52 protein-coding genes and 1 tRNA gene (2 of these 53 cut by a window edge) are annotated in these 57,671 nt (G+C 67.9%); 18 read left to right on the top strand and 35 right to left on the bottom strand.

From position 1 onward, the window contains the following. From prcB to dop, 3 genes are all read right to left on the bottom strand, one after another. Positions 1–501: the 5' portion of a proteasome subunit beta gene (prcB, locus tag B1790_RS18115; RefSeq protein ID WP_079924638.1), read on the bottom strand. The gene continues 384 nt to the left of window position 1, outside the view; 501 of the gene's 885 nt are visible here — the first part of the coding sequence; it begins with the start codon at positions 499–501; its stop codon lies off the left edge, out of view. After that, positions 498–692, bottom strand: a complete 195-nt coding sequence (locus B1790_RS18110; protein ID WP_079924637.1) for a ubiquitin-like protein Pup — start codon at positions 690–692, stop codon at positions 498–500. The genes prcB and B1790_RS18110 overlap by 4 nt, the downstream gene beginning before the upstream one ends. A 71-nt stretch (positions 693–763) precedes the next feature. Beyond that, positions 764–2,272 (bottom strand): depupylase/deamidase Dop, encoded by a 1,509-nt coding sequence (gene dop, locus B1790_RS18105; protein ID WP_056555260.1) that lies wholly within the window; start codon positions 2,270–2,272, stop codon positions 764–766. A gap of 62 nt (positions 2,273–2,334) precedes the next feature. Between dop and B1790_RS18100 the strand changes: the two genes are divergently transcribed. The 3 genes from B1790_RS18100 to B1790_RS18090 are packed head-to-tail and all read left to right on the top strand — an operon-like array spanning position 2,335 to position 5,366. Further along, on the top strand, positions 2,335–3,540 hold the full coding sequence (locus tag B1790_RS18100; RefSeq protein WP_233165179.1) for a threonine/serine exporter ThrE family protein: 1,206 nt from the start codon (positions 2,335–2,337) through the stop codon (positions 3,538–3,540). Beyond that, a complete protein-coding gene (locus B1790_RS18095) occupies positions 3,506–4,678 on the top strand; it encodes a hypothetical protein (protein ID WP_233165178.1) in 1,173 nt (390 codons plus the stop codon). Before B1790_RS18100 ends, B1790_RS18095 begins: the two co-directional genes overlap by 35 nt. 7 nt (positions 4,679–4,685) lie before the next feature. After that, positions 4,686–5,366 (top strand): response regulator transcription factor, encoded by a 681-nt coding sequence (locus B1790_RS18090; RefSeq protein WP_079924636.1) that lies wholly within the window; start codon positions 4,686–4,688, stop codon positions 5,364–5,366. Here B1790_RS18090 and B1790_RS18085 read toward each other — a convergent pair. After that, positions 5,336–6,721 (bottom strand): HAMP domain-containing sensor histidine kinase, encoded by a 1,386-nt coding sequence (locus B1790_RS18085; RefSeq protein WP_079924635.1) that lies wholly within the window; start codon positions 6,719–6,721, stop codon positions 5,336–5,338. The genes B1790_RS18090 and B1790_RS18085 overlap by 31 nt on opposite strands. A 21-nt stretch (positions 6,722–6,742) precedes the next feature. Here B1790_RS18085 and B1790_RS18080 point away from each other — a divergent pair, with 21 nt between their 5' ends. Further along, positions 6,743–7,915, top strand: a complete 1,173-nt coding sequence (locus tag B1790_RS18080; RefSeq protein ID WP_079924634.1) for a hypothetical protein — start codon at positions 6,743–6,745, stop codon at positions 7,913–7,915. Next, on the top strand, positions 7,915–8,523 hold the full coding sequence (locus tag B1790_RS18075; RefSeq protein WP_079924633.1) for a hypothetical protein: 609 nt from the start codon (positions 7,915–7,917) through the stop codon (positions 8,521–8,523). The genes B1790_RS18080 and B1790_RS18075 overlap by 1 nt, the downstream gene beginning before the upstream one ends. Before the next feature lie 20 nt (positions 8,524–8,543). Here B1790_RS18075 and arc read toward each other — a convergent pair whose 3' ends face one another. Further along, a complete protein-coding gene (arc, locus tag B1790_RS18070; RefSeq protein ID WP_079924632.1) occupies positions 8,544–10,346 on the bottom strand; it encodes a proteasome ATPase in 1,803 nt (600 codons plus the stop codon). 145 nt (positions 10,347–10,491) lie between these two features. Between arc and B1790_RS18065 the strand changes: the two genes are divergently transcribed. Together B1790_RS18065 and B1790_RS18060 are read left to right on the top strand one after the other, a co-directional pair. Continuing rightward, positions 10,492–10,998: a hypothetical protein gene (locus tag B1790_RS18065; protein ID WP_142271366.1), complete on the top strand. Its 507-nt coding sequence runs from the start codon at positions 10,492–10,494 to the stop codon at positions 10,996–10,998. Positions 10,999–11,016: 18 nt separating this feature from the next. Continuing rightward, positions 11,017–11,511: a hypothetical protein gene (locus B1790_RS18060; RefSeq protein WP_198952034.1), complete on the top strand. Its 495-nt coding sequence runs from the start codon at positions 11,017–11,019 to the stop codon at positions 11,509–11,511. Here B1790_RS18060 and B1790_RS18055 read toward each other — a convergent pair. Then, positions 11,508–12,338, bottom strand: a complete 831-nt coding sequence (locus tag B1790_RS18055) for a tRNA (adenine-N1)-methyltransferase (protein ID WP_079924631.1) — start codon at positions 12,336–12,338, stop codon at positions 11,508–11,510. The two genes, B1790_RS18060 and B1790_RS18055, sit on opposite strands and share 4 nt — an antisense overlap. Before the next feature lie 87 nt (positions 12,339–12,425). Here B1790_RS18055 and B1790_RS18050 point away from each other — a divergent pair, with 87 nt between their 5' ends. Then, positions 12,426–13,268: a RecB family exonuclease gene (locus B1790_RS18050; RefSeq protein WP_079924671.1), complete on the top strand. Its 843-nt coding sequence runs from the start codon at positions 12,426–12,428 to the stop codon at positions 13,266–13,268. Beyond that, entirely contained in the window at positions 13,265–14,050 is a 786-nt protein-coding gene (locus B1790_RS18045; protein ID WP_079924630.1) for a thioesterase family protein, read from the top strand. The genes B1790_RS18050 and B1790_RS18045 overlap by 4 nt, the downstream gene beginning before the upstream one ends. An 8-nt stretch (positions 14,051–14,058) precedes the next feature. Here B1790_RS18045 and B1790_RS18040 read toward each other — a convergent pair whose 3' ends face one another. The 7 genes from B1790_RS18040 to metH all read right to left on the bottom strand — a co-directional run bounded on the left by B1790_RS18040 (position 14,059) and on the right by metH (position 23,153). Continuing rightward, on the bottom strand, positions 14,059–15,435 hold the full coding sequence (locus tag B1790_RS18040) for an FAD-containing oxidoreductase (protein ID WP_079924629.1): 1,377 nt from the start codon (positions 15,433–15,435) through the stop codon (positions 14,059–14,061). A gap of 8 nt (positions 15,436–15,443) precedes the next feature. After that, positions 15,444–15,929, bottom strand: coding sequence for a DUF4126 family protein (locus tag B1790_RS18035; protein WP_079924628.1), 486 nt, complete (start codon positions 15,927–15,929; stop codon positions 15,444–15,446). Between the two features lie 24 nt (positions 15,930–15,953). Next, positions 15,954–16,805: an ATP phosphoribosyltransferase gene (gene hisG / locus B1790_RS18030; RefSeq protein ID WP_079924670.1), complete on the bottom strand. Its 852-nt coding sequence runs from the start codon at positions 16,803–16,805 to the stop codon at positions 15,954–15,956. Positions 16,806–16,831: 26 nt separating this feature from the next. Further along, positions 16,832–17,113, bottom strand: a complete 282-nt coding sequence (locus B1790_RS18025; RefSeq protein ID WP_056553728.1) for a phosphoribosyl-ATP diphosphatase — start codon at positions 17,111–17,113, stop codon at positions 16,832–16,834. Positions 17,114–17,155: 42 nt separating this feature from the next. Continuing rightward, positions 17,156–18,637: a sugar porter family MFS transporter gene (locus B1790_RS18020; RefSeq protein ID WP_079924627.1), complete on the bottom strand. Its 1,482-nt coding sequence runs from the start codon at positions 18,635–18,637 to the stop codon at positions 17,156–17,158. A gap of 139 nt (positions 18,638–18,776) precedes the next feature. After that, on the bottom strand, positions 18,777–19,481 hold the full coding sequence (locus B1790_RS18015) for an HAD family phosphatase (RefSeq protein WP_079924626.1): 705 nt from the start codon (positions 19,479–19,481) through the stop codon (positions 18,777–18,779). Positions 19,482–19,484: 3 nt separating this feature from the next. After that, complete coding sequence (gene metH / locus B1790_RS18010; RefSeq protein WP_233165184.1) at positions 19,485–23,153, bottom strand: methionine synthase; 3,669 nt, start codon at positions 23,151–23,153, stop codon at positions 19,485–19,487. Between the two features lie 361 nt (positions 23,154–23,514). On the opposite strand from metH, the gene B1790_RS18005 reads away from it, so the two are divergent. Then, positions 23,515–24,375, top strand: coding sequence for a PAC2 family protein (locus tag B1790_RS18005; RefSeq protein ID WP_369832366.1), 861 nt, complete (start codon positions 23,515–23,517; stop codon positions 24,373–24,375). On the opposite strand, the gene B1790_RS18000 is transcribed toward B1790_RS18005, so the two are convergent. From B1790_RS18000 to B1790_RS17950, 11 genes are all read right to left on the bottom strand, one after another. Next, a complete protein-coding gene (locus B1790_RS18000) occupies positions 24,372–25,355 on the bottom strand; it encodes an acyl-ACP desaturase (protein ID WP_079924669.1) in 984 nt (327 codons plus the stop codon). The two genes, B1790_RS18005 and B1790_RS18000, sit on opposite strands and share 4 nt — an antisense overlap. After that, on the bottom strand, positions 25,352–26,752 hold the full coding sequence (locus B1790_RS17995; RefSeq protein WP_079924668.1) for a DUF1254 domain-containing protein: 1,401 nt from the start codon (positions 26,750–26,752) through the stop codon (positions 25,352–25,354). Before B1790_RS17995 ends, B1790_RS18000 begins: the two co-directional genes overlap by 4 nt. A gap of 119 nt (positions 26,753–26,871) precedes the next feature. Beyond that, complete coding sequence (locus tag B1790_RS17990; protein WP_079924623.1) at positions 26,872–27,759, bottom strand: SDR family oxidoreductase; 888 nt, start codon at positions 27,757–27,759, stop codon at positions 26,872–26,874. 21 nt (positions 27,760–27,780) lie between these two features. Then, on the bottom strand, positions 27,781–29,019 hold the full coding sequence (gene mshC, locus B1790_RS17985) for a cysteine--1-D-myo-inosityl 2-amino-2-deoxy-alpha-D-glucopyranoside ligase (protein WP_079924622.1): 1,239 nt from the start codon (positions 29,017–29,019) through the stop codon (positions 27,781–27,783). A gap of 94 nt (positions 29,020–29,113) precedes the next feature. Further along, positions 29,114–29,821 carry a 3'(2'),5'-bisphosphate nucleotidase CysQ gene (locus tag B1790_RS17980; protein WP_079924667.1) on the bottom strand — a complete coding sequence of 236 codons (708 nt, stop codon included), beginning with the start codon at positions 29,819–29,821 and terminating at the stop codon, positions 29,114–29,116. A 66-nt stretch (positions 29,822–29,887) separates the two neighbouring features. After that, a complete protein-coding gene (locus B1790_RS17975; RefSeq protein WP_079924621.1) occupies positions 29,888–30,553 on the bottom strand; it encodes a GNAT family N-acetyltransferase in 666 nt (221 codons plus the stop codon). Positions 30,554–30,577: 24 nt separating this feature from the next. Next, positions 30,578–31,429: an SCO1664 family protein gene (locus tag B1790_RS17970; protein ID WP_079924620.1), complete on the bottom strand. Its 852-nt coding sequence runs from the start codon at positions 31,427–31,429 to the stop codon at positions 30,578–30,580. Next, positions 31,413–32,000, bottom strand: a complete 588-nt coding sequence (locus B1790_RS17965; RefSeq protein ID WP_056553756.1) for a DUF3090 domain-containing protein — start codon at positions 31,998–32,000, stop codon at positions 31,413–31,415. The genes B1790_RS17970 and B1790_RS17965 overlap by 17 nt, the downstream gene beginning before the upstream one ends. Positions 32,001–32,075: 75 nt before the next feature. Further along, entirely contained in the window at positions 32,076–32,753 is a 678-nt protein-coding gene (locus tag B1790_RS17960; protein ID WP_079924619.1) for a histidine phosphatase family protein, read from the bottom strand. A gap of 1 nt (position 32,754) precedes the next feature. Next, entirely contained in the window at positions 32,755–33,585 is an 831-nt protein-coding gene (locus B1790_RS17955) for an undecaprenyl-diphosphate phosphatase (protein ID WP_079924666.1), read from the bottom strand. Positions 33,586–33,621: 36 nt separating this feature from the next. Beyond that, positions 33,622–33,933, bottom strand: coding sequence for a hypothetical protein (locus B1790_RS17950; protein ID WP_079924618.1), 312 nt, complete (start codon positions 33,931–33,933; stop codon positions 33,622–33,624). A 139-nt stretch (positions 33,934–34,072) separates the two neighbouring features. Between B1790_RS17950 and B1790_RS17945 the strand changes: the two genes are divergently transcribed. Genes B1790_RS17945 through B1790_RS17935 form a run of 3 tightly spaced genes read left to right on the top strand, consistent with a single transcriptional unit; the run spans position 34,073 to position 36,365 of the window. After that, complete coding sequence (locus B1790_RS17945) at positions 34,073–35,053, top strand: hypothetical protein (protein ID WP_142271372.1); 981 nt, start codon at positions 34,073–34,075, stop codon at positions 35,051–35,053. A gap of 20 nt (positions 35,054–35,073) precedes the next feature. Further along, a complete protein-coding gene (locus tag B1790_RS17940; protein ID WP_369832365.1) occupies positions 35,074–35,304 on the top strand; it encodes a DUF5703 family protein in 231 nt (76 codons plus the stop codon). After that, entirely contained in the window at positions 35,304–36,365 is a 1,062-nt protein-coding gene (locus B1790_RS17935; protein ID WP_079924664.1) for a quinone-dependent dihydroorotate dehydrogenase, read from the top strand. Before B1790_RS17940 ends, B1790_RS17935 begins: the two co-directional genes overlap by 1 nt. Before the next feature lie 71 nt (positions 36,366–36,436). Here B1790_RS17935 and B1790_RS17930 read toward each other — a convergent pair whose 3' ends face one another. After that, complete coding sequence (locus B1790_RS17930; RefSeq protein ID WP_079924617.1) at positions 36,437–36,964, bottom strand: YbhB/YbcL family Raf kinase inhibitor-like protein; 528 nt, start codon at positions 36,962–36,964, stop codon at positions 36,437–36,439. 34 nt (positions 36,965–36,998) lie between these two features. Beyond that, positions 36,999–38,342, bottom strand: a complete 1,344-nt coding sequence (locus B1790_RS17925) for a M20/M25/M40 family metallo-hydrolase (protein ID WP_079924616.1) — start codon at positions 38,340–38,342, stop codon at positions 36,999–37,001. 66 nt (positions 38,343–38,408) lie between these two features. Between B1790_RS17925 and B1790_RS17920 the strand changes: the two genes are divergently transcribed. Continuing rightward, positions 38,409–38,494: transfer RNA gene (locus B1790_RS17920), tRNA-Leu, on the top strand. Between the two features lie 21 nt (positions 38,495–38,515). Here the strand turns inward: B1790_RS17920 and B1790_RS17915 are convergent. The 3 genes from B1790_RS17915 to B1790_RS17905 are packed head-to-tail and all read right to left on the bottom strand — an operon-like array spanning position 38,516 to position 45,109. Beyond that, on the bottom strand, positions 38,516–39,610 hold the full coding sequence (locus tag B1790_RS17915; RefSeq protein ID WP_233165176.1) for an alpha/beta hydrolase fold domain-containing protein: 1,095 nt from the start codon (positions 39,608–39,610) through the stop codon (positions 38,516–38,518). Positions 39,611–39,662: 52 nt separating this feature from the next. Continuing rightward, the gene (locus tag B1790_RS17910) at positions 39,663–43,685 is read right to left on the bottom strand and encodes a bifunctional nitrate reductase/sulfite reductase flavoprotein subunit alpha (RefSeq protein ID WP_079924615.1); all 4,023 of its coding nucleotides are present in this window, start codon (positions 43,683–43,685) and stop codon (positions 39,663–39,665) included. 5 nt (positions 43,686–43,690) lie between these two features. Further along, positions 43,691–45,109 carry a NarK/NasA family nitrate transporter gene (locus B1790_RS17905; protein WP_079924614.1) on the bottom strand — a complete coding sequence of 473 codons (1,419 nt, stop codon included), beginning with the start codon at positions 45,107–45,109 and terminating at the stop codon, positions 43,691–43,693. A 186-nt stretch (positions 45,110–45,295) separates the two neighbouring features. Between B1790_RS17905 and B1790_RS17900 the strand changes: the two genes are divergently transcribed. The 3 genes from B1790_RS17900 to B1790_RS17890 are packed head-to-tail and all read left to right on the top strand — an operon-like array spanning position 45,296 to position 48,443. After that, entirely contained in the window at positions 45,296–45,652 is a 357-nt protein-coding gene (locus B1790_RS17900) for a molybdopterin oxidoreductase (protein ID WP_079924613.1), read from the top strand. After that, positions 45,649–48,129 (top strand): nitrite reductase large subunit NirB, encoded by a 2,481-nt coding sequence (gene nirB, locus B1790_RS17895; RefSeq protein WP_079924612.1) that lies wholly within the window; start codon positions 45,649–45,651, stop codon positions 48,127–48,129. Before B1790_RS17900 ends, nirB begins: the two co-directional genes overlap by 4 nt. Further along, entirely contained in the window at positions 48,126–48,443 is a 318-nt protein-coding gene (locus B1790_RS17890; protein ID WP_079924611.1) for a Rieske 2Fe-2S domain-containing protein, read from the top strand. The genes nirB and B1790_RS17890 overlap by 4 nt, the downstream gene beginning before the upstream one ends. A gap of 4 nt (positions 48,444–48,447) precedes the next feature. Here the strand turns inward: B1790_RS17890 and B1790_RS17885 are convergent, their stop codons facing one another. From B1790_RS17885 to B1790_RS17860, 6 genes are all read right to left on the bottom strand, one after another. After that, complete coding sequence (locus B1790_RS17885) at positions 48,448–49,221, bottom strand: DUF1206 domain-containing protein (RefSeq protein ID WP_079924610.1); 774 nt, start codon at positions 49,219–49,221, stop codon at positions 48,448–48,450. Between the two features lie 125 nt (positions 49,222–49,346). Continuing rightward, positions 49,347–51,617, bottom strand: a complete 2,271-nt coding sequence (locus B1790_RS17880; protein WP_079924609.1) for a hypothetical protein — start codon at positions 51,615–51,617, stop codon at positions 49,347–49,349. Between the two features lie 804 nt (positions 51,618–52,421). After that, positions 52,422–52,811 (bottom strand): universal stress protein, encoded by a 390-nt coding sequence (locus B1790_RS17875; protein WP_056553794.1) that lies wholly within the window; start codon positions 52,809–52,811, stop codon positions 52,422–52,424. Positions 52,812–52,872: 61 nt separating this feature from the next. Beyond that, positions 52,873–54,411, bottom strand: a complete 1,539-nt coding sequence (locus B1790_RS17870) for a tripartite tricarboxylate transporter permease (RefSeq protein WP_079924662.1) — start codon at positions 54,409–54,411, stop codon at positions 52,873–52,875. A gap of 2 nt (positions 54,412–54,413) precedes the next feature. Then, positions 54,414–54,950: a tripartite tricarboxylate transporter TctB family protein gene (locus tag B1790_RS17865; protein ID WP_079924608.1), complete on the bottom strand. Its 537-nt coding sequence runs from the start codon at positions 54,948–54,950 to the stop codon at positions 54,414–54,416. Continuing rightward, positions 54,947–55,945: a tripartite tricarboxylate transporter substrate binding protein gene (locus tag B1790_RS17860; protein WP_079924607.1), complete on the bottom strand. Its 999-nt coding sequence runs from the start codon at positions 55,943–55,945 to the stop codon at positions 54,947–54,949. The genes B1790_RS17865 and B1790_RS17860 overlap by 4 nt, the downstream gene beginning before the upstream one ends. A gap of 117 nt (positions 55,946–56,062) precedes the next feature. On the opposite strand from B1790_RS17860, the gene B1790_RS17855 reads away from it, so the two are divergent. After that, positions 56,063–57,671, top strand: partial view of an ATP-binding protein gene (locus tag B1790_RS17855; RefSeq protein WP_079924661.1) — the 5' portion only. Its footprint extends 23 nt past the window's final position; only the first 1,609 of its 1,632 coding nucleotides appear in the window; the start codon lies at positions 56,063–56,065; its stop codon lies off the right edge, out of view.

The raw sequence follows: 57,671 nt of genomic DNA, 5'->3' as shown, positions 1-57,671 counted from the left end.
GAGGTCGTAACCCACCAGCAGGGGCAGTGCCACGAATCCCTGCAGGGCGGCACCAAGATTGCCGCGGACCATGATCGACAGTCGGTTCACCTTGCCCGCGAAGGTCAGTGCGACACCCTCGACCTTTTCGTAGTGCTCGAGCTCGACGGCGTAGAGCCGGGCGAACTCGACGGCGATGGCTGCGGTGCCTGCGATGCCGGTCGCGGTGTAGTCGTCGGTGACGTGAATCTTCTGGACGTCGCGCCCGGCGATGATGTTGCCCTGCGTCGAGCGGCGGTCACCGGCGATCAGGACGCCACCGGGGAACTTGATCGCCACGATGGTGGTGCCATGTGGAAGCGCGTCACTCACAGTCAGGTCACCAGGTCGGCTCGCGGGCAGCAGATGCGGCGAGTTCCGACGCAGCAACTCGTAGAACGACGACGTGTCCATCGAGGGCACCGAGGGCGCTCCGAGACTGTGTTGGAAGGAAGACGGCCGATCGTTATGCGGCCAGGTCACTGTCCGCCCTTTTGGACATACGCCCGCACGAAGTCCTCCGCGTTCTCCTCGAGCACGTCGTCGATCTCGTCGAGCAGATCGTCGGTCTCGTCGGTGAGCTTCTCGCGACGCTCCTGGCCGGCCGCAGTGCTGCCGGTGGGGTCGTCGCCATCGTCGCCGCCACCACCACGCTTGGTCTGCTCCTGAGCCATCGCTGCCTCCTGCTCGTCTTAAGCCCTGCTAGTTACTTCACCCTACCGGTCGACTCCCAGAATGCCGGTCGTCAGGTGGTCAGCTGCGCGACGAGTTCCGCTGCACTGTCCACCGAGTCGAGCAACGCTCCGACGTGGGCTTTGCTTCCGCGCAACGGCTCCAGCGTGGGAATTCGCACCAGCGAGTCACCGCCGAGGTCGAAGATCACCGAATCCCAGCTGGCCGCGGCGATGTCAGCGCCGAATCGACGCAGGCATTCACCGCGGAAGTAGGCGCGCGTGTCGGTCGGCGGATTGTGCACCGCGTCGAGGACCTGTTGCTCGGTGACGAGACGCTTCATCGACCCGCGGGCCACCAGCCGGTTGTAGAGACCCTTGTCGAGCCGGACGTCCGAGTACTGAAGGTCCACCAGGTGCAGCCGCGGCGCGGACCACCCGAGGTTCTCGCGCTGCCGGAAGCCTTCGAGGAGCCGCAGTTTGGCCGGCCAGTCGAGAATCTCCGCGCACTCCATCGGGTCGCGCTCCAGCAGGTCCAACACCGTCGCCCAGGTTTCGAGCACCTTCGTGGCGGACGGATCGGGATCCCGGGCGTCGACCAACTTGGCCACCCGGTCGAGGTAGATGCGTTGCAGCGCAAGGGCAGTCAACTCGCGACCGTCGGAGAGGGCGATGGTGGCCCGAAGCGACGGATCTCGGCTGACGACGTGCACGGCGTGCACGGGGCGCGCCAGGGCGAGATCGGAGAGGTCTAGCCCGTGCGCCGGGCCCTCCTCGATGAGGTCGAGCACCAGCGAGGTGGTGCCCACCTTCAGATAGGTCGACGTCTCAGCCAGGTTGGCGTCACCGATGATGACGTGCAGGCGGCGGTACTTGTCGGCGTCGGCGTGCGGCTCGTCGCGGGTGTTGATGATGCCGCGCTTGAGCGTCGTCTCGAGGCCGACCTCCACCTCGATGTAGTCGGCGCGCTGCGTCAGCTGGAAGCCGGGTTCGTCACCCGCGGGGCCGATGCCGACGCGGCCGGAGCCCGTGACGACCTGACGCGACACCAGGAACGGCGTCAGCCCGGCGATCACCGCGGAGAACGGCGTCTGACGACTCATCAGATAGTTCTCGTGGGTGCCGTAGGACGCGCCCTTGCCGTCCACGTTGTTCTTGTAGAGCTGCAGCTTGGCTGCGCCAGGCACGCTGGCGACGTGGCGCGCGGCCGCCTCCATCACCCGCTCCCCCGCCTTGTCCCAGATGACCGCGTCCAATGGATCGGTCACCTCGGGTGCGGAGTACTCGGGGTGGGCGTGGTCGACGTAGAGGCGGGCCCCGTTGGTCAAGATCATGTTGGCGGCGCCGACCTCGTCGGCGTCCACGATCGGGGGCGGCCCACTCGCCCGGCTCAAGTCGAAGCCACGCGCGTCACGCAGCGGTGATTCGACTTCGTAGTCCCACCGCGTCCGCTTCGCCCGCTGGATGCCGGCGGCGGCCGCATAGGCGAGCACCGCCTGCGTCGACGTCAGAATCGGATTGGCGGTCGGATCGGACGGCGATGAGATGCCGTATTCGACCTCGGTACCGATGATCCGTTGCATGCACTCAGCGTAGGGGAAGGCCCCTGGTTGCGAGCCGGGCACCCGAGTTGGTCAACTAACCCGTGCCCCCCGAGCCCGACGACGCCGCAGCGATGCAGTTCGTCGCCGCGCTGGGCGCCGCCATGGCGGCGGCGAACTATCCGGTGACGATGGTGCGCAACACCATGGTTGCGACGTCACGGGCGTACGGCCTGGAGACCCAGTACCTGGCCCTGCCCAACTACGTTCAGGTCGGCACGTCCAGCGGCGGTGGCCGGCTATACATCGCTCACCCCGACGAGGACTTGCGGTTCGACCAGACCTTCCCGCTGGCCACGCTCGTCTCCCTGGCGCAGTCGGGAGCGGTCACCCCCGCCGAAGGCCAAGCCGAGCTGACCCGAATCTGGCAGATGCCCAACCGATTTCCGGCGTGGGTCGGCGTCATCGGTTACACGGTGCAGAGCGCCGGGTTGTCGTTGATCCTTCAGCCCGCCCCGCTGACGCTTCTGATGGCGGTGGTGCTTGGCGCCATGGTCGGGGTGATGTGCGAACTGGCCCGCCGCAACGACGCGGTGCAGCAGCTGCTTCCGACCCTGTGCGCGTTCACCGTGTCGCTGGTCGCCTTCACCGCCGCCGACCGGCTGCACATCGCCGACGCCAGTCTGCGGGCGCTGGCGCCGCCGTTGGCGACCTTCCTTCCCGGCGCGGCGATCACCCTCGCCGTCGCCGAATTGTCCTCGCGGCAACTGGTTTCCGGCGCCAGTCGGCTGGTGAGCGGGTTGATGCGGATGGCGCAGTTGGCATTCGGGATTCTGGTCGCCGCCCAGGTCGCGGGCATCTCCGATTCGCACCTCAGTGTGGCGCACGTCGACCGACTCGGCCCCTGGGCACCGTGGCTCGGCATCGCGTTGTACGGGGTTGGCGCCATGCTGTCGTTCGGTTCCCCGACGCGGTTCCTGCCCTGGATGCTGGCCATGCTGACGATCGCCTACCTCGGCCAGCTCGCGGGCAACGCCGCACTGGGCACGTACGCCGCAGGTTTCGGTGGCGGGTTCACCCTCACCGTGTGTGCGCTCGCCGTGGCGCGCCGACCCGGTTCGCCCGCCGCGATCTCGTTGATCCTGCCGGGCTTCTGGCTCCTGGTGCCCGGCTCGCTGGGATTGATGGGGGTGACCGAAGTACTGGGCACCGACAGCACGACGGTGTTCACGGGAACGTTGATCTCGATGATCTCGATCGCCCTCGGCGTTCAGAGTGGACTGCTGGTCTGGCGGGCTCGCCGTGGGTGAGGCCGCCGACCGCGTCGCGGCCGAATCGTGGTTCCTGCAGCGCGGCCTGCCGTCCGTCCTGACCCGACGGGCCCGGTGGCGCCGATTGTGGCCACGGTCGGCGCCTGCGCTTGCCGCGTACGCCGTGGTGCTCGCGTGCCTCACGGTCGTCGACGTCACCGACGGCGGACAAGCCGTCGACGTCGACGAGAACCCAACGTCCGCCGAAGTACTGATCCTCGTGGTGCTGGCGGCGATGCTGCCCCTCGCCGTGCTGGTGAGCTGGCTGGTGTCCCGGATTCACGGCGCGCGAGGGCGCCACACCGCGGCGACGGCCTCGGTCGTCGTGGCGGTCGGATGCGCGCTGGTGAACCCGTCGTGGGCCGATCGGATCGACGACGTCGTCACGATCGCCCAGATCACGGCGCTGATCCTGGTGCTGAACGGCCTCGGCGTGGGATCGGTGCTCGGTTGGGCCGTCCGGCTCACGGTGTCCCACCTCGCCAGCGCGGGCGCCCTCGTCACCAGGGCGCTGCCCGTCGTCCTGCTGACCGTGCTCGTCTTCTTCAACGGATTCGTCTGGTCGATGGCCACCAAGATCGGCCGCGACCGCATGTGGTTGGTCGTCGGGTTCATGGTCGTCATCGCCGTCGCGTTCCTGTGCACCGGCGTCGCGGAGAGAACACGACCGGTGCTCGGGGACCGGAGCACCCGCGATACCGACCCCCTTCGACTGGCCGAGACCCCGTTCGCCTCGATGCCCGACCCGGTCCGGGGCGATCGGCTCCGGCCCACGGAACGGGCCAACGTGGTCTTCGTCGTGATTGCCTCGCAAGTCACGCAGATCGCCATGGTCGCCATCGTCACCGCGGCCATCTTCTTCGTCATGGGTCTCCTCGTGCTCAGCCCCGCAGTCCTGGCGGCCTGGACCACCAACGGGTCCGACCAGGGCACCTGGTTCGGCATGACACTGCCGGTGCCCCAACCGCTGATCCACGTCACGATGTTCCTCGGTGCGCTGACGTTCATGTACGTCAGCGCACGGTCGGTCGGCGACGGCGAATACCGCAAGCAGTTCCTCGACCCCTTGGTCGACGACCTGCGGCTGAATCTGGTGGCGCGCAACCGCTACCGGGCCTACGTACGGGAAGGACGATGAACGACAGATGAGAGTCCTTGTCGTCGAAGACGAGCCGCTGCTGGCCTCGACCCTGTTGATCGGTTTGCGCGCCGAGGGGTTCACGGTGGTGGCCGTGGCCACCGGGGTGGACGGGTTGGCGCGGGCCACCGAGGAGGACTTCGACGTCGTCGTCCTGGACATCATGCTGCCGGGACTGAACGGCTACGAAGTGTTGCGGCACATGCGTTCCCGCGGCATCTGGACACCGGTGATGATGCTGACCGCCAAGGACGGCGAATACGACCAGACCGACGCCTTCGACCTCGGCGCCGACGACTACCTGACCAAACCGTTCTCGTTCATCGTTCTGGTCGCCCGACTCAAGGCCCTGGTGCGACGAGCCACACCGCAGCGTCCCGCCATCCTCGAGGCAGGAAACCTGTCGCTCGACCCGTCCCGGCGGGAGGTGCACCGCGACGACGTGGCGATCTCGCTGACTCCGCGCGAGTACGGGCTGCTCGAATACTTGATGCGCAACAAGGATTCGGTCGTCACCAAGTCCCAGATCTTGCAGAACGTGTGGGACGCCAACTACGAAGGCGCCGACAACGTCGTCGAGGTGTACGTCGGCTACGTGCGGCGCAAGATCGACATCCCCTTCGGCACCAGGACGATCGAGACCGTCCGCGGCGTCGGCTACCGGCTGGCGTCCGAAGATCTGAGCTGAACCGTCACCGTCGTCCCGGTGCCGACGGCCGAGCCAATGCCCGTGCCGATGCTCACCCGTCCGCCGTGGGCCAGCACGATCTCGCGGACGATCGCCAGGCCGAGGCCCGTGCCGCCTGCGCTTCTCGACCGGTCGGAGTCCAGCCGGACGAAGCGGTCGAAGACCCGACCCCGATCCGCGGGCGAGATGCCCGGACCGTCGTCGGCAACCTCGAGTAGGACGACTCCCGAGCCCTGCCGAACGGTGACCGCCACCTGCGAAACTGCATGCCGCGCAGCGTTGTTGAGCAAATTTCGTAGGACCCTCGACAGCGCGACGGGGTCGCCGGTCAGCCGGGCCGGCTCCAGATCGGCCCGAACCTCGAGGGCACTGTCGCGTCGTAGCCGCTCGACTTCCCCGGCCGCCAGATCGTCGAGGTCGACGTCTTCGCGGCCGATCTCGAGGCCTCGTTCGTCGGCCCGCGCCAACAACAGCAGATCGTCGATGAGGACCTTCATGCGCAGCGCCTCGGGCATCAACGTCGTGGTGGCGAGATCGGCACTGAGCACTTCCGGGTGGGCCGCCGCCACCTCGAGGGCCGAGATGATGGTCGTCAGCGGGCTTCTCAGCTCGTGCGACGCGTCGCCGACGAACCGCTTCTGGGCGTCGTGCCCCGCCTGGATGCGGGCCAGCATCTCGTTCATCGTGACCGCGAGCGCCGCGATTTCGTCGCGGCTGTCCGGCACCGGAACGCGCTCGGTGAGATCTGAGGTGGTGATGTCGGCGACCCTCGAGCGGATGTCGTCGACCGACCTCATGGATCGATGCACCAGTACGTAGGTGGCCACCCCGGACACCAGGACCACCACCGGTGCGGCGACGGCAAGCGCGACGATGACCGCCCACACCGTCGACGCGATCGTCGCGCTGCCCTCCCCGACCAGGATCGTGTACCGATCGTCGGGACCCGCCACCGTCTGAGCGCTGAAGCGAATCCGGCCGAACGGCGAGGACTGCTCGGGCATCCCGATGCGGATTCCGTCGCCCACGTCGTTCATCGCGACCAGCGGCGTGTCGGGGGCCGATCGCGACCGTCGCACCACCGTGCCGTCCCTGGCGATCACCTGAACCGCCACGATCCGCTGATCGGTGGCCAGCAGCGCCGGGTCCAGCCCCGCCGCGCCGCGCTCGACGACCTCGGCGGAGATCTCGCTGACCCTGGTTGCCGCGGCGGAGTCGATGCCCGACAACATGGTTCGGTACAGGATCGCGGCGAGTCCCGCTCCCGCGATCCCGAGGGCGACGAAGACCACCGTCGCGGCGACGAACGCCGAGCGCGCCGATATGCCCCAATTCGCAGTGCGTCGTCTCGCCATAGCGGTCACCAGTCCATCACAATGTTTGCCGTGCCCGACATGCAGCAGGTCCACGAGTGGTTTCTGCATCGTGGACTGCCGCTGGTGCTCACCAGGCGGGTGCGTTCACGCAATCTGATCGAGCGTTCGGCACCGATGGTCAGCGGTGTCGGTGCACTCACCGCCGTGACCATGCTGCTGGCCGAGGTGACGGGCGACTCCCCCGACTACGGTTACACCCTGCGCCTGGGCGTCATCGCCGTCGTCCTCGTCGCCGCGCCCTTCGCGCTGTACGTGCTGCACCGCCTCGACACCACCCGCGGCGAGGCGGGCCGCCGCACGGCGGCGCTGCTGGTCATGGCGATCTTCGTGGTCGTGATGCCGGTGACCGTCAGCGGGTGGTCGGCCGCCGCGGCGGCGGAGGCACCCGCGTTCGTCGCCATCACCCTGCTGGCGATCTGGCTCACCTACATCGGGTTCGGCTCGATCGCCGGTTGGGCGTTCCGGTTCGCCTGGGTGCAGTTGGGCGCGCTCGGCACGCTGATGAGCCGCGCCCTTCCCCTGCTGATGCTGACCGTGGTGGTCTACTTCACCGGCGAGCTCTGGCAGCTCGCCGCCCGCATGACGCGCCAACGGCTGTGGCAGGTCATCGGATTTCTCGCCCTCGTCGCGCTGGCCTTCATGGTGACGACGATCCGCGACGAGGTGCGGGCGCTGCGCGACGACCGCGCCGAGCAGACCGACCAGGCCAGCCTCCTGACCGGAACGCCGCTGGCCGTGACTCCGGGTGAACAGATCCCCCGCACCCCGCTGTCGCGCGCCGAACAGATCAACGTCGTCGCCGTGATGGTGGTGTCCCAGGCGATCCAGGTGGTCTTCTTCACGGCGGGCCTGTTTGCCTTCTTCCTCGCCCTCGGCATCGTCGCGGTCCCGTACGACGTCGCCGTCCTGTGGTCGGGCGAGCAGACCTGCACCGTCGGCCAACCACCCTGCGCCGGAACGTGGTTCGGGGTTCACATTCCGATTCCGCAGACGGTCGTGCACATGTCGTTGTTCGTCGCGGTGCTCTCCGGGCTGTACTTCACGGTCAGCACCAGCGTCGACCCGCTGTATCGGCAGCGATTCTTCGACCCGCTGATCGCCGACGTCGCCGTCAGCCTGGCGGGCCGTGACGCCTACCTGGAACTCGACTCGCGCGTACGATCAGGCACCTGATGACGTCGGAATCACTGTTCGGCAAGCGCTACGGCGAGGTGCTGCTGATCCGCGTCGGCGAGGACGGACCCACGGCGACGGTCTACAACACCTTCCCGCTCAACGACTGCCCGGCCGATCAGTGGGAGCGTCTCGACGCCGCGGCCGTCGCAGCGGAGAACGACGCCGTCGGCGCGCTGCTCAACGGGCCCCGCTATTGGCTGATGAGCCACATCGAGAAGCGCGGCGGCACCGATCAGGAGCGACGGACCTTTGGCGGCATCGAGATGCTCCGCCAAGCCACCGTGGTGCTGTCGTCGACGAATCCGGCGCCGTACAGCGTCAACGAGGTCGACCGCAAGGCCGTCTTCGTCTACGACGCGGGGCAACCGGTGTTCGAGCTCGTCGACCCGCAGGGTCGAGTTTGGCTGATGCAGACCTACAGTCAGACCGTCGACCCGACGCTCGACCTCACCGATCTGCCGGGCCTGGCCGCTCACCTGAACCTGCCCGAGGGCTGGAGCTACCAGACCCGCACCCTCGACGCGGAGCTGCGCGTCGACACCTCGACCACCGCTGCGCACGTCCTACAAGACGATCAGGCCAACAGCTATTCGCTGCTGGCCTGATTCGCTCTCGACGGTGTGCGCTACAGGTACTGACCCAGGTTCGACTCGGTGTCGATGGCGCGGCTGGCCGACGAACTCTTGCCGGTGACGAGCGTGCGGATGTAGACGATCCGCTCGCCCTTCTTGCCCGAGATGCGGGCCCAGTCGTCGGGATTCGTGGTGTTGGGCAGGTCCTCGTTCTCGGCGAACTCGTCGACGATCGAGTCCAACAGATGCTGAATCCGCAGACCGTGCTGACCGCTTTCCAGCACCGACTTGATCGCGAACTTCTTGGCCTTGTCGACGACGTTCTGAATCATCGCCCCGGAGTTGAAGTCCTTGAAGTACATGACTTCCTTGTCACCGTTGGCATAGGTGACCTCCAGGAACCGGTTCTCGTCGACCTCGGCGTACATCCGGTCGACGACCTTCTCGATCATCGTCTTGATGGTCAGCGCGCGATCCCCGCCGAACTCGGCGAGATCGTCGGCGTGCACGGGAAGGTTCTCGGTCAGGTACTTGGAGAAGATGTCCTGTGCCGCTTCGGCATCCGGGCGCTCGATCTTGATCTTGACGTCCAGGCGGCCGGGCCGCAGGATCGCCGGATCGATCATGTCCTCACGGTTGGAGGCACCGATGACGATGACGTTCTCCAGGCCCTCGACGCCGTCGATCTCGCTCAGGAGCTGAGGGACGACGGTGGTCTCGACGTCGGAGCTGACGCCGGTGCCGCGGGTGCGGAAGATCGAGTCCATTTCGTCGAAGAACACGATGACCGGGGTGCCTTCGGACGCCTTCTCGCGGGCCCGCTGGAAGATCAAGCGGATGTGCCGCTCGGTCTCGCCGACGAACTTGTTCAGCAGTTCCGGACCCTTGATGTTGAGGAAGTAGGACTTCGCCTCACGGGCGTCCTCGCCGCGAACCTCGGCCATCTTCTTGGCCAGTGAGTTGGCCACGGCCTTGGCGATGAGGGTCTTTCCGCACCCGGGAGGTCCGTAGAGCAGCACGCCCTTCGGCGGCCGCAGCGAGTACTCGCGGTAGAGGTCCTTGTGCAGGAACGGCAGCTCGACGGCGTCGCGGATCTGCTCGATCTGCCGAGTCAGGCCACCGATGTCCTCGTAGCTGACGTCCGGCACCTCTTCGAGCACCAGATCCTCGACCTCGGCCTTGGGAATGCGCTCGAAGGCGTAGCCGGCCTTCGTGTCGACCAGCAGTGAGTCACCGGGACGCAGCTTCCTGGGCCGACGGTCGTCGTCGGAGTCCTCGGCGTCGGGATCCTCGACCAAGAACTCCGCGGCGACCAGTGGCTCGGCGAGCCAGACGATGCGTTCCTCGTCGGCATGCCCCACGACGAGCGCCCGATGGCCGTCACCGAGGATCTCGCGCAGCGTGCTGATCTCGCCGACGGACTCGAACGTGCCGGCCTCGACGACGGTCAGTGCCTCGTTGAGCCGGACGGTCTGGCCCTGCTTGAGATCCTTCACCTCGATGTTCGGCGAGCACGTCAGCCGCATCTTGCGACCGGAGGTGAACACGTCGACGGTGTCGTCCTCGTGGCTGCCGAGAAGAACGCCGTAGCCGCTGGGTGGCTGACCAAGGCGGTCGACCTCCTCACGCAGCGCCAGCAACTGCTGACGGGCCTCCTTGAGGGTGTCCATCAGCTTGGCGTTGCGCGCCGCCAACGAGTCGATGCGCGCCTCGAGTTGGTGAACGTCCCGAGCACTTCGGAGGCCGCTGTCGGGCCCTACCGACTGCTCGAGCTGCTCGCGAAGCGCGGCGGCTTCGCGGCGCAGTTCTTCCAATTCGGCAGCTTCGCCACTGGACATGGGCTGTGACTCACTCATGTTGCGCCCCTCCCCGCACCGAAAGTTGGTGCAGTAACGACTTCAACGCTACCGGCGATTCAGTCTTTGTGTGTGCTCTAGGAATTCGACACACCAGCAACACTGTTAGCCTCCTTGAAGAGTTTGACCGATTGAAAGGACAGCCGTGATCCTGAAAACCCTCGTTACCGGCATGGCAGCAGTTGCCGTCGTAGCCGCAGCAGCGGGTGGTGTGACGTCCGTTGCATCGAGCCTCGGCTCGGGCGCGTCATCGTCCACGGCGGCCATCCAGCCGGTAGTCATCGGCATTCCACTCCCGCAGGCACCGGCTCCGGATCTCCAGGCACCCCTGCTCCAGACGCTCAACGGCCTCGCCGGCGGCGGGTCGTTCTCCGGTGCCAAGGGCACCTACATCGAAGGCGGCCTCGGCCGCTTCGAGGGTATCGCCGCCGACCGCGAGTACAGCAAGGCCGCGGCCAAGGGGTACTTCCCGCTGAGCTTCGTCGTCGCCGACGTTGACTCCGACGGCACGATCGCCACAGCGAACGTCACCGCCACCGCGAACACCGGGGTGACCAAGACCGAGCCGGTGACCTTCGTCGCCGGCCCCAGCCCGACTGGCTGGCAGATCTCCAAGCAGTCCGCCCTCGGATTGCTGTCGTCGAACGGCTGAGTGCACCGCACCCAAGGCTTGACCACGAGCGCCGTCACCCTGGTGGCGGCGCTCTGGCTTGGCGGCTGCGCCCCCGAACCACCCTCGGCCGGACCGCAGAGCCCCCGTTCGACGACGGCCACGATGCGTCCCGCGATGCCGACGGTCGCCCCGCTGCCCGCGGCCGACCAGTTGACCGGCGTGCTCTACCGGCTCGCCGACACGTCGGTTCCCGCTGAGCAGAAGGTCGCCCTGGTGCAGTACGCCACGGCCGACGACGTGCCAGCGCTGAGGAACTTCGGCGAAGCCCTCGTCGCCAGTGGTTTCACCCCGCTGAGCGTGGACGCCGCCGACCTCCGGTGGGGTGGCGATCCGGGGCACGTCATCGCCTCCGTCACGATCGGCTCCCCCAATCCGCAGGTTCGCCCGTTCACGTTCCCGATGGAGTTCGCCCCGGTCCGGAACGGGTGGCAGCTGTCCAAGCGCACCGCCGACCAGTTACTGCCGCTCGTCGGACCCGAACCACCTCGTTAGGTGGCGAAGCGCTTTCGCCGGTACGGCGCGGGCGTCACGGTTCCTGGCGCCAACTTGCGCGCGCTGACCAGGAACGCCGTATGGCCGCGCATCGAGTGCTGAGGGCGCACGGCGAGGCCGACGACGTCCCAGCCCCGCTGCAGCGACTCCCAGGCCCGCGGCTCGGTCCAGCACAGCTGCTCCCGCAGCGCCTCGACGATCCGCGACAACTGCGTCACCGTGGCGACGTAGACCATCAGGACGCCACCGGAGACGAGCGCACCGGCGACCGCGTCGAGGACCTCCCACGGCGACAGCATGTCGAGCACCGCGCGGTCGACCTGCGGTCCGTCGTAGGTGTTGAGGTCGGCGATGCGGAGGTCCCAGTTCGCGGGGCGCTCACCGTAGAAGGTCACGACGTTGCGCTCGGCGTGCACGGCGTGGTCCTCGCGCAGCTCGTAGGACACCACGGCGCCCTCGGGGCCGACCGCACGCAGCAGCGAGCAGGTCAACGCGCCCGATCCCGCACCGGCTTCCAGCACACGCGCGCCGGGGAAGATGTCCCCCTCGTGCACGATCTGCGCGGCGTCCTTCGGGTAGATGACCTGCGCACCGCGGGGCATCGACAGCACGTAGTCCATCAGTAGCGGGCGCAGCACCAGGAACGGATCACCGTTGGCGGACTTGACCACGCTGCCCTCGGGCTGCCCGATCATCGAATCGTGCGCGATGCCGCCGCGATGGGTGTGGTACTCGCCGCCGGCGGCGAGCACCATGGTGTAGTGCTTGCCCTTGGCGTCGGTCAGCTGGACACGATCGCCTACCTCGAACGGCCCGGTGCGTTTCACAGCTGATCAGCCTGCCAGCAGACCCGCCGCCTCCGGTGCGCGGGGTTGTCGGAGGCGCGTCATAGGCTTTCCTTCGTGACCGAGGCAGTGACTGAGGACGTGAGCGCGCCGACCCGGCGTCCCGCCCTGTCACCGTCACGGGCCAGCGACTTCAAGCAGTGCCCGCTGCTGTATCGCCTTCGTGCCATCGACAGGTTGCCGGAGCCGTCCTCACCCGCCCAGGTCCGCGGGACGGTCGTGCACGGTGCGCTGGAGCTGCTCTACGCGCTGCCCGCGGCCAGCCGGGTGGCCGCCACCGCGATGACGTTGGTCGAACCGGCGTGGCAGGACATGGCCGCCTCCCGCCCCGAGCTCGCCGACGACGTGGATCCGGCGCTTCGGGACAAGCTGCTCGACGAGGCCCGCGCGCTGGTGTCCGGGTACTACCGACTGGAGGACCCGACGCGGTTCGATCCCGAGAGCTGCGAGCAGCGAGTGGAAGTCGAGCTCTCCGACGGCACTCTGCTGCGCGGGTTCGTCGACCGGATCGACGTCGCCCCCACCGGTGAGATGCGGGTGGTGGACTACAAGACCGGCAAGGCGCCGTCGGCCACCCGCGAGCTCGCCGAGGCCAAGGCGTTGTTCCAGATGAAGTTCTACGCCGTGGCGCTGCTGCGTTCCCGTGGAGTGCTCCCCGCCCGCCTTCGGCTGCTGTACCTCGCCGACGGGCAGGTGCTCGACTACACCCCCGACCTCGACGAGCTGGTGCGCTTCGAGAAGACGCTGATGGCGATGTGGCAGGCCATCCAATCGGCCGGTGTGACGGGCGACTTCCGACCCAAGCCGTCCCGGATGTGCGACTGGTGCGCCCACCACGCGCATTGCCCGACGTTCGGCGGCACGCCGCCGCCCTACCCCGGCTGGCCGATGCCGGTGGAGCCCGCCGCATGACCGACGCCTTCTACCGTCGGCTGGATTCCGACGGCGACGTCCAGGTGTTCTCCTCGACCGAGAGCACGGCAAGCAACTGGAGCAGCGAAATACAGCACGGGTCACCGCCGTTGGCGTTGCTGACCAAGGCCGTCGAGGAGTTGGCGGCGCCCGGCGGTCAGCGCATCGGCAGGTTGACCCTCGACATCCTCGGCGCGATTCCGGTGGCGCCGGTGCGAGTGCGGGCCTGGACCATGCGGCCGGGAGCCCGCATTTCGCTGCTGGGCGCCGAGATGTCGCCGGTGGGTGTCGACCGGCCCGTTGCCCGGGTGACGGCCTGGCTGCTGGCCACCTCCGACACGGCCGACGTGGCCACCGACCGCTACCCACCCCTGGTCGAGGGTGAGAGCGTGCCGCACGCCCACGGCTGGGCCGGCGCGCCCGGGTACCTGGAGAAGGTCAGCTGGCGGACTCAGGCCACTGCGCCGGGTGAGGCCGCAGTCGGCTGGCTCAGCCCCCTGGTGCCGTTGGTGGCAGGCGAGGACACCACCGCCGTGCAGCGGCTCGCCATGGTCGTCGACTCCGCCAACGGCGTCGGCGCGGTACTCGACCCGGACCGATTCCTGTTCATGAACACCGACACCTCCGTGCACCTGCACCGGGCGCCGGAGGGCGAGGACTTCGCACTGCGTTCCCGGGCGTCGATCGGCCCGGACGGGATCGGCGCGACCACCGCGGAGATCTTCGACCGCCGCGGCTTCGTCGGCACGTCGGTCCAGACGCTTCTGATCCAGCGGCGTTGAGGCTCAGGTCAATTCAGCGGGGTCAGCTCCTGCAGCATCGTCGGCACCAGCTCGCTGACCGTCGGGTGGATGTGCATCGTCCGGGAGATGGCCGTGTAGGGCAGCTTCGCGGTCATCACGTCGAGGATGTCCTGGACCACCTCGTCACCGCCGACTCCGAGGATCGACGCACCGAGGATCTCGTGGGTTTCGGCGTCGACGACGACCTTCATGAAACCCCGGGTCTCGCCCTTCTCGACGGCGCGGCCCACCTTCGTCATGGGCCGCTTGCCAACCAGCGCCTTGCGGCCCGACGTGCGGACTTCGTCGGCGGTCATGCCGGCCCGGCCCAGCGGCGGATCGATGTACAGCGCGTAGGTCGGCACGCGGTCGCTGACCCGGCGCGGGTCGTCGTCGAGCAGATTGGCCGCAACGATCTCGAAGTCGTTGTACGAGGTGTGGGTGAACGCGCCCTTGCCGTTGCAGTCCCCCATCGCCCAGACGCCGTCGACCGTGGTGCGCAACTGGTCGTCGACGACGACGTATCCACGCTCGTCGGTCTCGATCCCGGCGACGTCGAGCCCGAGGTCGTCGGTGTTGGGCCTGCGACCGGTCGCCACCAACAGATGGCTGCCCGAGATGGGGTCGGCGCCGTCACGCGGATAGAGGTCGAAGCCAGACCCGTTGTCGTGCTTCATGATTCGCATGCCGGTCGCACCGACGTGCACGTCGACGCCCTCGCTCTCCAGGATCTCCTGAATCGCGGCGGACACGTCTTCGTCCTCGCGGGCGGTCACCCTCGGACCGCGCTCGACGACGCTGACGCGGGCGCCAAAGCGGCGATACATCTGCGCGAACTCCAACCCGATGTAGCTGCCGCCGATGATCACCAGGTGTTCGGGAACGACGTCCAGGTCGAGGATGCCGACGTTGGTCAGGTAGTCGACGTCGGCGAGCCCTGGGATCGGGGGCGCGGTCGCGCGGCCGCCGACGTTGAGGAAGATCCGGTCGGCCTCCAGCACCTGGTCGTCGACCCGAATGGTGTGGGGTCCCTCGAAGCGGGCGTGGCCTCGGATGAAGGTGCACCCGTCCATGCCCTCGAGCCAGGACTCGAGGCCGTGGCGGTCGCCCTGGCTGATCTCGTCCTTGCGCGCCTTGACCTTTGCCATGTCGACGACGACCTCGCCGGTGGTGATGCCGTAGTCCGCACCGCGGCGCGCGGCGTGCGCGACGTGCGCGCTGGCCACCAGCGTCTTGGTGGGGATGCACCCGGTGTTGACGCAGGTGCCGCCGACCAGCTTGCGTTCGATCACGGCCACCGTCTGGCCCGCCGCGGTCAGCCTGCCCGCCAGCGGCGGTCCCGCCTGCCCCGCGCCGACGACGATCGCGTCGTATCTCGTCGTCACGCCGACCCTCAGAACGCGGTCGACGCCAGGGCGACGACGGCGAGGCCGCCGAGCACCGCGATCGCGTCCTCGGTCAGTGCGACGGGCAGGTCCCGCCCGCCGTTGGCGGCGACCAGGCGGCTGCGGGCCTGGTAACCGCCGAGCGTGCCGAGGACGCCACCGATCATGCCCGCCCCGATGCCGAGGATGGTGTGGTGCGTACCGGCCCCGATGACGGCACCGGCGAACGCGCCCGTCAGCAGTCGCGCGATGAACTGCGAAGGCACGGTGCGGCTGGGGGTCTTGGGCAACTGGTCGGTGACCAGTTCCACGACCAGCAGCACGGTGAGCACCCCGACGGTGATGGGATGGCCGACCCACTGCGCCCAGGTGCCGTCGACTGGCAGCCAGCCGAGCAGCGCGCCCCAGGCGACGATCGCAGGCGGGGTCAGTGCGCGAAGTCCGGCCACGACACCGATGAGGAGAGCCAGGACGATCACCAGGACTTGCGTCATGGCTGGAAAGTTAACACTGAATGCTCAGAAGCGGCAGAACCTGATGTCGGAGGCCAGGATCGCCTTGGCGCCGATGGCCGCCAACTCGTCCATGATGGCGTTGACGGTCCGGCGCGGCACCAGCGCCCGCACCGCGACCCAGGCCGGATCGGCCAGCGGCGCGATGGTGGGCGACTCGAGTCCGGGGGTGACCGCGGTCGCCTGCTCCAAAACCGTTCGCGGGCAGTCGTAGTCGAGCATCAGGTACTGCTGACCGAACACCACGCCCTGGACGCGGCCCGCGAGCTGGTCGCGAGCCCGTGCCGTCGCCGGATCCGGGTCGGCGCGCTCGATCAGGATGGCCTCCGAATCGCACAGCGGCTCGCCGAATGCCACCAGGCCGTGCAGGCCCAGGGTGCGGCCCGTCCCCACGATGTCGGCGATGACGTCGGCGAGACCCAGCTGCACCGAGATCTCGACGGCGCCGTCGAGCCGGATGACGGTGGCCTCAATGCCCTTGGCAGCCAGATCCTTTCGGACCAGGTTCGGGTAGGCGGTGGCGATGCGCTTGCCCGCGAGCCCGGCGACGGTCCACTCGGGGCCGGCAGGCGCGGCGTACCGGAAGCTCGACGAGCCGAAGCCGAGCGCCAGCCGCTCCTGGACGGGGGCGTCGGATTCCTGCGCGAGATCGCGGCCGGTGATCCCGAAGTCCAGCTCACCCGATCCGACGTAGATCGCGATGTCCTTGGGACGCAGAAAGAAGAATTCGACGTTGTTCGCCGGGTCGACGACGGTCAGGTCCTTGGGGTCGCGCCGGCGGCGGTACCCGGCCTCGGAGAGGATCTCGGCGGCCGATTCGCTGAGCGCACCCTTGTTGGGGACGGCGACGCGGAGCATGGCGTTGTTCGTGCCAAGTGAATCGTTCACAGCTTGGCGTACACGTCGTCGAGGGTCAGACCCCGCGAGATCATCAGGACCTGCGTCCAGTAGAGGAGCTGGCTGATCTCCCCCGCCAGCTCGTCGTCGCTCTCGTGTTCGGCGGCCAGCCACACCTCGCCGGCCTCCTCGAGGACCTTCTTGCCCAGTCCGTGCACGCCGCCGTCCAGTGCCTTGACGGTGCCACTACCTGCGGGTCGGGTTTGCGCGCGCTCGCTGAGTTCGGCGAACAGCGCGTCGAAGGTCTTCACGGCAGGCGATTGTTCCACGTCACCGCCCGTGAAGTCACGGCGGTTTCACGCCGAGCCGTCTCAGGCGGTCTTCGCGGGCTTGTCCGACGCGACGATCGCGCCGTGCATGTCCTCCAGCGAGACGCCCTTCGTCTCCATGACCCACTTCCACACGAACAGTCCGGACAGCACCGCGCACAGACCGTAGAAGCCGTACGCCAGGCCCAGGTGACTCCGCAGTTCGGGGAACGACACGGTGATCAGCCAGTTGGCCACCCATTGACCGGCCGCGGCGAGACCGAGGGCGGCGGCGCGGATGCGGTTGGGGAACATCTCGCCGAGCAGCACCCAGACCACCGGGCCCCAGGACATGCCGAACGCGACGACGAACAGGTTCGCCGCGATCAGCGCGATGATGTCGGTGCCCTCGGGGAGGGCCGGAACGCCGTCGGCGCCCACCGTCGCGTTGGCGAAGATGACGGACATGGTCAGCAGGGTCACGGCCATTCCGGCAGAACCGATGAGCAGCAGCGGCTTACGGCCGATCTTGTCGATCAGCGCGATGGCGATGAGCGTCGTCGCCACGTTGATCACCGAGGTGATCACGGTTGACCACGCTGCCTCGGACTCGGAGAAGCCGACCGCCTGCCACAGCACGTTGGAGTAGTAGAAGATCACGTTGATGCCGACGAACTGCTGGAAGACCGACAGTCCGAGGCCCACCCACACGATGCCGTAGAAGCTGAGGACGCTGCCGCCAGGCTTACGCATGTCCTTCCAGGACGGCTTGTCCTCGCGCTCCAGAGTCTCCTTGATGCGATCGATGGTGATCTCGAGGTTCTTCTCGCCGAGCAGCAGGTTCAGCACCCTGCGGGCTTCCGGGATCTTGTGGCTGGCGACGAGATACCGCGGTGACTCTGGAATCGTGAAGGACAACACGCCGTATACGACTGCGGGCACCATCATCACCAGGAACATCCACCGCCAGGCCTCGAGGCCGAACCACAGGTTCTCGCTGGCACCGCCCGCGATCGTCTGCAGCAGGGTGTTGACGGCGAAGGACAGGAAGATGCCCAGCACGATCGCCAACTGTTGCAGCGAACCCAATCTGCCCCGGATCCGGGGCGGCGAGGTCTCCGCGATGTAGGCGGGCGCGATCACCGAGGCGACCCCGACACCGATACCGCCGATCACGCGGAAGACCACCAGGGTGACGACCTCGGGCGCGAACGCCGTCCCGATGGCACTGACGAAGAACAGGACCGCGGCGATCTTCATCACCGAGATGCGGCCGATCTTGTCGGCGATGCGACCCGCCGTCATCGCGCCGACCGCGGCGCCGAGGAGCGCCGACGCCACGGCGAATCCCAATTCGATCGAACCGACCTGGAATTGCTCCTCGATCGACTTGACCGCGCCGTTGATGACGGCGCTGTCGTAGCCGAACAGCAGGCCGCCAAGTGCTGCGACGCCGGCGATGCGGACGGCCGTGCCACCGGAGGAGAAGTCTTCGTCCGAGATCGCCGACGGCTCGTCGGATACCGGGGGACCCTGACCAGCCATGGAGGTTCCTTTCGCAGCGCTGCGTGATGCTCGTCAGATCACGATAGGACACTGCGACGCTCGAAATGGCCGTATGCCACTTGGCATTTCGCCGATCTTGAACATGCCTGGCGTCAGCGAACCCAGGCGTTGAGCAAAACTACTGCTCTGATTGCGATCCCACACCGCCAGCAACACCGGCGAGAGTGCTCAACCGGTCGTGAATCGCGCGCAGCCCGTCGACGCCGACCTCGGTCAGCGACACCGCGTGGTGACGTCGGGGCCCCTCGGGTACCTCGACGTCGTTGGGTACGACGAGCACCGGGCACCCGGCCGCCTCGGCAGCCAACGATCCCGTCACCGAATCCTCGACGGCCAAGCACTGCTCGGGTTCGAGACCCAGCAGTCGGGCCGCACGCAGATATGGGTCCGGTGCCGGCTTGGCGTTCTCGACCTCGTCACCGCAGACCGACGCCGAGAAGTAGTGGCTGCCAATGCTCTTCAGCGCGCGTTCGGTGAGCCCGCGGCGCGTGTTGGTGACCAACGCCATCGGGACGCCTGCGGCGGTCAACGCGTCGAGCATCTCTCGGGCACCGGGCATCCAGGTCAGACCCTGCTCGAAGAGGTCGCCGGTGTAGTCGTGCAACCAGTCCGCAGACTCCTCCATCGCGACCGGATCCTGAGCCAGGCCAAGATCCGAGTACACGATGCGCATCAGCCCCTCCGACGAGCTGCCCACCGTGCTGTCCCGCACCTCGGGGGTCATCACGCCACCGAGGCGCCCGTAGAGCGCCTGCAGCGAGACGTCCCACAGCTTCTCGGAGTCGACGAGGGTGCCGTCCATGTCCCATAACACTGCAAGCATTGGTCAGTCCTCCGGGTTGTAGCCGAGATTGGGGGCGAGCCAGCGCTCGGCTTCCTTCAGGGTCCAGCCCTTGCGCTTCGCGTAGTCGGCCACCTGGTCCTGGGAGATCCGGCCGACCACGAAGTACTGCGACTGCGGGTGGCTGAAGTACCAGCCGCTGACGGCGGCACCGGGCCACATCGCCATCGACTCGGTCAGCTCGATGCCGGTGCGCTCCTTGACGTCCATCAGGTCCCAGAGCGTCGCCTTCTCGGTGTGCTCGGGGCAGGCCGGGTAGCCGGGGGCCGGTCGAATTCCGACGTACTTCTCGCCGATCAGATCCTCGTTGTCGAGCTGCTCGTCGGGCTGAAAACCCCAGAACTCCTTGCGAACCCGCTGGTGCATCCGCTCGGCGAACGCCTCTGCCAGCCGGTCGGCGAGCGATTCGAGCAGGATGGCGTTGTAGTCGTCGTTGGCCGCCTTGAACTCGTCGATCTTGTCGCGGATGCCGAGCCCCGTGGTGACGGCGAAGGCTCCGACGTAATCGGCCAGCCCAGTCTCCTTGGGCGCGATGAAGTCACCGAGACTGCGATTCGGGATGCCGTCTCGGTGCTCACCCTGCTGGCGCAGGTTCCGCAACGTGGTCAGCACCTCGGTCCGGGTGTCGTCGGTGTAGACCTCGACGTCGTCGCCGACCGCGTTCGCGGGGAAGAAGCCGATCACGCCGTTGGCGGTCAGCCACCTCTCCTTGATCATGGTGTCGAGCATCTCCTGGGCGTCCTCGTACAGCTTGCGCGCCGTCTCGCCGGAGACCGGGTTGTTGAGGATGTCGGGGAATCGGCCCTTCATCTCCCAGGCGTTGAAGAACGGCTGCCAGTCGATGTACTCGCGCAACTCGGCGAAGTCGTAGTCGAGGAATTCACGAACTCCCGTGCCTTGCGCGGGCACCGGCGGCGTATAGCCCTCCCACTCGATCGGCGTCCGGTTGGCTCGAGCCTTCTCCAGCGTGAGCATCTTCCGCTCGCTCTTCTGAGCGTGCCGTTCGCGCAGGGCGGCGTAATCCTTCTCAGTGGCCTCCAGCAGGGCAGGCCGCTGCTTGTCGTCCAGCAGGGCGGCCGCGACCGGCACCGAGCGGGACGCGTCCTTGACCCAGACCACCGGTCCCTTGCGGCGCGGCGCCACCTTGACGGCGGTGTGCGCCCTAGATGTGGTGGCGCCACCGATGAGCAAGGGAATCGTCAGCCCCTGACGCTCCATCTCGACGGCGAAGTTGACCATCTCGTCCAGGGACGGGGTGATCAGGCCGGACAGCCCGATGATGTCGGCGTCGTGCTCCTTGGCGGCGTCCAGGATCTTCTGGGCGGGCACCATCACGCCGAGGTCGATCACCTCGTAGTTGTTGCACTGCAGCACGACCCCGACGATGTTCTTGCCGATGTCGTGGACGTCACCCTTGACCGTCGCCATGATGATCGTGCCGTTGGTGTCCTTCTTCGCAGTGGCTCCTGGCAGGGGCTGGGCCTTCTCCGCCTCGATGAACGGCAGCAGGTACGCCACGGCCTTCTTCATCACCCTTGCCGACTTCACCACCTGGGGCAGGAACATCTTGCCAGCGCCGAAGAGGTCGCCGACGACGTTCATGCCGTCCATCAGCGGACCCTCGATCACCTCGATGGGCCGCCCTCCCGCGGCCTCGATCTCGGCGCGCAGTTCCTCGGTGTCGGCGTCGACGTTGGCGTCGATGCCCTTCACCAAGGCGTGGGTGATCCGCTCGCGGACCGGGAGACTGCGCCACTCGGCGGCAACCGGGTCGTCGGCCTTCTCGGAGCTGTTGAACCGCTCGGCGATCTCCAGCAGCCGTTCCGCCGCGTCCTCGCGACGGTTGAGCACGACGTCCTCGATGCGGTCCCGCAGCTCGGGGTCGATCGAGTCGTACGGCACCAGCGCGCCCGCGTTGACGATGCCCATGTCCAGGCCGGCCTTGATGGCGTGGAAGAGGAACACCGCATGGATGGCCTCGCGGACGGGGTTGTTGCCGCGGAACGAGAACGACACGTTGGAGATGCCGCCGGAGATGTGCACCCCTGGCAGGTTCTCCTTGATCCAGGAGCAGGCCTCGATGAAGTCGATGCCGTAGGTCGCGTGCTCCTCGATGCCCGTCGCCAGCGCGAAGCAGTTCGGGTCGAAGATGATGTCCTCGGCCGGGAAGCCGACCTCTTCGGTCAGGATCCGGTAGGCGCGCCCGCAGATCTCCTTGCGGCGCTCCAGGTTGTCGGCCTGGCCCTGTTCGTCGAAGGCCATCACGACGACCGCGGCGCCGTACTTGCGGCACAGCCGGGCCTCGCGGACGAACTTCTCCTCGCCCTCCTTCATGGAGATCGAGTTGACGATCGGCTTGCCCTGGACGTTCTTCAGGCCCGCCTCGATGACCTCCCACTTGGAGGAGTCGATCATCACGGGGACGCGGCTGATGTCCGGCTCGGCCGCGATCAGCTTGGTGAAGCGGTCCATCGCGGCGACACCGTCGATCATGCCCTCGTCCATGTTGACGTCGATGACCTGCGCACCGACCTCGACCTGCTGCAACGCGACCGACAGGGCGGTGTCGTAGTCCTCGGCCTTGATCAGGTTGCGGAACCGGGCCGAGCCGGTGATGTTGGTGCGCTCGCCGATGTTGACGAACAGGGAGTCGGAGGTGATGTTGAGCGGCTCGAGACCCGAGAGCCGGGTGGCCACCGGGATCTCCGGCAGCTCGCGCTGAGGTTTGCCCTCGACGACCTTGGCGATCTCGGCGATGTGCTCCGGGGTGGTGCCGCAGCACCCGCCGACCAGGTTGACCAGCCCGGCCTCGGCGAATTCGGCGATGTAGCCGGCCTGGGCCTCCGGGGACTCGTCGTACTCGCCGAAGGCGTTGGGCAGTCCGGCGTTCGGGTAGCAGGAGACGAAGGTGTCCGCGATGCGCGCCACCTCGGCGATGTACGGCCTCATCTCCGGCGCGCCAAGGGCGCAGTTGAGGCCGACCGCGAGCGGCTTCGCGTGCCGGATCGCGTTCCAGAACGCCTCGGTGACCTGCCCGGACAGCGTTCGGCCTGACGCGTCGGTGATGGTGCCCGAGATGATCAGCGGCCAGCGGCGGCCGCGCTCCTCGAACAGCGTCTCCACGGCGAACACCGCCGCCTTCGCGTTCAGCGAGTCGAAGATGGTCTCGACGATGAGAAGGTCGGAACCGCCGTCGACGAGGCCGTTGGCTGCCTCGAGGTAGGCGGCGACCAGCTGGTCGTAGGAGACGTTGCGGGCACCGGGGTCGTTGACGTCCGGCGAGATCGACGCGGTCCGCGTCGTCGGCCCGATGGCGCCCGCGACGTAGCGGGGCTTGTCGGAGGTGCTGAACTCGTCGGCCGCCTTGCGGGCCAGCGCCGCGCCCGCGTAGTTCAGCTCGTAGCTGAGGTCGGACATGTCGTAGTCCGACAGCGAGACCGCGTTCGCGTTGAACGTGTTGGTCTCGAGGATGTCGGCGCCCGCCTCGAGGTATTCGCGGTGGATGCCCTCGATGATCTGCGGCTGCGTCAGGGTGAGCAGGTCGTTGTTGCCCTGAAGCGCGCTCGGCCACTCCGTGAACCGGTCACCGCGGTAGCCGGCCTCGTCTGGCCGGTCCCGCTGGATCGCGGTGCCCATGGCGCCGTCGATGACCATGATCCGCTCGCGCAGCGCGGCCGTCAGAACATCGGTGCAGTCGGGGCGGATGTTCGGCTCGAAGCCATCGCTAGCCGTGCTCGCTTCCACGTGCACTCCTTCCGTTACGGAAGGCGTCCTTAACTCTGCCGAGCGTGGCGGATACCGAGGAGAATCAGCCCTCCGGCAACCGTTGCAACGCCTCTCGACCGAGCAAGTCTACGTCGTCATCCGACAGACGACCGGACGCCCACGTCCTGCGGTCTTGGTTACCCAGGGTAACGAGGCTGTAGCCGAAGGTATTTCACGGCAACGCCAGCGCGTACGGCGACCCGCCAGGAGATGGCGCTCGCCGGTGCCGGGCAGGGCTTACGCTTGCCTGGTGACAGACCTGCCCAACCTGCAGGACACGATCATCGTGGCAGCCTTCGAAGGCTGGAACGACGCCGGTGACGCGGCCAGTGACGCGCTCGAGCACCTCGACGTGATCTGGGAGGCCGACACCATCGTCGAGATCGACGACGAGTCCTACTACGACTACCAGGTGAATCGCCCGGTGATTCGCCAGATCGACGGCGTCACCCGCGAGTTGGTGTGGCCCTCGATGCGCATCTCGCATTGCCGCCCGCCTGGCAGCGACCGCGACATCGTGCTGATGCACGGCGTCGAGCCGAACATGCGGTGGCGAACGTTCTGCGCCGAGTTGCTGGCCATCGCCGAGAAGCTCAACGTCGAGACCGTCGTGATCCTGGGCGCACTGCTGGCTGACACGCCGCACACCAGGCCGGTGCCGGTCTCCGGGGCCGCCTACTCCCCCGAATCGGCGAAGTTCTTCGGCCTCGAGGAGACCCGGTACGAGGGCCCCACGGGCATCGCCGGCGTCTTCCAGGACGCCTGTGTGGCCGCCGGCATCCCGGCCGTGACGTTCTGGGCCGCGGTGCCGCACTACGTGTCGCAGCCGCCGAACCCCAAGGCGACGGTGGCGTTGCTGCGTCGCGTCGAGGACGTCCTCGACATCGAGGTGCCGCTGGCCGATCTGCCGATCCAGGCCGAGGAGTGGGAGCAGGCCGTCACCGAGATGACCGCCGACGACGACGAGATCGCCGAATACGTGCAGACTCTCGAAGAGCGCGGCGACGCCGAGGTGGACATGACCGAGGCCCTCGGCAAGATCGACGGCGACGCGTTGGCCGCGGAGTTCGAGCGGTACCTGCGCAGGCGTGGGCCCGGCTACCGGGGTTAGACGAGCGCCTTGGCCGCGACGCGGTCCGCCTTGCGCGCGGCGCGTTCGAGGTACCTGCCCTTCGCGTCATCGAACTTGACCGCTTCGGCCTCGAGCTTCTCGAGGAACGCGCCCAGCTCGTCGCGGCTGCGCTCGCCGTCTGCGGTGAAGTCGGTGCGCTCGAAGATCCGCCACTTGCGCAGCACCGGCAACACCACCTCGTCGAGGTGCTGGCGGGCGTCGTAGATGCCGCCGACGGCCATCGTCACCGCGTTGCGCCGAAAGTTCGGGATCGAGAAGCCAGGCATCGCGAAGTTGACCAGGATGCGCGTGATGGAGTGCATGGCGCGGTCGGGCGACAAATCGAGCGCCGCCCCGGTCAGTCCGCGGTAGAAGATCATGTGCAGGTTCTCGTCGAATGCGATGCGCTTCAGCAGCGCGTCGGCGACGGGTTCGTCGCACGCCTTGCCGGTGTTGCGGTGGGACACCCTGGTGGCCAACTCCTGGAACGTCACGTAGGCGGCTGCGTCGAGGAACGATTCCGGCGCGACGTCACCCTGACCCTGCTGCCCCGGGCTGAACCCCGAGGTGACCTGCAGCATCCTGGCCCGTTCCAGCTCCACGGGGTCGACGGCCCTGGTGACCACCAGGTAGTCGCGCAGGGCGATCCCATGCCGGTTCTCCTCGACCGTCCACCGGTTCACCCAGGTGCCCCAGGCGTCGTCGACGGTGAAGTACCCGGCGACCGCGCGGTGATACGACGGCAGGTTGTCCTCGGTCAGCAGGTTGGTGACCATGGCGACGCGCGCCAGCTCGGACAGCGGCGACCGTTCGAGCTCCCATTCCGACCCGCCGAGTGCCGCGTAGTTGGAGCCGTCCGACCATGGCACGTAGTCGTGCGGGGACCAGTCCCTGGTGGTGGCGAAGTGTTGGTTGAGGCCGGCTTCCACGACCGGTTCGAGTTCGGCGATGAGCTCGGGGTCGGTCAGGAGGCGTGTCACGCCACCACCTTCTCGGGCTTCGGCGCCTGCCATTGACCGTCCAGCGCGTCGGGCTTGGGCCAGTACAACCGCAGCACCAACGAGAAGGGGCCCTCGGGGGCCGGCAGCCAGTTCGGTTCGCGCTCCGGCCCTGGTGAATTCCGCTGCACGTACAGCGTGTAGCCGCCGTCGGCGTCGGGGACCAGCTCGCGGAGCATCGGCGAGTTGATCAGGTAGCGGTTGATCGGGTTGGCCACCAACAGGCTCTTCGGCAGCCCGTACATGGTCAACGACCAGAACGCGTTGACGGGCGGCAGCTGGCCCGGGGCGAAGTGGTAGGTGTAGTCGTTGGCGCCGGTGAGCGGCGCGCCCGCCGCGTCGACGGAGAAGTTCGGGTACAGCGCCTCGGCGGCGGTGTTGCCGTAGATGCCGAACACCGCGCCGGCCATCCGGTTCAGGTAGTTGCCCTTGAGGTCCTCCTTGGTGCCAAACAGGCTGGCGGAGGACAGCTTTCCGGTGTCGATCTCGTTCTTCTTCAGAGCGTCGAGTTCGGCCCAGGCGTCGGCCATGCCGTCTTGGATCGCGGTGCGCATCTCGGGCGAGAGCTTCTCGGCGTCGAAGGAACCGTCGGGACCGATGCCGATGGTGGCGAACCGGTCCCGCATCGCCTTTTCCGACGGCAGCGTCGGGGTGAACTTCATGACGAAGTTCAGGATGTCGAAGAACTGGGGTGAGGTGCGCTCCTGGTCGGGGGTCAGGGCGGGGACGAAGTCGATCGCGGGGGCCGGTGGCGGCAGCGGCTGCTTGAGGAAGACCGACAGCGGCTCCACCCGATAACCGTCCTGAATCCGCTTGACGGCGTCCAGGTCCAGCGGCTCGAACAACTGGGTGCGGTAGAGCACCAGCGCCAGCTCGGTGTCGGACCGGATGACCTCGTTGACGCCCGCGGGCTTGGGTCCCGTCCAATTGGGGCCTGCCAGAAGGTATTTGCCGCCGCTGTTGCCGGTGGTCCGGCTGCCGACGTAGGCGAAGTTCGCCGTGTACTGGTCGATGAACTGCAGCGAGAAGTACCGGTCCTGCTCGACCGGCGGCACGGTGAGCACCAGCGGCTCGGTGCGCAGGTCGGCTCCGACGACCGAGTACGGCGTGTCGGAGTTCGGCGTCTGGATCGTGGTGTCGGCCGGCGTGTAAACCCGTGCGGTGTTGTGGATTTCGTTCCAGCCGCCCTTGTACTCGGCGTCGCCCTTGTCCACGAAGTAGGAGTACATGACGCGGTAGTCGTCGACCATCGGGAAGCCGTAGACGTAGGCCTCCTTCGCGATCGCCCTGGCCTGCTCGGGGCTCACCGCCGACGACGGTGGCGGCGGCGGCGCGGAGCCGACGACCTCGGGCTTCTCGCTCTTCGCGCAGGCGGCCATGACGACGACGAGCACCGCCGCGACGCTTACGGCAACGGCCCGGCGGAGGTGTGTCGACTTCACGACATCATCAAACCATCGGAGCGCCTACCCGCCTCGGATCCCCGATTGGCGGGGTGTCACGTCGTCGGGGGCGAATCCAGGGCCTCGGAATGGGCGCTCGTCGAACGGCCGAGTGCCACCACTTCGGCGTCCATCCGAGGCAGGAGGTCTGGCACGAACCTCTTGATCGGCGCCTCGCCGATGCGGGTCGACATGATCGGCTTGAGCCACCGCAGCGCACCCACCCAGCGCGGGCAGTACACCCGGGTCTTCCGCCCCTCGATGCCGTCGACGAAGGCAGCGCCGCACTTCTCCACCGACGTGGTGACGTTCACCGGATACGGGAGCTTGGACAACATCTCGCCGAAGGTGGACAGGTCGGTCTTGGTGTCGCGCACCATCGCCGTGTCGACCCACGACATGTGCGCCGAGCCGACGTCGACGCCGTGGTGGGCGACCTCGAGTCGCAGCGCGTTCGCAAACTGCTCCACCGCGGCCTTGCTCGCGTTGTACGGCGCCAATCCCGGGGCGGCGGTGAAGGCGGCCAGCGACGACACGACCAGCACGTAGCCGCGACGCTCGACGATCGCCGGAAGCGCGGCTCGCACGGTGTGGAACACCCCGAGGACGTTGACGTCCATCAGCCGCTTGAACGCCGCCGGGTCGACCTGCAGCACCGAACCGTAGCTGGCGATGCCCGCATTGGCGACCACGACGTCGACGCCGCCGAAGCGCTGAACCCCGGCGTCGACCGCGGCCTGCATGGCGGGCAGGTCGCGGACGTCGGCGGTCACCGTCAACACGCGATCACCACCGAGTGCCGCGGCGAAGCTGGCGAGCGCACCCGCGTCGACGTCGGTCAACAGCAGCCGAGCACCCTTGGCGTGCAACCGCCTGGCGACCTCCGCGCCGACGCCGGCCGCGCCACCGGTGATGAACACGACCTTGCCGTCAACCGAAGCCATGGGCGGCAAGGTACCTCGTGGCTAGAGCGCGACTCCGAGCAGCGCGTCGACGGCCGCCGCCACCCGGCCGGGCGCCTCGACGTCGTCGCCGCCGTACTGCTGCGCGTCGGCAACCCAACCGTCAAGTGCGGCAAGGGCTTTGGGAGTGTCGAGGTCGTCGGCGAGGTACTGCCTGACCCTGGCGACCACGTCGGTGGCATCGGGTCCGGCAGGCAACGCCGTCGCCGCCCGCCACCGGGCAAGTCGGTCCTGCGCCTCGGCGAGAACCGCGTCACTCCAGTACCGGTCGGAACGATAGTGCCCGGCGAGCAGACCCAGCCGGATGGCAGCGGGGTCGACACCCTCGGCGCGGAGCTTGGAGACCAGCACCAGGTTGCCGCGACTCTTGCTCATCTTGTGACCGTCCCAGCCGATCATCCCGGCGTGGACGTAGTGCCTGGCGAAACGTCGCTCCCCCGTTACCGATTCGGCGTGGGCGGCCGAGAACTCGTGGTGCGGGAAGATCAGATCACTGCCGCCACCCTGGACGTCGAGCCCGGTGCCGATGCGATCCAGAGCGATGGCGGCACACTCTACGTGCCACCCCGGCCGACCAGGCCCGAACGGCGACGGCCAACTCGGCTCGCCCGGCCGCTCCGCACGCCACAGCAGCGCGTCCAACGCGTCACCCTTGCCCGCCCGGTCGGGGTCCCCGCCCCGCTCGGCGAACAGCCGCAGCATGGTCTCGCGGTCGTACCCCGACTCGTAGCCGAACTGCGCGGTCGCGTCGGCCCGGTAGTACACGTCGGGATACTCCGCGTCCTCCACCACGTACGCCGCGCCGGAGGCCAGCATCTTCTCCACCAGCTCGATCACCTCGGCGATCGCGTCGGTGGCGGCCACGTAGTCCTGCGGAGGAAGGACGCGCAGAGCCGCCATGTCCTCGCGGAAGAGCTGGGTCTCGCGAGCCCCTAGCTCGCGCCAGTCGATGCCGTCGCGCGCAGCCCGCTCGAACAGCGGATCGTCGACGTCGGTGACGTTCTGGACGTAGTGCACGTGATGGCCGGCGTCGAGCCAGGCCCGGTAGACCAGGTCGAAGGTCAGATAGGTCGCCGCGTGGCCGAGGTGGGTCGCGTCGTACGGGGTGATGCCGCACACGTACATGGTCGCGGTCTCACCGGCCGCCACCGGACGCACCTGTTGGTCGGCGCTGTCGAAGAGGCGCAACGGCGTTCCCACACCGGTGAGCTGCGGAACGGTCGGCGCAGGCCACGATTGCATGGCTCCGACTCTAGGGTGTGCGTTCAGTTCGGCCTCCGACGGTGGTTGTTCGCAGTGTGGGACAACGGGCGGAGCTGATCCATTCCCGGTTCGCTCAAAACACCGATCGAATCGCCTCGAGCAGGGTGTCCGCAAGCTCCGGCCTGCACATCACGAAGTCGGGCAGATACGGGTCCGGCCGGTTGTAGCGAAGGGGCGACCCGTCCAGCCGCGAGGCGTGCAGACCCGCTGCGGTCACCACGCCGGACGGAGCCGCAGAGTCCCACTCGTACTGGCCGCCGGCGTGGACGTAGGCGTCGACGTCGCCGCGGACGACCGCCATGGCCTTGGCGCCTGCGGACCCGATGCCGACCAGTTCGACGTCGAGCATGTCCCGCAGCCACCACAGCACCGTTGGCGGGCGGTGGCGGCTCGTCGCGATACGAATGGGCCCCGCTTCGCGCGGCGGCGGTGCCGTCACGGTGTCACTGCGATACGCCTCGCCGAGCGCGGGCAACCCGACCACGGCGTCGGTGATCACGCCGTCGGGTCCACCCGTTCGCTGCCACAGTGCGATGTGCACCGCCCAGTCGGTGCGCCCCGGCGTCGAGAACTCCCTGGTGCCGTCGACGGGGTCGACGATCCACACCCGGTCGGCGCGGATCCGCGACAGGTCGTCGGCCGCCTCCTCGGAGAGGACGGCGTCGTCGGGCCGGTGCTCGCGGAGCCGGTTGAGGATCAGGGTGTTGGCGCGCCGGTCACCGGCGTCGCCGAGATCGTAGTAGTCGTCGAAGCCGATCTCGGCGCGCAACGCGACGAGCATGCGACCGGCCTCGGCGGCCACCTCCGCGGCGAGCGCCGCATCGCTGATGCGGGAGCTAATCGGGCCCTACTTGGGCGTGGCGCCGGGAGCGCGCACGACCATCGGCACCGCGGGGAAGTACGCCGCCATCTCCGAACGGCAGCGCCGCAGGGCGGCCGTACCGAAACCGCGGTGCCGGTGGTCGGGGTGAATCCAGACGCGGACGTTGACCTCCCCGCCGACGAGCTCACCGAAGACCATGCCGACCTTGTCCGCACCTTCCTCCGCGACGAACCACACCGCCTCTTCGTTGGAGACGCGGCCGAGCGCGGCGCTGATCTCGTCGTCGATGCTGCCCGCCGGCGCGCCGGACCCGTCGCCCGTGGCGCCGACGTCGGAGGTGCGGGCGACGAACAGGTCGCGGTCGGCGTCCGAGGAGAACACGCGCAGTGACAGGCTCTCCCCCGAGCTGGCAGGCCGCTCACCGAGGGTGAAGGTCAGCTGCTTGTTCAGATCCTCGAGTTCCTCGGCGATCTTGCGACGCGAATCCCTGGTGAGCTGGTCGAACGAGATCGTCATCACGGCCTCGCCGCCCTTGGGCGAGGTGTCGAGCAACGTCGCGATGGCATTGACGGCGGCGGCCCGGTCACCGGCTTCGACGATCGCGTCGAGCACCTCGTGGCGGCGGTCGAGCGCCTTCTGGAGGGCGTCGGCGATCTCCCTGCGGGCGGCGGCGTGGTCGTGATCAGTCATGACGACGAGCGTAGAACACGAAGGTCAGAACGCCGGCCACGGGATCGGCCTGCGCCGATCAGGCGACGGCATCACCGGGTTCTCCAGCAGACCAACGGTTCTGGCATATAGCGCGTCGATCTCGCGATTGGTGACGTGCGGCCGCAGCGTCTGGTCGAAGTCACCGAGCAGCGCGTCCCGAAGGCCTGCGACGTCACGCAGCGTGTCCTCGTCGACTGGCTTGCCAGCCCACCCCCACAGCACCGTGCGGAGCTTGTCCTCGGTGTGCAGGCTGACACCGTGGTCGACGCCGTAGACCCCGCCGTCGACCCCGGCCAGGATGTGCCCCCCCTTGCGGTCGGCGTTGTTGATCAGGACGTCGAACACCGCCATCCGGCGCAGCCGCGCATCGTCGGCATGGACGAGGGTCACCTCGTCACCGGCGTAGTCGTAGGCCTGCAGGACGGGCAGGAAACCGGGCGGCACGTGGCCGGCAGGCAGCAGGTCGACCAGGTCGGGGCCGGCGTCGGGTTCTTCGTCGGCGGTGTCGTCGACCTCGGTGTCGTCCAGGACGTCACCGGGTTGGTCGACCCACCGCTGCACCATCCCGCGCCCCGCGGGCCCGTCACGAAGGACGGTGTAGGGCACCACGTTCCAGCCCAGCGCCGCCGACACCAGGTACGCGGACACCTCCCGGCCCGCGAGGGTGCCGTCGGGAAAGTCCCACAGCGGCGCCTCGCCGGCCACCGGCTTGTACACGCAGTGCGCCAGGCGGTCGCCGAGATGCGCCTCGCACAGGAACGTGGCGTTGCTCGCCGACCGGATGCGGCCGAGGACCGTCAGCGTGCCGCATCGAAGTGCTTCGTCGTCACCCGTGCGGTCAGAAGTCGGTGTCATCGTCGGATTCCGCCAGGGCACCTCGTCGGTAACCGTTGGTGCGCACACAGATGTGTCCCGCGGGATCCAGTGGCTCGTCGCAGAGCGGGCACGGCGGCCGGCCCGCGGAGATGACGCGGTTGGAGCGGGCGGCGAACTCCCGCGCCGACTCCGGGGTCAGGAACACCCGAACCGCGTCGGGACCGTCCTCGGCGTCGTCGAGCACCACCGACGCGTCGAACTCCGTCTCCGACACCGCGAGCAGCTCCACGACCACGGTCTCGGCCTCCGAGTCCCAGCCCAAGCCCATCGTGCCAACGCGGAACTCGGCGTCGACCGGCGTGATCAGGGGACTGAGGTCCTCGACTTCGGTCGTCTCCGGCGGCACCGGGGTGCCGAAGCGGCGGTTGATCTCGAGCAGCAGCGCGGCGATCCGCTCGGCGAGCACCGCCACCTGTTGCTTCTCAAGGATCACCGAGACGACTCGCTCGTCGTGCACGGCCTGAAGGTAGAACGTCCGGTCGCCAGGTTGCCCGACGGTCCCGGCCACGAATCGGTCGGGTGAGCGGAAGACGTGAATCGAACGGGCCATGACACCTCCCAAAATACCGGTATGGGGACCGCAGCCGTAACTCGACGGACGGCGCGGGCGCAGCGATCGAACGGGTCAGTCGGTGGAACCACCCACGACGGCGTCACCCGAGGGCTCGGGTTTGGCCAGCAGGGCGGCGGTCAAGGCCGGGCCCGTGTGGTTGACGTGAAGCACGAATGGACGCGCCGAGGTGTACCTGATGACGCTCATGGATGCGGGGTCGGCCGTGATGCGCTGGAAGTTGTCCAGATGGCTCCCCACCGCATCGGCGATGATCGACTTGATGACGTCGCCGTGCGTACAGGCGATCCACAGAACGTCGCCTTCGTGCTGCTCGGCGAGGGTGCGGTCGTGTTCGCGGACCGCTGCGACCGCCCTGGCCTGAACCTGCGCCAGCCCCTCCCCGTCGGGGAACACCGCAGCGCTGGGCTGCTGCTGGACCACCGCCCACAGCGGCTCCTTGAAGAGGTCGCCGATCTTGCAGCCGGTCCACGCGCCGTAGTCGACTTCCGAGAGCCGCTCCTCCACCACGGGTTCCAGGCCGAGGGCCGCGGCAAGGGGCGCCACCGTTCGCTCACAGCGCAGAAGCGGTGACCTCACGATCGCCTTGATCGGAAGGTCGGCGACGCGGGCGACCACGGCCTCGGCTTGTTCGCGGCCCTTGTCGTCGAGGTCGACCCCCTCGGAGCGACCCGCGAGGGTGTGCGCGGTGTTCGACGTCGACCGACCGTGTCGGAGCAGGATGACCGTCATGTCACTGCGCCGCGATCGTGCCGGTGCCCAGCAGGACGAGCAGCGTCGCCCCGAGGATCACGCGGTAGCCGACGAACCAGTACATGCCGTGGCGCACCAGGAATTTCAGGAACCAGGAGACGGCCGCGAGACCCACTACGAAGGCGATCGCGACCGACACCGCGAGCTGCGGCCCCGACGCGCTCATCCCCCGCCCGTCGGGGTGGAAGGCGTCGGGCAGCGAATACAGCCCCGAGGCGAGGACGGCGGGAATGGCGAGCAGAAAGCCGAAGCGGGCGGCGGCCTCGCGCTCCTGTCCCATGAACAGGCCGGCGCTGATGGTCGCGCCCGACCGGGACACCCCGGGAATCAGGGCCAAGCACTGGGAGACGCCGATGACGATGCTGTCCTTCCAGGTGAACTGCTCTATTCCGCGGGTTTGCCTGCCGAAGTACTCGGCGGCGGCGATGACGGCGGAGAACACGATCAGTGCCGTCGCGATGATCCACAGGTTGCGGACGTCGTCGCGGATGTAGTGCTTGAAGATCAGCCCGGCCGCGCCGATCGGGATCGTGCCGATGATCACCCACCAGCCCAGCCAGTAGTCCGAGGTGCGGCGCGAGGGGTCGCGCAGGCCCCCGAACCACGCCACCAGAATGCGGCCGATGTCCCTGGCGAAGTAGATCAGCACCGCGAGCTCGGTGCCGAGCTGGCTGACCGCGGTGAACGACGCGCCAGCGTCGTCGGCGAAGAACAGCTCCGAAACGATCGCGAGATGGCCGGACGAGGACACCGGAAGGAACTCGGTCAGGCCCTGGACCACCGACAACACGACCACTTGCAGCCACGACATGTCCATCACGCCGACGACCGTACCGTGGGCTCACCGTCAGCGAGCTGTGCGTGGCACCGGCTGAGCGTCGTTGACGGCGTCGCGCACGGCCGCCGTCAAGCTGCGCTCGTCGGCAACGTCCACGTGGGCCAGGCTGCGGCTCGCCGCGGCGACGACGTCCTCCTGCTGCGGGACCGGGCCCGTCAGCCGCGGGCGGTACACCTCGACGTTGAGCTGGCGTCGGTCGACGTGAAAGGAGAAACTCCTGCCGTCACCGACTCGACCAAACCCGCTGGCGTGCATGCCAGTCGACACGACCTCGACGCTGAACTCACTTTCGGACAGGTCGTCGACGGTCGCCCGGCTCATGTCCGAACCATACCGCCGGGGCGATTCCGCGGCGTGCCTAAACTGGCCCTTCATCCGCCATTCCCATCGCACCGTTGAGGTCTACCCTTTGCCACCGTTCACAACACCGAGGCGTCGCCTGGCTCACAGCGTCGCCGTGATCGTGACGACGGTTGCCCTCGCGTCCTGTGGGTCCAAGGCCGCCGACAGTCCCCCACCGACCATCTCTCCGGCGCAGGCCGCGGTCTCACCCGTGGCGGCCGAGGCGCCGGCCGGGTCGGTGCGTCCGCTGGCCGGGCGTGGGGAGGCCGTCGTCTTCGACGCCGCCACGTCGTCTTCCGTCGTGCTGAGCAGTGACCCCGCGGGCGGTTCGGCCCTCGTCACGTTCCCGGTCACGGGCCCGTCGCGAACCGTGGCTCTGCCCAGCCCCGCGACGGCGATCGTCGGCGACGGCAGCGGGACGGTGTACGCGGCGACCAAGGGCGGCTACTTCGCGGTTCCCCTCGGCGCGGGCGACGCGGTGGCGAGATTCGACGTCGGCGGCGAACGCGACACCGACTTCACCGCCATAACCCGCCGCGCCGACGGCAAGATCGTCCTCGGCAGTGCCTCGGGAGCGGTCTACACGCTGAGCTCCACCACCGCGGTCGGTGCGCGACTGCAGATCTTCGCGCGCGTGGATGCGCTTGTCGCAGAGGGCGATACGGTCGCCGTGCTGGACCGAGGCCAAACGTCGGTGACGACGGTCGACCCGTCGGGCACCCGACAGCAGCACGCCCTGCGGGCCGGCGAGGGAGCCACCACCATGGCCGCCGACCCGGAGGGCCGCATCCTGGTGGCCGACACCCGCGGGCAGGCCCTGCTGGTGTTCGGCGCCGATCCGCTGATGTTGCGGCAGCAGTATCCGGTGCCGGGCGCGCCGTTTGCCCTGGCCGGGTCGTCGCGGCTGGCTTGGGTGTCGCAAACTGCGACGAACACCGTCGTTGGTTACGATCTGGCGACCGGAATACCCGTCGAAAAGGTGCGTTATCGAACCGTGCAGCAGCCGAACTCCATGACATACGACGACAAGACCGGGACGCTCTTCGTGGTTTCCGGATCGGGTGCTGGCGTGCAAGTGATCCCGGGGGCAGGCTCGTGAGCGGCCATCAGCGGGGACGCATGCCTGCCGCGTGGGAAGCCGACCTCTCCGACGACTACGAATGGGTGCCGCTGCGACTGCCGCCCGACGTGACGCGGGTTTCGGCGTCGGTCCGGTTGTCGATCGAAGCCGAGTATCGAGGGTGGGAGCTGACCAGGGTGCGCCTCTACACCGACGGAAGTCGTCGAGTTCTGTTGCGGCGCAGGAAGTCCGCCGTGTGGGCTGGCGTCGACGGTCAGCCCGCCTCGTGATCTACCGCGCGCTGCGGCGAATCTTCTTCCTGGTCCCACCCGAGCGAATCCACACCCTGGTGTTCGCGTTCCTGCGGCTGATCACCGCGCTCGGGCCGCTGCGCCGGGTCCTGGCCAGGTGGCTTGCGCCGCACGATCCCGTCCTCGCCAGCACCGTGTTCGGCGTGCGGTTCCCAGGACCGGTTGGCCTCGCCGCCGGCTTCGACAAGGACGGCACCGGCCTGAACACCTGGGGGGCCTTGGGTTTCGGCTACGCGGAAGTCGGCACCGTGACCGCGCGCCCGCAGCCGGGCAACCCCGCCCCGCGCATGTTTCGGCTGCCCGAGGACCGGGCGCTGCTGAACCGGATGGGCTTCAACAACCACGGTGCGGCTGAGCTGGCGCTGCGGTTGAGCCGCCACGACTCCGAGGTGCCCATCGGGGCCAACATCGGCAAGACGAAGGCGACGCCGGCCGAGGAGGCCGTCGCCGACTACACCGAAAGCGCCCGCCTGGTCGGCCCTCTCGCGTCGTTCCTCGTCGTCAACGTCAGCTCCCCCAACACCCCCGGCCTCCGCGATCTGCAGGCGGTCGAGTCGTTGCGTCCGATCCTGGCGGCCGTCCGCGCCGAGACCACGACCCCGGTCCTGGTGAAGATCGCCCCCGACCTGTCGGATTCCGACGTCGACGACATCGCCGACCTCGCAGTCGAACTCGGCTTGGCAGGCATCGTCGCCACCAACACCACCATCTCCCGCGCCGGTCTCGCCACCCCAGGGGTCGACGAGTTGGGGGCGGGTGGCATCTCCGGCGCTCCCGTCGCCCGCCGCTCGCTCGAGGTGCTTCAGCGGCTCCATCGCCGCGTCGGCGACCGACTGGTGCTCGTCAGCGCCGGCGGCATCGAGACCGCCGACGACGCCTGGGAGCGCATCACCGCAGGCGCCTCACTGCTGCAGGGCTACACCGGCTTCGTCTACGGCGGCGGCTTGTGGGCCAAGCACATTCACGACGGCCTTGCCCAACGGCTGCATGCCGGCGGCTTCACGTCGCTGGCCGAGGCCGTCGGGTCGGCCGCGCGCTGACGCCTCGCCGACCAGACACATAGGGCCCTCATTCGCCCCGATTCAGGGCCCTTTACGTCTGCTCGCGGGTGTTATTTCTGCTTGTAGGTGCCCATGATGACGGCGCGGGCGATGGCATGACTGAACAGGTTGAAACCAAGGTAGGCCGGCGTCGCGCCCTCGGGGATGTCCAGCTTCTCGACGTCGACGGCGTGCACGGCGATGAAGTAGCGGTGCGGGCCGTGACCGGCGGGCGGGGCGGCGCCGATGAAGCGCTTGAGGCTGGCGTCGTTGGCCAGGGTGATCGCGTCGCCGGGGAACCCGCTGTGACTGCCGTCGCCAACACCCTCGGGTAGCTCGGTCACGGTCGCGGGCAGGTTCGCCACCGCCCAGTGCCAGAAACCCGACGCGGTCGGGGCGTCGGGGTCGTACATCGTCACCGCGAAGCTGCGGGTCGTCTCGGGGAATCCCGACCAGCTCAACTGCGGGGAGACGTCGGAACCGCCCGCGCCCATGATGCCGCTGACTTGGTCGTTCGACAGCGGCTGGCCGTCGGTGACCGACGTCGACGTCAGGGTGAAGGTCGGCAACTTGGGGAGGTTGTCGTACGGGGTGCTCATCAAGATCCTTTCGGTGGAACTCTGGTGGTGTTGGTCAGCAGTTCAGCAGGAAGTGCTCGAGGACCTCGGTGCCGAACGTCAGCGATTCGACGGGTACCCGCTCGTCGACTCCGTGGAACAACGCGGCGAAGTCCAGTTCCGGCGGCAGCCGCAACGGGATGAAGCCAAAGCACCGAATACCAAGGCGGGCAAAGTGTTTGGCATCGGTTCCGCCGGACAACATGTAGGGCACGATGCGCGCGTCCGGGTCGACCGCCAGCAGTGCGGCGTTCATGGCGTCGACCAGCTCACCGTCGAAGGTGGTCTCGTAGGCGGGCAGGTCGGTGATCCACTCGCGGGTGACGTCCGGGCCGATCAACTCGTCGACCGTCGCCTCGAACTCACCGGCATGGCCGGGCAGGATCCGGCAGTCCACCACGGCCTCGGCCGACCCTGGGATGACGTTGGCCTTGTAGCCGGCCTTCAGCATCGTCGGGTTCGCCGAGTCACGCAGCGTCGCACCGACGATGCGCCCGATCGGACCCAGCTTGGCGACCACGCCGTCCAGATCCGGCGAGTCGGGGTCGAAGGAGTGCCCGGTCTCCTCGCCGACGGCGGTCAGGAACTGCGCGACGGTGTCGGTGAGCACGATGGGGAACTGGTGGCGGCCAAGCCTGTCCACCGCGCCGGCGAGGGTCGTGACGGCGTTGTCGTCGTGGACGAACGAGCCGTGCCCCGCGCGGCCGCGGGCGGTGAGCCGCATCCAACGCATGCCCTTCTCGGCCGTCTCGATCAGGTACAGGCGCTTGTCGCCGCCGTCGCGGTGCGGCACCGTCAGCGAGAACCCGCCCACTTCGCCGATCGCCTCGGTGACGCCCTCGAAGAGGTCGGGGCGGTTCTCGACCAGCCACCCGCAGCCGTACTTGCCGCCCGCCTCCTCGTCGGCGACGAAGGCGAACACCAGGTCGCGCGGCGGCACGGTGCCCGTGCGCTTCAAGTGCCGCGCGACGGCGATCATCATGCCGATCATGTTCTTCATGTCGACGGCGCCGCGGCCCCACACGTAGCCGTCGGACACGGCCCCCGAGAACGGGTGCACGCTCCAGTCGGCGGCTTCGGCGGGAACCACGTCGAGGTGCCCGTGCACGAGCAGCGCGCCCCGGCTCCGGTCGGCGCCTGCCAACCTGGTGAAGACGTTCCCCCGGCCCGGGGCGCCGGACTCGACGTACTCGCATTCGTAGCCGACCTCGGCGAGCTGCTGGGCCACCCAGCGGGCGCAATCGGCCTCGCCCTTGGTGGTTTCGAGCTCGCCGGTATTCGACGTGTCGAACCTGATCAACGAGCTCACGAGCTCGACGACCTCGTCGGACGGCTGCAGGGAATCACTCACGGTCACCATTCGTACCACTGCTCTCGTTCCCACGTTTTGGTCCGGGCACCGAAATCCGTTAGCCTTAGCCCGCTTGTCCGAGTGGCGGAATGGCAGACGCGCTAGCTTGAGGTGCTAGTGCCCTACTAATGGGCGTGGGGGTTCAAGTCCCCCCTCGGACACTCTTTTCACTTCAGCGCTGGTCAATCCAGCGTTCTGCTCACCCCACGAGCGAAGTCGACGACGTCGTGCAGGGCCCGCTCGAAGAGGTCGGGCACGAACGCTCCCATCAACTGTTCGCAGGCATGGCCGACACCGCTGTAGGTGTGGCCGGTGGCGTCGACTCCCGCCCGCTGCAGCGCCCGCAGGAACGCCAGCCCCTCGTCACGCAGCGGGTCGATCTCGTCGGTGGTGACGACGTGCGGCGGCAGACCCCGCAGGTCCTCCTCTTTCGCGTAGTACGGCCACGCCAGCGGGTTGGTGGTGTGCTCCCCCTTCGGGTCGTAGAGCGTCGCCATGAGCGTCATCACCGACGGGCTGAGGATGTACCCCTCGTTCTCGATCAGCGACGGCAGCGCGGGGTTGGGAGCGTCGTAACCGCCGTAGACGAACGGCACCTGCGCGTAGACCCCGTCGACGTGGTCCAGCCGGCCCTCGCGCTTTGCCTTGAGCGCCGTCGCGATCGACAGGTTGCCGCCGCCCGATTCGCCCGTCACGACGATCGACGTCAACCCGAGACCCTCACGCTGGGCGTGCATCCAGTCCAGCGCGCTGGCGCAGTCGTTCAGGCCGGCGGGAAACGGATGCGGCCCGAGCGCGCCGCCGGAGTTGCGGAACTCCACCCCGACGACGACGCACCCGCGGGCCGCCAGATGCTCGCGCCACAGCGCTGCGCCCTTGTCGACTGCGGTGAGGATGGCCATGCCGCCGCCGTGCAGATGCAACAGGCCCGGCAAGGGCATCGACACCCCGATCGGGCGGTGGACGTACAGCGCGATGTCGTTGCCGTCGACTCCGGTGATGGTGAGGTTCCGGGTTTCGACGCCCTGGGCGGCCGGGACGTCGGCGAGCAGCGCGCCGAACACTCCGTCGAACCCCTGCTCGGTGGCAGCCGCAACGGCGAGCAGATCCTCGAGCGGGGAGTCCCTCGTGACGGGCAACTCGGGCGCCTTCGCGTCGAGGCCGAAGGGGGCGATGGCTGCCAGCATTCGGGGGTCGGCGCGTGGATCGGTGCGCATTTCCATGGTCGGGTCGCCAAGGCGGCCCGGCAGATTCACGTTCACGGTGGGTGCGGCCATGGTCTGCAAACCTACACCTCGGAGGTGACGGTCACGGGTGGTCGACTACTCGTCAGTACACGTCGCGCACATAGCGTTTGGTGGCGACCAGCTCGCGTTTGTAGTCGTGCGCGCCTTCACTCGACATCCCGCCGTGCTCGCGAATGACCGCGGTCAACGCGTCGTCGACGTCCTTGGCCATCCGGCTGGCGTCACCACACACGTAGAAGTGCGCGCCGTCCTCGAGCCAGCGCCACAGATCGGCCCCGTAGTCACGAATCTTGTGTTGCACGTACACCCGCTGGGCCTGGTCGCGCGAGAACGCCAAGTCCAGCCGGCTCAACAGTCCGTCGTCGACCATGTCCTCGAGATCATCACGGTAGTAGAAGTTCTCGGCGCGATGCCGATCACCGAAGAACAGCCAATTGCGACCGGTGTGCCCCAGCGCGCGGCGCTCCTGCAGGAATCCGCGGAAGGGTGCGACGCCGGTGCCTGGACCCACCATGATCATCGGCGCGGAGCCGTCCTCGGGCGGCCGAAAGTGCGGCGACGGCTGCAGGAACACCGACGCCCGCGACGCCCGATCCGCGAGGAACGTCGAGCACACTCCCCCGCGTCGTTGCCCGTCACCGCCCAGGTAACGGACGACCGACACCGTCAGCTGAATCTCGTGCGGGCTGACCAGGGGGCTGCTCGAGATCGAGTACGACCGCGGCGTCAGCCGCACCAGGGCGTCGCGCCACTGCTCCGGCTCGGCCCGGACCGCGAACTCGGTGACGACGTCGACCCCGTCGCGGCCTCGAAGCCACTCGTCCAACTCGGCCCGGCTACGGCGCAGGGTCCGTAGCGATCCCGCCGCCGCCGCACTTCCCTCGACGACGAAGTCGAGCAGGTTGGGCGTGACGCGACAGATGTCGTAGCGCGACGTCAACGCCTCGCCGAGCGCCATCTCGACACCGTCGACCTCGATCACGTCGTCGGCGGCCAACCCGGTCGCGTCGAGCCACCGCCGCACCGTCTCCTCGGCGTTGACGGCGTAGACGCCCAGCGCGTCCCCGACGGCATATCCGACGCCGTGCTCGGAGACGTCGAAACCGAACTGCCGCACCTCCTTTGCCGCCCCCGGCGGGGTCAGCAACACGTTCCGGCTCAGCGGCGCGTCGACCGGGCTGGTCCTGGTGAACGGTGCGGCAGGGCGCACCGGCGCGGGGGTTGCCGGACTTGCGCCGGGGCCGACCAGAGCGGACACCTTCTGCGCCCACTGCGTCATCGGCTCGTCGTCGTAGGCCTCGCAGTCGACGCGTGCGGTCAGCTGGGTGGCCCCCAATTCGGTGAGCCGGACGTCGACCGCTCTGGCGTGTCCGCAGAAGTCGTCATACGACCGGTCGCCGATGCCCAGTACCGCATACCGCACGCCGTCCAATGCCGGCGCGTCGTCGGCCGCCAGGCGCGTCCAGAAGTCCGCGCCGTTGTCCGGTGGTCCGCCGTCACCGAAGGTGCTGGTGACGATGAGAACCTCACCAGCACCGGCCAAGTCGGAGAGCTGGCAGTCGTCCATGTTCATCACCGTCGCTGGACCGAGTCCGTCGGCCACCCGAGTCGCGAAGTCCTCGGCGGTCCCGGTTTGCGACGCCCAGAGCACCAACGGCCGCGGCCCGGTCGGCGCGTCGGTTCGGTCGGCTGGGTCGATTCGGGAGTACCGTCCCGCCAGCATTCCGTCGACGTAGCGGCGCACCACGGCTCCCACCGGAGCCTCGGCCGGCAGTACCGGAACACCTTCGACATTCGGCGGCAAGGCGTGGAAGAACCCTGCCAGGTACTGCTTCTCGGCGTCGGTGAGGACCGGGACGGGTTGGTCGTCGAGCCCAAGTGCTGAGCCGATCGCATTGATCCGACCGACCGGTTGCGGTGGTGGCCCGGCAGCCCGCACCCTGACCGCGCACGCCTTGAACTCGGGTTGAAGCGAGAACGGGTCGACGGCATCCGAGGTGACCGCGTTCACGGCGAGGTACTCACCGTGCTCGTCGTTCCAGTGAAACGGCGCAAAGCAATTGCCCGGCCGGACCCGGTCGGTCACCACGGCGGGAAGTACCGCGCGCCCGCGCCGCGAGGCCAGCTCGACGGGCTGACCGTCGACGACGTTGCGTGCCTCGGCGTCGACAGGGTGGATCTCCACGAACGGACCGCGGTCGAGCTTGTTGAGCTTGGCGACCTTTCCGGTCTTGGTCATGGTGTGCCATTGATGTTGCAGGCGACCAGTGTTCAACACCATCGGGTAGTCGTCGTCGGGCATCTCCCCGAGCGGCAGGTGCGGTCGGGGGTGGAATACCGCGCGCCGCGACGGGGTCGGGAAGGCCAGCTTCGGGCGGTGCCCGTCGCCGTCGACGAACAGGTCCTGGCTCACGCCGTCGTTCAGATAGCGGATGGGATGACGGTCGACGTCTCCACCCGGCTGATCGAGTGACGGCGCAGGCCATTGCACCGGGCCCAGCCGAAGACGGTCGTGAGTGACACCCCGGAGGTCGTAACCGGTTCGCGGGTTGGAGAACTCGCGGATCTCGTCGAAGACCTCCGCGGCTGACGAGTACCCGAAGTGCTCCCCGAAGCCGAGTGCCCCGGCGACCTGGCAGATCAACTGCCAGTCGGGTCTGGCGTCGCCGTGGGCGGGGATGGACTGCGGCAGCAGCGTCATGGTGCGATCCGAGTTGACCATCACCGCGTCCGCCTCGGCCCACAGCGTCGCAGGCAGGACGACGTCGGCGTAGTGGTTGGTCGCCGTCGTCCGGTAGGCGTCCTGGGTGACGACGAGCTCCGCCGACTCGAGTCCGGTGATCACCGTCTTGCGGTTGGCCACGCTGGCAACGGGATTGGTGCAGATGATCCAGCACGCCTTGATGTCGCCGTCGGCCATGCGCCTGAACATGTCGACCGTTCCCGGACCGACGTCGGCGCGGATGGTGCCTGCCTCGAGCTGCCACGCCCGCTCTACGAACGCGCGGTCCTCGGCCGAGGTCACCACCCGCTGGCCGGGTAGACCCGGTCCCATGTAGCCCATTTCGCGGCCGCCCATGGCGTTGGGCTGACCCGTCAACGACAAGGGTCCGCTACCCGGCCTGCAGATGGCACCGGTCGCCAGATGAAGGTTGCAGATGGCATTGGTGTTCCAGGTGCCATGGGTGCTCTGGTTGAGACCCATCGTCCAGCAACTCATCCACTCACCGGCGTCGGCGATCATCCGCGCGGCCAACCGGATGTCGGCCTCGGCCAAGCCGGTGATCTCCGCCACGACGTCGGGCGGATAGTCCGCGAGGAAGGCCGGCATCGCGTCCCAGCCCTCGGTGTGTTCGGCGATGAAGGCGTCGTCGACGGCACCGGATTCGACCAGCAGGTGCAGGATGCCGTTGAGGAGTGCGAGATCGGTGCCTGGGGCGATCTGGAGGAAGAGGTCGGCCTTCTCCGCCGTCGTGGTGCGGCGCGGGTCGACGACGATGAGCTTGGCCCCGGCCTTGAGTCGTTCGGCCATGCGCAGGAACAGAATCGGATGACAGTCGGCCATGTTGGACCCGATCACGAAGAACAGGTCGGCGGCGTCGAAGTCCGTATACGACCCCGGCGGGCCGTCCGCGCCCAGCGACTGCTTGTACCCCGTGCCCGCACTCGCCATGCACAGCCGCGAGTTCGACTCGATGTGGACGGTCCGCAGAAAGCCCTTGGCCAGCTTCGTCGCCAGATACTGTGCCTCGATCGACATTTGACCGGAGACGTACAGCGCCACCGCGTCGGGACCGTGTTCGTCGACGATCGCCCGTAATCGCCGGCCGGCTTCGGCGACGGCCTCGTCGACCGGCGTCACCACGGGTTGCTCGCCACGCGACGGACGCACCAATGCCGAGCTCAACCGGTCACCGTCGGCGGCCATCAGCTCGGCGTGGGTGGCACCCTTGGTGCACAGTCGCCCGAAATTGCTGGGGTGCAACGCATCCCCCGACACCCTGGCAATCACCGGCTTGCCGTCAGCGGTGTCGGTTCGGGTCTGCACCTCGATGCCACAGCCGACACCGCAGTACGAGCACGCGGTCCTGGTTGTGACGGTCACGGGAATCAGCCCGCGGCAACGGGTTCGGCGGACTTGCCGACGGGCACGCCGGTGCGGGCCCGAGTTTGCATCCTCAGGAACACGAACCAGGTCGTGACCGCACAGACCACGTAGAAGCCCAGGAAGACCCAGAACGCGTTGGTCGCGGACTTCGCGTCGCCGACGTAGGACGCCCTGAGCACGATGTTGATGAAGACGCCGCCCAGCGCGCCGACGGCTCCGGCGAACCCGATCAACGCACCCGACATGCTGCGCGACCACGACGCCTTCTCCTCGCGGCTCCAGCCCTCCTTGCCCTGAGCCTTCGCCTCGAATATCGACGGAATCATCTTGTAGGTCGAGCCGTTTCCGATGCCGGACAGGATGAACAGCAGGATGAAGCCGACGACGTAGGCGGCCAGCTGCCCGCCGGTGGGTGCTCCGGCGGCGGCGTCGTCAAGCATGCCCGCGCCCACGAGGATGCCCGCGGCGAAGATCATCGCGACGAACGCGTACAGCGTCACCTTGCCGCCGCCGATGCGGTCGGCGAGCTTGCCGCCGAACGGTCGTGCGACGGACCCCAGCAGCGGTCCGATGAACGCGATCTGCGCGGCGTGCAGCGACGCCTGCGCGGCGGTGTCGCCACCGGCCAGGTAGTTGATCTGCATGACCTGACCGAAGGCGAAGCTGAAGCCGATGAAGGAGCCGAAGGTGCCGATGTAGAGGAAGCTCATCACCCAGGAGTGCTTGTACCGCAACGCCTCAACCATTGCCCCCAGGTTGGAGCGCTGATTGCGGAGGTTGTCCATGTAGAACGCCGCGCCGAGGGCGGCGAGGGCGATCGCGACCAAGTAGATGGCGCAGACGATTTCGGGTGCGGTGTTGCTGATGGCCGAGATCACGAACAGGCCGATCAGCTGGATGACCGGAACGCCGATGTTTCCGCCGCCGGCGTTGAGCCCCAGTGCCCAGCCCTTGAGCCGTTGCGGATAGAACGCGTTGATGTTGGTCATCGACGAGGCGAAGTTGCCGCCACCGAAGCCGGCGAACGCCGCCACGACCATGAACGTCGTGTAGGAGGTGTCGGGATTCTTCATCACCCACAACGTCAGCACCGTCGGGATCAGCAGTAGCAGCGCGCTGACGATGGTCCAGTTGCGGCCGCCGAAGCGGGCCGGCGCGATGGTGTACGGAATCCGCATGAACGCACCGACCAGCGTCGGCATCGCCACCAGGTAGAACTTGCCCGCGGCGTCGATGTGGTACACCGCCTGGGGCATGAACAGCACCATGACCGACCAGATCGACCAGATCGAGAAGCCCACGTGCTCGGCGACGATGGACCAGATCAGGTTGCGCTTGGCGATCTGCTTGCCACCCGCCTCCCATGCGGCGACGTCTTCTGCGTCCCAGTGCTCTATGTTGCGGTCGCGTGTGAGCGGCATCACTGATTCTCCTTGAAAGGTGTTGAATCAGGTTTACGGTCAGGCCATTCCGCATCCGTTGCCCAGCCGTGTCGACTGTGTCAACACTGCCTCACACGTGCCACGGGGTGCAGGTGAGGCGATCGTGTTCACAGTGGTCGCGCCGACGAAACGATTCCGAAACACGACCGACCTAGCTTCGGTGCGATGAGCGATGGCAGCACACCGGTCTTCCTCCAGGGTCCATTCGCGTTCGAGGGTAAGGGCTTGGACGAGCCGCTGTTGATCGACGAATCGTTGCGCTACGTCGTCCCCGCAGGCACGACCACTCAACCGGTCTACTTTCGCGGCGGAAACTCCACCGACGACATGATCTCGGTCGTCCTGTTCTGTGACGGAAAGCCGTTGCGCTACTTCCCCATTGGCGCGAAGAACGCGACCCACGTCGCACTGAGGGTGGTCGAGGACCTGCTCGCCGACTCGGTTCTCGAACTTCACGTCGCGGCGCCAAGCGGCTGTAGCGGAACGGTCGTCGTCGACCTCGGGCTGGTGCAGATCCAATGACCGCCGACGCCCGCCGCAGGCTCGTCGTCGTCGGCAACGGGATGGCCGGTGTCAGGGCGGTCGAGGAGATCCTCGCTCGCGGTGGCTCGGAGTCGTTCGACGTCACCGTCTTTGGTGACGAGCCCTACGGCAACTACAACCGAATCCTGTTGTCCAACGTGCTCGCCGGCAGCGACGATCCCAGCGAGATCTACCTCAACGAGGTCGACTGGTACGCCGAGAACGGGATCACCCTTCGGGCCGGCGTCCGAGTGGTCCGCGTCGACTCCTACGCCCGCATCGTGCACTCCGACGACGGCGCGACGACCCGGTACGACAAGCTCATCCTGGCCACCGGCAGCCGGTCGTTCTTCCCACCGATGTCCGGTTTGTGGGCGGACGACAAGAACCTCACCGACGGCGTCTTCGGATTCCGGACCCTCGACGACTGCGTCGGCATGATCACCGAGGCCGCGCACCGCACCAAGGCGGTCGTGATCGGCGGTGGACTGCTCGGCCTCGAGGCGGCCCGTGGCTTGCAGAACCGGGGATTGACCGTCGACGTCGTCCACGCCGGACCGACCCTGATGAACGCGCAGCTCGACGACCCTGCCGGGGTGATTCTGCGCAGCTCCGTCGAAGGCGTCGGCATCCGGGTGCACGTCGACAAGCGCACCACGGAGGTGACTACGTCCGACGACGGCCGACTCACCGGCATCGTGTTCTCCGACGGCACCTCGATCGACTGCGACATGCTCGTCGTCGCCACGGGGATCCGGCCGAACGTCGGCCTGGCGCAACGTGCCGGACTGACCGTCGAACGCGCCATCGTCGTCGACGACCACATGCGCTCGGTCGACGACGACGACGTGTACGTCGTCGGCGAATGTGCCCAGCACCGCGGTCAGGTCTACGGGCTCGTGGCACCGCTGTGGGAACAGGCCGCAGTCCTCGCCGATCACCTTACCGGCGCCAACACCGTTGCGGCATATCATGGTTCGCGCACCGCGACCAAGCTGAAGGTGGCCGGCGTCGACGTCGCGTCGATGGGGCTGAAGGGCCCGGAACTGCCCGGCGACGAATTCGTCCAGTTCTCCGAACCCCGGCGGGGGGTGTACAAGACGATCGTCATCCGCGACGGCAAGTTGGTGGGCGCGACCCTGGTCGGGGACGTCAGCAAGGTGTCGTTCCTGACCCAGGCCTTCGACAGTGGCCTTCCGCTGCCCGACGAACGCGTCTCGATGTTGTTCGACATCGGCACGCCAGCAGTGACGGTCGGGGTGTCCGAGCTGTCCGACGACTCACAGGTCTGCAACTGCAACGGTGTCTCCAAGGGCGCGTTGGTGGCCTGCGTGCGCGGCGGCGAGAACACCGTCACCGGCGTCATGAAGGCGACCAAGGCGGGCAAGGGCTGCGGCTCTTGCAAGCAGCTGGTCGCCCAGGTGGTGGAGTGGGCGGCCGGCGGTGCGGTCACCGAAGACCCGTCGGCGAGCTGGTACGTCGCCGGCGTCCCCTACGACAAACCGACGCTGATGACCATGATCCGAGAACTCCAATTGCATTCCGTGTCATCGGTGTTCGCTGCATTGGCACCCGACGGCAGGCACGACGCCGGCTCGAAGATGGGGTTGGCCTCACTGCTGGAGACGATGTGGGCCGACGAGTTCGTCGACGAGCGGGACGCGCGCTTCGTCAACGATCGGGTGCACGCCAACATTCAGCGCGACGGGACGTTCTCGGTGGTGCCGCAGATGAAGGGCGGCGTCACCGATTCGCACCAGCTGCGCACGATCGCCGACGTCGCCGACAAGTACGACGTCCCGATGATCAAGCTCACCGGAGGTCAGCGCATCGACCTGCTCGGCATCAAGAAGGAGGATCTGCCCGCGGTGTGGGCGGACCTCGACATGCCGTCCGGATTCGCGTACGGCAAGAGCTTTCGCACCGTGAAGACCTGCGTCGGCAGTGATTTCTGCCGCTTCGGCGTCGGCGACTCGACGGCGCTGGGCATCGCCATCGAGGAACGCTTCCAGGGTCTGGCGAGCCCGGCCAAGATGAAGCTCGCCGTCACCGGGTGTCCCCGCAACTGTGCGGAGGCGCTGTGCAAGGACCTCGGTGTCGTCGCGGTGGACGGTGGCCGGTGGGAGATCTACGTCGGTGGTGCCGCGGGCGCCCACATCCGCAAGGGCGATCTGCTCGCCACCGTCGACGACGCCGCGGAGGTTATGGTGCTGACCGGTCGTTTCCTGCAGTACTACCGGGAGAGCGCGAACTGGTTGGAGCGCACCTACGCGTGGGTGCCCCGGGTCGGGATCGAGCACATCCGTGCCGTGGTCGTCGACGACACCGACGGATTGGCGGCGCAGCTGGACGCCAACATGTCGAAATCCGTTGCGGCCTATCGAGACCCGTGGTTGGACGGTCGCGAGCCCGCGAGTGAGGGGCAGTTCCGGTCGTCGTTGCCGTTGCTGCCGCTCCCCCAGGTTCCAGTGCGATGAGCGACGTCGCGGTCGGACGGGTCGACGAGATTCCGGTCGGCGAGGGACGCACCTTCGCCGTGGACGGCGAGCAGATCGCCGTCTACCGCATGCGGGACGGCACGTTACGGGCGCTTGGCGCGGTGTGTCCGCACCGCGGCGGGCCGCTGGCCGACGGGCTCACCGACGACGACTCGGTGGTGTGCCCGCTGCACGGTCGCACCTACGACCTCACCAGCGGGGCCGAGACGACCGGCAGCGGCGAAGGGGTCTGCTCGCATCCCGTGCGTCTGGAGGACGACGGGTCGATCCACCTGACCCGCGAATGCGGTTGAGCGGTCACATGTCTGCGTGCCGAGCGCGGACGAAGCCGTACGCGCCGTAGGCGGCGAGGCCGACCGCGGCGAGCAGCAAAAGGAACTTACCGAACGGTGCGGCGCCAAGAGTCTTGACGGCCGAGTCGATTCCGGAGGCCTTCGCGGGGTCCGCGGTGTAGGTGGCGACGATGACCAGGATGCCCGCGCCCGCCAATACCAAGCCCTTGGCGACGTAACCGACGATTCCCACCCAGGTGACGGCGGTGCCGCCCGACACGTCGAGGTCCTTGAAGAACTTCTTCGTGACGCCCTTGTACACGTGGTAGCCGCCGACCCCGATGATGCCGAGCGCGATGACGACCAATACCGCCTTGCCCCAACCGGATTTCATCATCTCAGCGCTCAGGCCCGCGTTCTGCTGACCGCTGGACTTCCCACTGCCCACCGCGAACCTGCCGGCCGAGAAGGCCAGCGAGAGGTAGACCACGCCGACGGCGGCGGACTTCACCCGATGCTTGGCGTCGTCTTCGAGGAACGTCTCGACGAGGTACCAGACGCCCAGCGCCGCGAGGACGACGGTAGCCACCCACAGCATGACCGCGCCGCCGGGTTGCGCGGCAAGCGTGGCCAACGCACCGGATTGGTCGGCGTTGCCGCCGGCGCCAAGCGCCAACTGCGCGATGATGAAGGCGATCAGAAGGTGCAGGAGTCCGCTGGCCGCAAAGCCCGCTCGCGCCGCGCGTTCGAACCATACGTTGTCGTGGGCGGTGTGAGCCGCCGACCGGGTGTCGACCATGGCTCGGGTGTACCCAGGCCTCGTGACGTGCCAAACCGGATAATTGACGGCAATGTAGGAGCGCCGCAGACGACGGTGGGCCCCTCCGTCGGGAGGGGCCCACCGCCTTACTTCGCTGCTGCAGCCTAAGCCGCGGCGCCCGAGGCGCCGGACTTGGTGTCGCCACCGGCAGAGGATGCGGACTTCGCATCCTTGGCATCCTGCTTCGCCTGCTTGGCGGCGTCCTTGGCGTCCTGCTTTGCCTTCTTCGCGGCGTCCTTGGCGTCCTGCTTGGCCTTCTTGTCCGCGGCCTTGGCGTCCTTCGCGGCCTGCTTGGCGTCGCTGCTCGTCGGGGTGGCTTCAGTCTCCGGCGTGGTCGTCGACGTTGCTCCGGCGGTCACGGCCGTTGGAGTGCCCTTGTCCAGCTTGGCGCTGCTCTGGAGCTCGGCAGTACCCCTGGCGCTGGCGCCCTGGGTGGCGGACGGGCCCGAGATGATCCCGGCTGCCGTCTTGATCGTGGTGTCGATCGTGCCGGCCACCTGATTGACGGTTCCCAGGCCGGAGGCACCTACGGCGCCTGCGGTCGCCAGACCCTGGGCAGCCGTGTTCGTTGCACCAGCGAGAGCCTGAGCGCCGGTGTTCACGATGCCGGCGAGAGCCTGAGCCCCCGTCGCCGTTCCGTACGCGAGAGCCTGCGCGGCCGTCGCCCCGGCACCAGCGAGCCCCTGAGCCAACCCCGTCACTCCACCGGTCGCCAACGACTGCAGCGCAGCCGCGTAGTTGCCGGGGTTCAGCGGGTTGGAAAGGATCGCCGCGACGGCGCCGACTCCACCGGTCGCGAAGGCGACGCCCGTCTTGCCGATCGCAGCCAAAGCCGTTGCGCCCGTAACGCCGACACCTTGCAGCGCGGTGGCGCCGGTGACGGTGACGGCCCCCAGCGCGGCGATACCCGTCGCGCCTGCGGCCCCCAGTGCGGCTACCCCGGTGTTGCCAAGGCCTTGCAGCCCGATCGCGCCGGCGTCCCGGATGCCGGTCAGCGTTTCCCCGACGGCTTGCCCCGTGCCCGCGAGGACCACGGCGGCGGCAGCCGCGAGATCTCCTGGGGTGACGGCCAGCGTGGAGACCTGGCCGGCGTCGAGCGATGCCACGCGCGCCGCGGACGCGGCAGCCGGGGCGGGCCCGATCGCGAGTCCGAGTGCGGTCGTGATCGCACTGATCAGCGTGGCACCGACGCCGCCGACGGTCGCAAGGGTGGTCGCACCTGCCTGTCCGAAGCCGGCGAGCACCTGTGCGCCACTGCCGACCGCCGAAGCGAGGGTGACGGCGCCTGCCTGCGCGACCGGGCCGAGGGCAGCAGCCACGTTGTTGATCGTGGCCAGTCCGGCCGCGACCGTGCCTCCGAGGCCGGCAAGGCCGACCGCACCGGTGGCGCCGAGTCCGGCCAGTCCGGCCGTCAGTCCGGCGGACGTGCCGGTCAGCAGCGATCCGAGCGCCACCGCGTAGTTCGCGGGGTTCAGCGGATTGGCGAGAATGGCCGTCAGCGCACCAACCCCGCCCCCGGCGATGGCGGCGCCGGCGGCGCCCGCGGCCGCCAGCCCGGTTGCGCCGGTGTTGACGATGGTGCCCAGGCCCGTGCCGATCGTGTTGCCAATGCCGTTGAGTCCGAACGCGCCGGCCTGGCCAAGACCCGAGAGGGCCAACGCTCCGGCGGTGCCGAGACCGCCCAACGCGACACCGAGTCCGGCTCCGACGCCGCTGAGCGCCTGCGTACCCGCGGTCGCGAGTCCCACGTAGGCGTCGCTCAATGCCATGGCGGCCCCGCTTGCGAGGGTCCCCACCGCGGCCAGCAGGTCGGGGGTGAGGTCAGCCAGTGCCTGACCGATGGCCGTGTTGAGCGTGGTGCCTGCCTGACCGAGGGTGGCCAGCAGGTTGGTGCCCAACGCACCCACCGCATAGTTCGCCAAGTTGCCCGAAACACCGAGTCCCAATGCGGCCTGACTCAGCCCCTGGCTGCCGCCCGCGATGAGAAGCGCCAGTGCGGCCGGGTAGGCGCCCGGGTTGAGCGGGTTCGCGGCGATCGTTGCGAGTGCGCCGATGGTGGTCGCCGACAGCGTGTTGCCGAACGTTCCGACGGTCTGGTTGAGCGCGTTGCCCGCCGTACCAAAGTTGAACAGTGCATTCGAGCCCGTGACACCGAGGCCCTGCGCCCCCTGGGCCAAGGCCAGCGTGGCGCCGGCGGTGAGGTCGGCGAGTGCCGACGCCAAGCCCGTGGGCGTGTACTCGGCGAAGACCGTCGAAATCTGGTCTGCCTTGATGCTCAGGCTCGGCGGCGTGGGCGTGAGGGGAGCAATTGCGATGGCGGTTGCGCCTACGAGGGCGATGCCTGCGGTCAATGGTGAGCGGATGGCGCGTTGCATGTGAATCTCCTGCGTTGGGATGAGACCGATGGGCAAACTTTATAACTCTGTAATGGTCAGATGCACTACTTTGCTGGAGAAATTTTTCAAACGCCCCGTTGATCTTGAATTTCATTTGCTGAATGGCGCGAATGACGGCTTGCCAATCGAGCCGGCAGCGGGATTCTGGCAAAGTCAGTCCCTTAAGTGGCGGCCCCGAGTCAGACGGCGACAGCAACGTGGTCGATCGTCGACCCACCCGCCGATTGATTGACGATGCCGTCGATATACGCAGTTCATCGCCAGTGTGCCCGCAATGAGGCGTCGCCCAAGGACCAAGAGCGAACTCATTCAGCAATCCCGTGAGCAGTGCAACACCGACCGACCTCGGTGGCCTGGCTCACTATTGACAGGCGCCCCAACGATTCGCCCGCGCGCAGAGTTCCCGTGGCGAGGCGCGACCGGCCCAGGGCGACGCCTCGGAGTGTCGCGACCGGCTACCGACGGGTTAGCGGTGAATCGAACACCCTCTGCACCAGGGATGTCCGGCCGCGAGGCCCGCGACCACGCGGCCGCGAGATTTCCGGACTTGGCAGTGATCAGGCGGTCGACGCCCGGGTGCCTTGACCCCGGCGTCGACCGACCGACTCCGTAAAACCCCAGTTCACAGCCGACATTGCAATTGCAAAGCACCGATTCCGGATGGTCCAGCCATTTGCGATCATGATCGGTTTAAAGGCGAGAAGCGAATGTTCTCTGCCATTGTTCGACCAATCTCGAGTTCGCCAGCAGCAAATTCTATTGACGCTTGCGTCGATGCCTGGGTTACGGAGCTGGTTTGACGGCCAGCACCGGCTTCTGGCATTCGAGGAGCAGCTGCTGGGACACACTTCCCAACAGCAGTTTCCCCACCGGATTGCGGTGCCGAATTCCGATCACCAACAGCTCGGCATCGGGACGGTCCATCACCGTGAGGAGCTCGTCGACTGGGTCGACGCCCACCGGTTGGGTCAGCTCGTAGGCCAACCCGCTGTTCCTCAGTCGCACCTCGACGTCGTGCACCTCGGGGGCTCCGGCGAAGGCCGGGTCGACGTACGCGTCGCCCTTGGTCGAGTTGACGACCAGCAGGCCCGTCCCCCGGACCGACGCCTCGGTCATGGCGTGTTCCAGCGCGGCCTGGCCGTACTGGTCCGCGGTGTATCCGACGACTATCATTTCGCCTCCTCGCGCAAGCGCTCGTCAGTGCCAGTCGGTTTCTCGCGCAAGCGCTCGTCAGTCACGCCTGGGCCTTCTCTCTCTGATCCTTGTCATCCTCGACCAGCAGCAGCGTCTCCTCGCTGCGGTTCATCAGCCTCAACACCAACGGCGCCAGCAGCAGCAGCGCCATGCAGACGTACACGCCGATCGCCACGGGCTCGGTGAACAGGCTCCCCCACTCGCCGCCGCCCAGCTGAAGGCTCTGCCGCAACTGACGCTCGATACGCGGCCCGAGGATGACGCCGATGATCAGCGGCAGCACCGGCAAGCCAAACCGCCGCATCATCAAGCCGAGCAGGCCAAAGACCAACAACAGCACCAAGTCGAGCGGCTGAATGTTGACGGCGAACGCGCCGAGCGTCGCAAAGAACAGGATGCCTGCGTAGAGATACGGCCGCGGGGTCCTCAGCAGCTTCGCCCAGATCGGCGCCAGCGGAAGGTTCAGCACCAACAGGAGGAAGTTGCCGATGAAGAGGCTCGCGATCAGCGTCCAGATCAGCAGCGGCTCCTTGTCGAAGAGCGTCGGGCCGGGCTGGATTCCATAGGACACGAATGCCGTCAGCATCACCGCGGCGGTCGCGTTCGTCGGCAGGCCGAGCGACAGCATCGGGACCAAAGTGCCTGCCGCCGACGCGTTGTTCGCCGCCTCCGGACCCGCGACGCCCTCGATGGCACCCTTGCCGAACTCCTCGGGATGCTTGGAGAGCTTCTTCTCGGTGATGTAGGACAGGAACGTCGGCAACTCGGCGCCACCGGCCGGCAGCGCTCCGAACGGGAAGCCGTACGCCGTCCCGCGCAGCCACGGCTTCCACGACCGTTGCCAGTCGCTCTTGCCCATCCACGGCCTGCCGACCGGGATGACCTCGGCGGGCTTCTGCCGCAGGTGCGCGGCGACCCAGAGAGCCTCGCCGAGAGCGAAGATCGCCACCGCGATCACGACGATGTCGATGCCGTCGGACAGCTGCGGCAAGCCGAACGTGGCCCTGGCCTGGCCGGTCAGGGAGTCGATGCCGACCAACCCGATCGCCAATCCGAGGAACAGCGAGATGCCGCCGCGCAGCTTCGACGAGCCGAGGACCGCGGTGACCGCGACCAACGCGAACAACATGATCGCCAGGTAGGACGGCGCGCCGAGGGTGACGGCGAAGCGCGAGATCGCCGGGGCGAAGAGCGCCAGCAGCAGGGTGCCGATGGTGCCCGCGACGAACGACCCGATGGCCGCCGTCGCCAGCGCCTGCGCGGCTCTGCCCGCCTTGGCCATCTTGTTGCCCTCGATCGCCGTGATCACCGAGGACGACTCGCCAGGCGTGTTCAGCAGGATCGACGTGGTCGACCCGCCGTACATGCCGCCGTAGAAGATGCCGGCGAACATGATGAACGCCGCGCTGGGGCTGACGTTGTAGGTGATGGGTAGCAGCAGGGCCACCGTCATCGCGGGCCCGATCCCGGGCAGGACGCCGACGGCGGTGCCCAGGAGCACGCCGATGCAGGCGTAGAGCAGATTCATCGGCGTGGCGGCCTGCTCGAAGCCCTGGAGAAGCCAGCCCAGATTGTCCAACATCAGAGAATCCCATCCAGAATGCCTGCGGGCAGCGGAATTCCGAGCCCCGAGTAGAACGCGTAGAAGCTGGCGGTGCTCAGCACCGCGCCGATCACGATGTTGCGCACGTAGTGCTTGCTGCCGAGAACCGTTGCGCACGCGGCGAACATCAGAGCGCCGGTGATCGCCCAGCCCAGCGGCATGACGAGCAGGATCGTGGCCACGAAGATCGCCACCAGCAGACCGACGGTGCGCCAGTCACTGGGTCGATCCGGGTCGATGTCCTCCCCCGCATCCGCCTCACCCTTCGAACCGCGCGGGATGACGATCGCCAGGATGGCGGCCATCACCAACAATCCGATCCCGATGATCATCGGGAACAGCCGTGGCCCAACGGGATCCACCTTGGCGAAGCCCCCGGGAAGGTTGAGCGCGTCGTAGATGATGAACGCGCCGACCAACACCAGCACCGCACACACCAGGTACTGCGCCCGGTCGACGGTGGGCTCCTGCGTCGTCACCGGCTGCTCCGCCGGCTTCTCGATCGGCTCGGTCATAGCAGCCCCAGCTCGGTCAACGTCGTCGAGACGCGTTGGTCCTGATCCTTGAGGAACTGTTCGAACGGTGCTCCGGTCATGAACGCGTCGCTCCAACCGTTCTTCACCAGGGCCTCCTTCCAAGCGTCGGTGGCATGCAATTCTTCGAGCGTCTTGACGAGCACCTGTTTGGACTCCTCCGAGATGTCCGGCGGCGCCAGGACGCCACGCCAGTTGGTGAAGGTGAGGTTGACTCCGGCTTCCTTCAGCGTCGGCGCGTCGACGCCTTCTACGCGCTTGTCGCCGGAGACGGCGAGAACCCGGACCTGACCGGCCTCGATCTGGTCGACGTACTCGCCGAGACCCGAAGTGCCCGCGGCGATCTTCTGCCCGAGCAGCGCGGTGAGCAGGTCGCCGCCGCCGTCGTAGGAGACGAAGTTGACCTTCTTGGGGTCGACGCCAACGGCGCGTGCGGTCTCCATCGGGAACAGGTGGTCGGGCCCGCCCGGCGACGAACCACCGCCGATGGTGACCTTGGCCGGATCGGCCTTCCACGCCGCGACGAAGTCGGCCATCGTCTTGAACGGGGAGTCGGCGGGCACCAGGATGCCTTCCTGCTCCTCGACGACCTTCGCGAGCGCGGTCGCGTTGGTGGCCAGCGCGCTGGACCCGTTGGTGTACACCGCGCCGACGACGCCGAGCCCCATCATCATCATGAGGTCGCCGTTGCCCTTCTCGTTCATCAGCCGGGCCATGGCGACGGTGCCGCCAGCGCCGATGACGTTGAACACCTCGACGCGACCGGTGATGTCGTCGTCCTCCATGATCTTCACGGCGGTGCGCGCGGTCAGGTCATACCCGCCGCCGGGGCTGTTGGGCACCATCATCCGCAGCCGGTGCAGGCCGGAGTCGTCGTTGCCGCGCGTCACCCCGCAGCCGGTCGCGAACGCGGCCGCGAGCGCAAGGCTGATCAGGAACGCGAGAATGCGCGTCGTTCTCGGAGGTCGTGCTCTCATAGGGTCGTCCCAATTCGCTTGAGTGTGATGCTCAGCAATACTGGACCCCCTAGGTGACACAGGTCACTCTTTCGAACGCAAAGGAAGTTGTGGTCGTTGCGATCACCTGCGAGACGTCTGGGGCGACGCGCCACGTCTGCCCGCGCCGACGGAGCCACGCGTAGTACCCGCAGCCTTGCCGGTCAGTTCCTGGTCTTCCAGTTGGTCGTGATCGCCATCGTGCTGGCTGCCGTCGCCGCCGTGTCGGTCACCCAGTCCACCGACGAGTTCCGCGACGTCCGCGGACAACGGATGATCGCGGTCGCGGAGAACCTCGCGTCGACGCCGATCGTCCGCGAACGATTCGCCGATCCGTTCGCCGCGCAGATCCTGGCCCCCGACGTCGACCGCGCCGTCGCCCTGTCGGGCGCGGGGGTCGCCGAGATCGCCGACCCAGCGGGAGTCGTCAGGGTCTCCTCGGATCCGTCGCGCATCGGGCGGACGCTCGACATGACCGGCAGCGGCGCCCCCCGGGGCCGCGCTTGGTTCGGCGATCTCGACATCGACGGCGTGCACAGCCTGGCGGGCCAAGTCCCCATCAACGACATCAACGGGGTCGTATTGGCCGTCGTGTCGGTGTCCGAGCGCTACCCGTCGGTGTGGCAGCTGCTCAGCGGTGCTGGCGAGCGGCTTCTCGTGTACCTCGGACTCGGCGCCGCGCTGGGGACGATGGCGTCCTGGCTGCTGTCGCGCCGCATCAAACGGCAGACCCGCGGGCTGGAGATCGCCGAGATCGCCAGCCTCGCCGAACATCGAGAAGCGTTGTTGCACAGCATTCGAGAAGGTGTGGTCGCCGTGAACAACGACGGCGTGATCACGGTGCTCAACGACAGCGCGCAGGCATTGCTCGACGTGACTGCCGGCGCCGTGGGACGTCGGATCGACGACGTCGACCTCGACCCAGCGGTCAAGGAGTTCTTGTCGTCCGGCGGCGACGGACAGTCCGATGTCGTGATCGTCACCCGCACCCGGGTGTTGGCGCTGAACCGGCGCGCTGCGACCAGCCAGGGCAGGCGGATCGGCACCGTCACCACCATGCGTGACAGCACCGAGTTGGCGTCCATGCAGGGCCAGCTGTCGTCGCACAAGAGCGTGACCGACACCCTGCGCGCCCAGACCCACGAATTCGCCAACCAGCTGCACACCATCTCGGGGCTGGTGCAGCTTGGCGAGTACGACTCCGTCCACGACTTCGTCGGCGCCCTGACCCGCCGACGTGCCGAGATCAGCGACGCGGTAACCCAACTCGTCTCCGACCCTGCCGTCGCGGCACTGTTGATCGCGAAGACGTCCCTGGCCGCCGAAAGCGGCGTGGCCCTGACCATCGACGGCGACTCGCACCTGTCGGCCCTGGACCCCGCGCTCTCGACCGACGTGATCACCCTGCTGGGTAACCTCATCGACAATGCGGTCGACGTGTCCGAGGGTTCACCCGAGGCGCGGGTGACCGTCCACCTCGACGACGCAGAGGGGATGACCGTGACGGTCACCGACTCGGGACCCGGTGTGCCCGAGCATCTTCGGGAGGAGATCTTCGCCAGGGGCGTCACCTCCAAACCCGACGTTCCCGGCGGACGCGGCATCGGCTTGGCGCTCGTCCGCCTGGTGAGCGCGCAACTGGGCGGCACGGTCGACGTGACCGACGCACCGTCCGGCGGGGCGTGCTTCCGGGTGAACCTTCCGCCGG

The organism is Mycobacterium sp. AT1 (assembly GCF_002043095.1).
Lineage (GTDB): Bacteria > Actinomycetota > Actinomycetes > Mycobacteriales > Mycobacteriaceae > Mycobacterium.
This window is presented reverse-complemented; position numbering and strand designations above follow the sequence as displayed.

Coding starts and splice junctions, on each gene's coding strand:
- B1790_RS18080 (WP_079924634.1), top strand. CDS start 6,743: ATGTTTGCCGTGCCCGACATGCAGCAGGTCCACGAGTGGTTTCTGCAT.
- B1790_RS17930 (WP_079924617.1), bottom strand. CDS start 36,964: ATGAGCACCCCGTACGACAACCTCCCCAAGTTGCCGACCTTCACCCTG.
- arc (WP_079924632.1), bottom strand. CDS start 10,346: ATGAGTGAGTCACAGCCCATGTCCAGTGGCGAAGCTGCCGAATTGGAA.
- B1790_RS17915 (WP_233165176.1), bottom strand. CDS start 39,610: ATGGCCGCACCCACCGTGAACGTGAATCTGCCGGGCCGCCTTGGCGAC.
- B1790_RS18110 (WP_079924637.1), bottom strand. CDS start 692: ATGGCTCAGGAGCAGACCAAGCGTGGTGGTGGCGGCGACGATGGCGAC.
- B1790_RS17955 (WP_079924666.1), bottom strand. CDS start 33,585: ATGTCGTGGCTGCAAGTGGTCGTGTTGTCGGTGGTCCAGGGCCTGACC.
- B1790_RS17890 (WP_079924611.1), top strand. CDS start 48,126: ATGAGCGACGTCGCGGTCGGACGGGTCGACGAGATTCCGGTCGGCGAG.
- metH (WP_233165184.1), bottom strand. CDS start 23,153: ATGGTCATCGACGGCGCCATGGGCACCGCGATCCAGCGGGACCGGCCA.
- B1790_RS18045 (WP_079924630.1), top strand. CDS start 13,265: ATGACCGACGCCTTCTACCGTCGGCTGGATTCCGACGGCGACGTCCAG.
- B1790_RS17900 (WP_079924613.1), top strand. CDS start 45,296: ATGAGCGATGGCAGCACACCGGTCTTCCTCCAGGGTCCATTCGCGTTC.
- B1790_RS17905 (WP_079924614.1), bottom strand. CDS start 45,109: ATGCCGCTCACACGCGACCGCAACATAGAGCACTGGGACGCAGAAGAC.
- B1790_RS18015 (WP_079924626.1), bottom strand. CDS start 19,481: ATGCTTGCAGTGTTATGGGACATGGACGGCACCCTCGTCGACTCCGAG.
- B1790_RS17975 (WP_079924621.1), bottom strand. CDS start 30,553: ATGACTGATCACGACCACGCCGCCGCCCGCAGGGAGATCGCCGACGCC.
- B1790_RS17970 (WP_079924620.1), bottom strand. CDS start 31,429: ATGACACCGACTTCTGACCGCACGGGTGACGACGAAGCACTTCGATGC.
- B1790_RS17880 (WP_079924609.1), bottom strand. CDS start 51,617: ATGCAACGCGCCATCCGCTCACCATTGACCGCAGGCATCGCCCTCGTA.
- B1790_RS17925 (WP_079924616.1), bottom strand. CDS start 38,342: ATGGTGACCGTGAGTGATTCCCTGCAGCCGTCCGACGAGGTCGTCGAG.
- B1790_RS17965 (WP_056553756.1), bottom strand. CDS start 32,000: ATGGCCCGTTCGATTCACGTCTTCCGCTCACCCGACCGATTCGTGGCC.
- B1790_RS18035 (WP_079924628.1), bottom strand. CDS start 15,929: ATGACGCAAGTCCTGGTGATCGTCCTGGCTCTCCTCATCGGTGTCGTG.
- B1790_RS17960 (WP_079924619.1), bottom strand. CDS start 32,753: ATGACGGTCATCCTGCTCCGACACGGTCGGTCGACGTCGAACACCGCG.
- B1790_RS17865 (WP_079924608.1), bottom strand. CDS start 54,950: ATGACCGAGCCGATCGAGAAGCCGGCGGAGCAGCCGGTGACGACGCAG.
- B1790_RS18085 (WP_079924635.1), bottom strand. CDS start 6,721: ATGGCGAGACGACGCACTGCGAATTGGGGCATATCGGCGCGCTCGGCG.
- B1790_RS17980 (WP_079924667.1), bottom strand. CDS start 29,821: ATGCTCGTCGCGTTGCGCGCCGAGATCGGCTTCGACGACTACTACGAT.
- B1790_RS17990 (WP_079924623.1), bottom strand. CDS start 27,759: ATGGCTTCGGTTGACGGCAAGGTCGTGTTCATCACCGGTGGCGCGGCC.
- nirB (WP_079924612.1), top strand. CDS start 45,649: ATGACCGCCGACGCCCGCCGCAGGCTCGTCGTCGTCGGCAACGGGATG.
- B1790_RS18090 (WP_079924636.1), top strand. CDS start 4,686: ATGAGAGTCCTTGTCGTCGAAGACGAGCCGCTGCTGGCCTCGACCCTG.
- B1790_RS18075 (WP_079924633.1), top strand. CDS start 7,915: ATGACGTCGGAATCACTGTTCGGCAAGCGCTACGGCGAGGTGCTGCTG.
- hisG (WP_079924670.1), bottom strand. CDS start 16,805: ATGCTCCGCGTCGCCGTCCCCAACAAGGGTGCGCTCAGCGAATCGGCC.
- B1790_RS17860 (WP_079924607.1), bottom strand. CDS start 55,945: ATGAGAGCACGACCTCCGAGAACGACGCGCATTCTCGCGTTCCTGATC.
- B1790_RS17875 (WP_056553794.1), bottom strand. CDS start 52,811: ATGATAGTCGTCGGATACACCGCGGACCAGTACGGCCAGGCCGCGCTG.
- B1790_RS17995 (WP_079924668.1), bottom strand. CDS start 26,752: ATGGCCGCCTGCGCGAAGAGCGAGAAGCCCGAGGTCGTCGGCTCCGCG.
- B1790_RS17950 (WP_079924618.1), bottom strand. CDS start 33,933: ATGAGCCGGGCGACCGTCGACGACCTGTCCGAAAGTGAGTTCAGCGTC.
- dop (WP_056555260.1), bottom strand. CDS start 2,272: ATGCAACGGATCATCGGTACCGAGGTCGAATACGGCATCTCATCGCCG.
- B1790_RS17940 (WP_369832365.1), top strand. CDS start 35,074: ATGCCTGCCGCGTGGGAAGCCGACCTCTCCGACGACTACGAATGGGTG.
- mshC (WP_079924622.1), bottom strand. CDS start 29,019: ATGCAATCGTGGCCTGCGCCGACCGTTCCGCAGCTCACCGGTGTGGGA.
- B1790_RS18020 (WP_079924627.1), bottom strand. CDS start 18,637: ATGGCTGGTCAGGGTCCCCCGGTATCCGACGAGCCGTCGGCGATCTCG.
- B1790_RS17885 (WP_079924610.1), bottom strand. CDS start 49,221: ATGGTCGACACCCGGTCGGCGGCTCACACCGCCCACGACAACGTATGG.